The organism is Bacillus sp. PK3-037, assembly GCF_054161355.1.
Map to the genome: position 1 here is coordinate 1,557,129 of NZ_CP096408.1, position 57,671 is coordinate 1,614,799.

The window sequence follows — 57,671 nt, forward strand, 5'->3', positions numbered from 1 at the left end:
CTGTATTTTACCGGCTGCTATTATAGGAGTTATTCTATTATTTTTTTCAGCGTCCATCGGTCAATTTCTGTTCTATTGGTTTGATGTAATGATGACCTGGACCAACAGACTGATCACTAAGATCGCTGATATAGAAATATTCACTATCATCATCTCTCGCCCTGCACCTGCTCTTCTTCTCTTATTCACGCTCACTGTCGTCATATTGCTTATGAGTATTGAGAAATCCTCATTTCTTCGTCTGACAGTGTCCACAGGCCTTTTTTGTGCAACGCTTATCCTGCTCTTTGTTTTCCCTTATGTTAGTTCCGACGGAGAAGTAGATATGATTGATATAGGACAGGGTGACAGTATGTTTGTCAGTGCACCGTATCAGAAAGGTCGTGTTTTAATTGATACGGGAGGCACTTTGTCTTATTCGTCAGAGCCTTGGCGGGAAAAACAGCATCCTTTTTCACTGGGGGAAAAGGTGCTGATCCCTTTTTTAACGGCAAAGGGCATTAAGCAGCTTGATGCGCTGATACTGACGCACGCAGATCAAGATCATATCGGAGAGGCAGAGGTTTTGCTGAAGCATCATAAAGTGAAGCGTCTCATCATTCCGAAGGGGTTTGTTTCTGAATCTCATGATGAGAAAGTGCTGCGGATCGCCAGACAGGAGGGTGTGGCAATTGAAGAGGTGAAGCGGGGTGATGTATTGCAAATAAAGGACTTGCAGTTTCATGTGCTGTCACCGGAAACGCCTGATCCGGCAAGTAAAAATAATTCTTCTCTCGTTCTATGGATGAAAACAGGCAGGCTCAGCTGGCTCCTGACGGGTGATCTGGAAAAAGAGGGGGAACAGGAGGTTATCAATGTGTTCCCGAATATAAAAGCGGATGTGTTAAAGGTAGGGCATCATGGAAGCAAGGGCTCGACCGGTGAAGAATTCATCAAACAGCTTCAGCCAAAAACGGCGGTCATCTCAGCGGGTGAAAACAATAGGTACCATCATCCGCATCAAGAGGTTCTTCAATTGTTAAAGAGCCGATCCATCCGTGTGCTGCGCACGGATCAAAGCGGCACGATCCAATACACGTACAAAAGCGGATCTGGAACCTTTTCTGTTTATCCTCCATATGATACATCAGATATGACAGAGACGAATTAAAAAAGACTGCCGAGAAATCAGCAGCCCGGGCAGTCGTGTTATGAACCAACCAGGTGAATAACCGTTGCCATGACAAACAATAAGGCGAAAAATCCGAAGGACACAACAAAACCAACCGCTGAATCTACAGCATCATTTCGTTTGCTTTGAACGTTTTTTTCAAAATCATTCAATTTCATCCCCCCTGACTGACTTAAGTATAATGGAATCGTTTTGAAAAATCTAGAAGCTAAGGTAACGTTTTCTGTTCTGGTGATTATCGCCTTTTTACAAGCTGTCCCGGGGGCTTGCGAACAGGCGTTTAATATAAATGGGGAAGCAGCTGTCAGGCTTCCTCTTTACTATTTTGCAAACTCAATTTAGGATAGAAGGGGATGATGAAAGAGAGGAAGTCGTACAACAATGGTATTTGATGTGTGGAAAAGCCTGAAAAAAGGAGATGTCCATCCGGTTTATTGTTTATACGGAAAAGAGACGTATCTGCTCCAAGAAACCGTCAGCAGGATCAGACAGACGGTGATTGACCAAGAGACAAAAGATTTCAACCTGTCTGTTTTTGATTTGGAAGAAGACCCGCTGGATCAGGCGATTGCCGACGCTGAAACGTTCCCGTTTATGGGGGAGCGGCGCCTTGTCATTGTGAAAAATCCATATTTTTTAACGGGTGAGAAAAGAAAAGAAAAAGTTGAGCACAACATCAGCGCGCTTGAATCGTATATACAATCACCGGCACCATATACGGTCTTTGTTCTGCTTGCGCCTTATGAAAAACTGGATGAGCGGAAAAAACTGACCAAAGCGCTAAAAAAACAGGCGTTCATGATGGAGGCAAAGGAATTAAACGCGAAGGAAACGACAGACTTTACGATCAATCTGGCGAGAACCGAGCAGAAAACGATCGGCACCGAGGCGGCAGAGCATTTGGTTTTGCTTGTAAACGGGCATCTTTCATCTCTTTTTCAGGAGATTCAGAAACTCTGCACGTTTATTGGAGACCGTGAAGAAATTACGCTGGATGATGTGAAAATGCTTGTGGCGAGAAGCCTGGAACAAAATATCTTTGAACTGATTAATAAAATCGTCAATCGGAAACGAACTGAGAGTCTGCAAATTTTTTATGATTTGCTCAAACAAAATGAAGAACCGATCAAAATTATGGCTCTTATATCGAACCAGTTCCGGCTGATCCTGCAGACGAAATATTTTGCGGAACAAGGGTACGGCCAAAAACAGATTGCCTCTAATTTAAAGGTGCATCCATTCCGGGTAAAGCTGGCGATGGATCAAGCAAGGCTTTTTTCAGAAGCCGAGCTCCGGTCTATTATTGAACAGCTTGCCGTTATGGACTATGAGATGAAAACCGGAAAAAAGGACAAGCAGCTTTTACTAGAGCTTTTTCTCTTGCAGCTGTTAAAAAGAAATGAAAAAAACGATCCTCAATTATGAGGATCGTTTTTGTTTTATGCAGAAAGTCCGTTCACTTGTTTCGCAAGTCTAGATTTGTATCGAGCTGCGGTATTTTTGTGTACAAGACCTGTTTTCACTGCTTTATCAATACGTTTAGCTGCTTCAGTAAGAGCAGTTTTCGCTTTGTCAGCTTCGTTGTTTGCAACAGAAGCTTCAACTTGTTTGATTGCAGTACGCATAGCAGATTTGATTGTCGCGTTATGAGCGCGGCGTTCGTTATTAGTTTTTGTACGTTTAATCGCTGATTTAATGTTTGGCATGTGTTTCACCTCCTAAGATACAACCTGTAGCACAGTGTCTTAAGGTCAAATCTTCTTCACAATAGAACAAATTGTATTCTATCAAACACACCTTTAGATTGCAATATAAATGTAAAGTATTTTTCATTGAAGGAAGGCTTTTAAGCATGATTCATTTTATAAATGGAAACAATATGGATACTGAATATCGAAGGAGGCCCTGTATGAAAAAGAGTGAGCTGGATGTAAATCAGTATTTGGTACGTACGGATTTAGCGGTTGAAACGAAGGAAGCCATGGCTAATCAGCATGCTGTGCCTGCAAAAGAGATAAAAGGTTTTATCGAAAAAGAACGCGATCATGGCGGAATAAAAATCCGTACTGTTGATATCACGAAGGAAGGCGCTGAGCTTTCAGGAAAAAAAGAAGGACGTTATTTAACGATTGAGGCCCAAGGGATCAGAGAAAATGACTCGGAAATGCAAGAGAAAGTCTCTGCTGTATTTGCGGAAGAGTTCTCAGCCTTTCTGGAAAGCCTTAAGATCTCAAAGGATGCGAGCTGTTTAATTGTCGGCCTCGGCAACTGGAACGTGACACCTGATGCGCTCGGTCCGATGGCTGTAGAAAATCTATTGGTGACAAGACATTTATTTAAACTCCAGCCTGAAAATGTGCAGGAGGGCTACAGGCCAGTCAGCGCATTTGCTCCTGGTGTCATGGGAATTACAGGCATCGAAACAAGCGACATTATTAAAGGAGTAATCGAACAGTCAAAACCTGATTTTGTGATAGCCATAGATGCACTTGCGGCGCGTGCGGTAGAAAGGGTCAACACAACCATTCAAATATCAGATACAGGAATTCACCCGGGGTCAGGCGTCGGAAATAAACGTAAAGACTTGAGCAAGGACACCCTGGGCGTACCTGTCATTGCAATCGGTGTACCGACGGTCGTTGACGCGGTAACAATTGCCAGCGATACGGTTGACTACATATTAAAGCATTTTGGCAGAGAAATGAGAGATAACAGTCCGTCGAGATCGCTTGTTCCGGCGGGGATGACGTTTGGGAAAAAGAAAGTGCTTACTGAAGAGGATCTTCCCGACCCAAAACAGCGTCAATCGTTTCTCGGCATTGTCGGGACTCTTGAAGAAAACGAAAAGCGGCAGCTCATTCATGAGGTGCTGGCGCCTCTGGGCCATAATTTGATGGTCACGCCGAAGGAAGTCGATTCATTTATTGACGATATGGCAAATGTGCTGGCAAACGGATTAAATACAGCGCTTCATGAAAAGGTGTCTCAAGAAAACAAAGGCTCCTATAATCACTAAAAAGTTCTACTTCCTCTAGCTTGTTCATAGAGTAATTACTAGACAAGCGCTGGAGGGATTCAATGAGAAATAAACGCAGAAACAGACAAATTGTTGTTGCGGTGAATGGCGGGAAAGCGATAAAGGCGATCTTTCTATTTATCGCAAGCCTAGTAGTGATTTTTGTTTTATCTGGTGTGCTGACGTCTCTCCGGCCGGAACTCAGGCCTTCGTCTGACTCTTTTTACGGGATTGCCGACGAACTGCCGGGTGACGTATTTGCACACTTGCTGCGGATGGAAAACCATTATTTCGCTTCTGACCTTTCTCAAACCGACAGCTCATTTCATCTATCACGTCTTTCTTTAAAGCTGGCGACAAGTATTAATCTCGAAGATCCGCGAAGTTTTCTTGGACGCGAGCTGCCTGGGTTTGCACAATTTGACACAGAAATTCTTTTAGCGGGACAAGGCACCGATTATACAAACATGCCGTCGGAATCCCCGCCGCCTTCAAAGGTGATGCAGGAAGAAAGAGAAGCGAATTTGGCGGAGATTGAAAAACAGCAGACGCAAACAGACAATACGCAAAAAGACCCGCCAAAACAAACAACCGGCGATAAGAAGGTTGTCTTTATCTATCACACGCATAATACGGAATCTTATCTCCCGCTATTAAAAGGTGAAACCGACCCCGATATGGCGCGTCATTCTAAAGCAAACGTCACTCTCGTGGGGGATATGTTCGGAAAAGCGCTGCAATCTCAAGGTATCGGAGCCACAGTTAACAAAACGGATATACAGGCAAAACTGAGCAAAAAAGGTTTGAATTATGCCAGGTCCTACGATGAATCAAGGCCGGTCGTACAGGAAGCCCTTGCGTCAAACAAAAATCTGCAATATATCATTGACATCCATAGAGACTCCAGGCGCAAGAAAAATACGACGGCAACCATTAAAGGGAAAAGCTATGCCCGGGTGGCGTTTGTGGTCGGCAAAAAAAGCAAGAATTTCGAAGAAAACTACAAAATTGCAAGTGAGCTTCACAAGCTGATGGAGAAAAAATACCCGGGACTCAGCACAGGGGTCTTTTCTAAAGGCTCACCAGGCGATAACGGAGTTTACAACCAAGACTTAAACGACAGAGCGCTTTTGCTTGAATTCGGCGGAGTGGATAACAATCTCGAAGAGCTGCAGCGGGCGGCTGACGCAACCGCTGACGTATTCAGCGAAATGTACTGGGATGCTGAAAAGGTTAACGCTGAAAGCGGCGAGACGAAAAAACAATAAGAAATAGGTGATCGAGTTGATTGCATATCTTGGCAAATGCTTGCTTCTGGTGGCGATGATGTTTATAGGCGTCCTGTTCGGCATGCAGCAGGCGAATAACGGCATGCTGAGCATGAAAGGCTATCATGATCCTTCACTAAAAGGCGCGTTTACGCTCACAGACGGAGAAAATAATGAAAAAGAAGCGACTGTTTTAGGGGAAATAGTAACTTCGAAAGATTTAGAAGAGAAACAAAAAGAGCTGGAACAGGTGGAAACATTTAACATTTTCTCTAAAGCCGGAAAAACGCTTTCTGACACAGTGACCAACACAGCCCAATCGATGTATGAATGGGTACGGGATATGAGAAAATAAGTGCTTGAAAGAGAAAAGCAGCCCCAGTATGAGGGGGAACTTTTCTCTTTCTTGTTTTACATTGAATCTTTACAATCCTATTGATATAATCTAAGCTAGTGTATTTTGCGTTTAATAGTAGGAGTGATAGATTGTGACAGATAAAGAAAAGCGTTTAGAGAGGCAGTCGAGAATTCGGAATTTCTCCATCATCGCCCATATTGACCACGGAAAATCGACCTTAGCGGATCGTATTTTAGAAAAAACGTCGGCAATCACTCAACGAGAAATGAAAGAACAATTGCTTGATTCTATGGATCTTGAACGCGAACGGGGCATCACCATTAAATTAAACTCTGTTCAGCTTAAATACAAAGCGAAAGACGGAGAGGAATATATTTTCCACCTGATTGACACACCGGGACACGTCGATTTCACATATGAAGTATCCCGAAGCCTTGCTGCCTGCGAGGGAGCGATACTTGTCGTGGATGCGGCGCAAGGAATTGAAGCGCAGACGCTTGCGAACGTTTACTTGGCGCTTGATAATGACCTTGAAATTCTTCCGGTTATTAACAAAATCGATCTGCCGAGCGCAGAGCCGGAACGTGTTCGCCAAGAGGTGGAGGATGTCATCGGCCTTGACGCATCGGAAGCCGTGCTCGCTTCAGCAAAAGCCGGGATCGGGATTGAAGAGATTTTAGAGCAGATCGTGGAAAAGGTGCCTGCTCCGACCGGAGATCCAGAGGCGCCGCTTAAAGCGCTGATCTTTGACTCGCTTTATGACGCTTACCGCGGTGTCGTGGCTTATATCAGAGTCGTTGAAGGAACGGTAAAGCCGGGGCAAAAAATCAAAATGATGGCAACCGGCAAAGAGTTTGAAGTGACAGAAGTCGGTGTGTTCACGCCGAAAGCAACTCCGACAGATGAACTGACCGTCGGCGATGTCGGCTTTTTAACTGCTGCGATCAAAAATGTCGGTGACACACGCGTCGGTGACACGATAACAAGCGCGGCCAATCAGGCTGCCGAAGCATTGCCTGGATATCGCAAGCTGAACCCGATGGTGTATTGCGGTTTGTATCCGATCGATACGGCCAAATACAACGATTTAAGGGAAGCTCTTGAGAAGCTTGAACTGAATGACTCATCGCTTCAATATGAAGCAGAGACATCCCAAGCGCTCGGATTCGGTTTCCGCTGCGGATTTTTAGGTATGCTTCACATGGAAATCATTCAGGAGCGGATTGAGCGTGAGTTTAAAATCGACCTGATCACAACGGCACCGAGTGTTATCTATGATGTGTATATGACAGACGGCGAAAAGGTTGTTGTCGACAACCCGTCCAACATGCCTGACCCACAAAAGATCGAAAGAATCGAGGAGCCGTATGTAAAAGCGACAATGATGGTGCCGAACGATTATGTCGGTGCGGTGATGGAGCTTTGCCAAGGAAAACGCGGCAATTTTATCGACATGCAATATTTAGACGCAAATCGTGTCAGCATTGTCTATGACATGCCATTAGCGGAAATCGTCTATGAGTTTTTTGATCAGCTGAAATCAAGCACAAAAGGCTACGCGTCCTTTGATTACGAACTGATCGGCTACAAACCGTCTAAACTTGTCAAGATGGACATTATGCTGAACGGAGAAAAAATCGACGCCCTTTCATTTATCGTGCATCGCGATTACGCGTACGAACGCGGAAAAGTAATTGTGGAAAAACTGAAAGAGCTTATTCCGCGCCAGCACTTTGAAGTACCGATTCAAGCGGCGATCGGCCAGAAAATCGTGGCCCGCTCTACCATTAAAGCGATGCGTAAAAACGTATTGGCTAAATGTTACGGCGGAGACATCTCGCGGAAACGGAAGCTTCTTGAAAAACAAAAAGAAGGAAAACGCCGAATGAAGCAGGTCGGCTCAGTTGAAGTGCCGCAAGAAGCATTTATGGCGGTCCTGAAAATGGACGACAGTCCGAAAAAATAATAGAAGCTGCCGCAGTCCTGTACTGCGGCTTCTTTCTGTAAAGAAGGTGAATACATTGAAATCAGCTTATATCCATATTCCATTTTGTGAGCATATTTGCCACTACTGCGATTTCAATAAATATTTTATTCAAAGCCAGCCCGTCGGCGAGTATTTAAACGCACTCGAGAAGGAAATGATAAATACGATAGAAAAAACGGGGCAGCCTGATTTGGATACGATTTTTATCGGAGGAGGCACGCCGACATCCCTCTCAGAGGACCAGCTCAAAAAATTGATGGACATGGTCAGCCGTGTGCTGAAGCCTTCAGACACTTTAAAGGAATTCGCTGTTGAGGCGAACCCGGACGACCTATCGGCAGAAAAACTGAAAATACTCAAGGAAGCGGGCGTTAATCGTTTAAGCTTCGGTGTGCAAACATTCGAAGACGACCTTCTAGAAAAAATCGGACGGGTGCATAAACAAAAAGACGTATTTGCATCTTTTGAACGTGCAAGGGAAATTGGTTTTGAAAATATCAGTCTCGATTTGATGTTCGGTCTTCCCGGACAAACGCTTAAACATCTGGATCATTCTTTAAAAACTGCTTTATCCCTGAACGCAGAGCATTATTCCGTTTACTCTCTCATTGTAGAACCGAAAACGGTATTTTATAATTTGATGCAAAAAGGGCGGCTTCATCTGCCGGCGCAGGAACAGGAAGCCGAAATGTACGAAACGGTGATGAGCCGGATGGAGGCAGCCGGTATTCATCAATACGAAATCAGCAATTTTGCAAAACAAGGCATGGAATCTAAACACAATCTGACGTACTGGAGCAACGAGGAATATTTCGGTTTCGGAGCAGGAGCCCACGGGTATATCGGCGGAATTCGAACGGTAAACGTCGGACCTGTTAAACATTACATTGACCTGATAGCTGAAAAAGGTTTTCCTTACCGGGATACACATGAAGTGACGATGGAAGAACAAATTGAAGAAGAGATGTTTTTAGGATTAAGAAAAACATCCGGCGTCAGCAAAAAACGGTTTGAAGAGAAATACGGTCGTTCTCTTGATAAACTTTTTCACGGCGTTTTAAAAGAGCTTTCTGAAAAGGGACTGATTCTTAACACAGAATCTGCCGTTTGTTTGACTCATCAGGGAAAATTATTGGGTAATGAAGTTTTTGGCGCTTTTTTGGGTGAGTTATAATTGACATTTTTCTTGTGGTTTGATACTTTTGTTATAGATTTAGCACTCGCTTGTTGAGAGTGCTAACAGAGGTGATGATGATGTTAACAAATCGTCAGCTGCTGATCCTTCAGGTCATAATCAACGATTTTATTAAATCGGCGCAGCCGGTCGGATCTAGAACTCTTTCGAAAAAAGATGAAATCACATTTAGCTCTGCAACAATAAGAAACGAGATGGCTGACTTGGAGGAACTGGGCTTTATTGAGAAAACCCACTCTTCCTCAGGGCGTGTTCCGTCGGAAAAAGGGTACCGGTATTATGTTGATCATTTGCTGTCGCCCGTCAAACTGACAAAAACCGACCTAGACCAAATCCACTCGATCTTCAAAGAAAAAATATTCGAGCTGGAAAAGACAGTTCAAAAATCAGCAAAAATTTTGTCCGATCTTACGAATTATACGTCTATCGTACTCGGGCCGAAGTTGAGCGAGAATTATCTTAAACAGATTCAAATCATACCGATTCAGCCCGATAAAGCGGTAGCCATTCTCGTTACCAATACGGGGCATGTGGAAAACAAAACGATTAATTTTCCAACCAAAATGGATCTGTCTGATATTGAAAAGCTGGTAAATATACTGAACGACCGTTTAACCGGTGTTCCGATGGATGAATTGAATGAACGCATTTTTAAAGAAGTTGTCATGTACTTAAGGCAGCACATTAAGAACTACGACAACATACTTGAAGCGCTGCGGTCAACATTTCATTCGACAAGTCACGTTGAAAAATTGTTTTTCGGCGGGAAAATCAATATGCTGAACCAGCCCGAGTTCCATGATATCGGCAGAGTGCGGTCGCTGCTTTCTCTAATCGAAAAGGAGCAGGACGTCTTGAAGCTCGTCCAATCTTCAGATACAGGCATTTCGATTAAAATCGGAAAAGAAAACGACTATGAAGAAATGGAAAACTGCAGCCTGATTACAGCCTCTTATTCAGTAGATAAGAAGCAAATAGGCTCAATTGCGATCATCGGACCAACCCGTATGAATTATTCACGGGTCGTCAGTCTGCTTCAGCATGTGACTTCAGACTTGTCAAAAGCATTAACAAGTTTGTATGATGAGTAAGGGAAATTTGGCAAATTTTATCGAAGGGCATCACCGCCCTTCTCCTTACACTTTTGAGGGAGGTGAACACAATGTCAGAAGAAAAACAAACCGCGGAACAAAACGAAACAGAAGAGCAAGAAGTAATCGAAGAACAAGCTGCCGCTGAAGAACAGCAGGAAGAAACAAACGAAAGCGAACTTCTTCAAAATCAAATTAACGAATTGCAAGGTTTGCTTGAGGAAAAGGAAAACAAACTTTTGCGTGTTCAAGCAGACTTTGAAAACTATAAACGACGCAGCCGTTTAGAAATGGAAGCGTCCCAGAAATACCGTTCTCAAAACATCGTTACTGAATTGCTGCCGGCTCTTGACAGCTTTGAAAGAGCGCTTCAGGTTGAAGCCGACAATGAACAGACGAAAAGTTTGCTCCAAGGAATGGAAATGGTCCACCGCCAGCTCGTAGAAGCCTTGAATAAAGAAGGCGTAGAAGCAATCGAAGCTGTAGGACAGGAATTTGATCCGAACCTTCACCAAGCCGTTATGCAGGCTGAAGATGAAAACTACGGCTCCAACATTGTCGTTGAGGAAATGCAAAAAGGCTACAAGCTTAAGGATCGCGTCATTCGTCCTTCCATGGTAAAAGTGAATCAATAATTACATAGCAGGAGGTTATTCAAGTGAGTAAAGTTATCGGAATCGACTTAGGTACAACAAACTCATGTGTGGCAGTACTTGAAGGCGGCGAGCCTAAAGTTATTGCTAACGCTGAAGGAAACCGCACAACTCCATCAGTTGTCGCATTCAAAAACGGCGAACGCCAAGTAGGGGAAGTGGCTAAACGCCAATCTATCACAAACCCTAACACAATTATGTCTGTCAAACGCCATATGGGTACAGATTACAAAGTTGAAATTGAAGGAAAAGATTACACTCCTCAAGAAGTGTCTGCTATCATCCTTCAACACCTTAAATCATACGCTGAAAGCTATCTCGGCGAAACAGTATCAAAAGCAGTTATCACAGTTCCTGCATACTTTAACGATGCTGAGCGCCAAGCGACAAAAGACGCTGGTAAAATCGCAGGTCTTGAAGTAGAACGTATCATCAACGAGCCGACTGCAGCAGCGCTTGCATACGGACTTGATAAAACAGATGAAGATCAAACGATCCTGGTATACGACCTTGGCGGCGGTACGTTCGACGTTTCCATCCTTGAACTTGGCGACGGTGTATTCGAAGTTCGTTCAACTGCCGGTGACAACCGTCTGGGCGGAGACGATTTTGACCAAGTCATCATCGATCATCTTGTGTCTGAATTCAAAAAAGAAAACGGCATTGATCTGTCAAAAGACAAAATGGCGCTTCAGCGTTTGAAAGACGCAGCTGAGAAAGCGAAAAAAGATCTTTCCGGCGTATCTTCTACGCAAATTTCTTTACCGTTTATCACAGCTGGAGAAGCAGGACCGCTCCACCTTGAACTTACATTAACTCGCGCTAAATTCGAAGAGCTTTCTTCTCATTTAGTAGAGCGCACAATGGGCCCTGTCCGTCAAGCGCTTCAGGATGCAGGACTTTCTGCAAGCGAAATCGACAAAGTCATCCTTGTCGGCGGATCAACTCGTATTCCTGCCGTACAAGAAGCAATCAAAAAAGAAACTGGAAAAGAAGCACATAAAGGCGTAAACCCGGATGAAGTCGTAGCGCTTGGTGCTGCAATTCAGGGCGGCGTTATCACTGGTGACGTAAAAGACGTTGTTCTTCTTGACGTTACACCGCTTTCTCTCGGTATTGAAACAATGGGCGGCGTGTTCACAAAACTGATCGACCGCAACACAACAATTCCGACAAGCAAATCACAAGTGTTCTCAACTGCTGCTGATAACCAAACAGCTGTTGATATCCATGTTCTTCAAGGTGAGCGCCCAATGTCTGCCGACAACAAAACACTCGGCCGCTTCCAGCTTACTGATATCCCGCCAGCACCGCGCGGCGTGCCTCAAATCGAAGTTTCTTTCGATATTGACAAAAACGGTATCGTAAACGTAAGAGCAAAAGACTTAGGCACAGGAAAAGAACAAAACATCACAATCAAATCTTCTTCAGGTCTTTCTGATGATGAGATCGAACGCATGGTAAAAGAAGCGGAAGAAAATGCTGACGCTGACGCGAAGAAAAAAGAAGAAATCGAAGTCCGCAACGAAGCAGATCAGCTTGTTTTCCAAACTGAGAAAACATTAAAAGATCTTGAAGGCAAAGTGGACGAAGAACAAGTGAAAAAAGCCAACGATGCCAAAGACGCTTTAAAAGCAGCGATTGAGAAAAACGAATTTGAAGAGATCAAAGCGAAAAAAGATGAGCTTCAAGCAATCGTTCAAGAGCTTTCTATGAAGCTTTACGAAGAAGCTGCTAAAGCACAGCAAGCTCAAGACGGAGCAAACGCTGAAGGCAAAGCTGATGACAATGTTGTCGACGCTGAATACGAAGAAGTAAACGACGACCAAAACAAAAAATAAGTTTCTTTCTGAGTCAGCCCGCTTTTGGGCTGGCCGAAAAGAACATATTTCATAATCTGATTCAATGGTTAGAAAGTCAAAGTCAGGCATCTCTTGGCTTTGACTTTTTTTCTTGCCCGGGATAAAAGGAATTGAAAAATCATAATTCAAAATGATACAATCTAATTTATGTGAGAAATTCGGGAGAGTGAAGTAGATGAGTAAGCGTGATTACTATGAAGTGCTGGGTGTAAGTAAGAGCGCTTCAAAGGATGAAATAAAAAAGGCTTATCGAAAGCTGTCAAAAAAATATCATCCTGACATTAACAAAGAAGCCGGATCAGATGAAAAGTTTAAAGAAGTCAAAGAAGCGTACGAAGCGCTGTCTGATGACCAAAAACGGTCTCATTACGACCAATTTGGCCATACTGATCCTAACCAAGGCTTCGGTGGCGGCGGTTTTGGCGGCGGTGACTTCGGCGGTTTTGGTTTCGATGATATTTTCTCAAGTATTTTCGGCGGCGGCACTAGACGAAGAGATCCGAATGCACCGCGTCAAGGGGCGGATCTGCAATATACGATGACTTTGTCATTTGAGGATGCCGTTTTCGGAAAAGAAACGACCATCGAGATTCCGCGTGAGGAAACATGCGATACATGTAAAGGCTCAGGGGCGAAACCTGGTACAAATCCAGAAACGTGCTCACACTGCGGAGGCTCCGGTCAGCTAAATGTAGAGCAAAACACGCCGTTTGGTAAAGTTGTCAACAGACGAGTCTGCCACCACTGCGAAGGTACAGGTAAAATCATTAAAAACAAATGTGCGGATTGCGGCGGCAAAGGAAAAATCAAAAAACGCAAAAAAATCAACGTCACAATTCCTGCCGGTGTAGATGACGGGCAGCAGCTGCGTCTCTCAGGACAGGGTGAACCAGGTGTAAACGGCGGCCCTGCCGGGGATTTATTTGTCGTATTCCACGTGCGCGCCCACGAGTTCTTCGAGCGTGACGGCGATGATATTTACTGTGAAATGCCGTTAACGTTTGCTCAGGCTGCTCTCGGTGATGAAGTGGAAGTTCCGACGCTGCATGGAAAAGTGAAATTGAAAATCCCTGCCGGTACACAAACAGGAACAAAATTCAGATTAAGAGGCAAAGGCGTTCAAAATGTCAGAGGCTATGGACAGGGTGACCAGCATATCGTCGTCCGCGTTGTCACTCCGACAAACTTGACAGATAAACAAAAAGATATTATCCGCGAATTTGCCGAAGTCAGCGGAAACCTGCCTGACGAACAGGAAATGAGTTTCTTTGACAAGGTAAAACGCGCGTTTAAAGGCGATTAATTATTGGATGAGGAGTTGGTAGTTTTGAAATGGTCCGAATTAAGCATTCACACAACACATGAAGCGGTCGAACCTATCTCAAATATATTGCATGAAGCTGGTGCAAGTGGGGTTGTGATAGAGGACCCGCTTGATTTAATTAAAGAACGTGAGAATGTGTACGGGGAAATCTACCAGCTCGACCCCAATGATTATCCGAACGAGGGTGTCATTGTCAAAGCGTATCTGCCGGTCAACAGCTTTCTTGGAGAAACGGTAGAGGGCATAAAAGAAACAATTAATAATCTGCTTCTTTATGATATTGATTTGGGCAGAAACCACATCACTATTTCTGAAGTAAATGAAGAAGAGTGGGCGACTGCCTGGAAAAAGTATTATCATCCTGTGAAAATTTCTGAAAAGTTTACAATTGTGCCGACGTGGGAGGAATATACGCCGGTCCATACTGATGAACTGATTATTGAAATGGACCCGGGAATGGCTTTCGGCACAGGGACACATCCGACAACCGTACTCTGCATTCAGGCGCTTGAACGCTTTGTGCAAAAGGGTGATAAGGTGATTGATGTCGGCACTGGTTCGGGAATTTTAAGTATTGCGGCTGCAATGCTTGAGGCTGAATCGGTTCATGCCTACGATCTTGATCCCGTGGCTGTAGAAAGTGCACGCCTCAATCTCAAGCTGAACAAAGTCAGCGATATTGCTCAAGTGAAGCAAAACAATTTGTTAGACGGGATTGAAGGGGAACATGATGTGATTGTGGCCAACATTTTGGCTGAAGTCATTCTTCGCTTTACTTCACAAGCGTACAGCCTGTTAAAAGAAGGCGGCCACTTTATTACGTCAGGAATCATCGGTCATAAAAAACAAGAAGTAAAAGAAGCACTGGAACAAGCTGGCTTTACCATTGTAGAAATCCTTTCAATGGAAGATTGGGTCAGCATTATTGCGAAAAAATAACAGTTAGTAGGTGTCACAGCGTATGCAACGATATTTTATCGAGCTCACGAAGCAGCAAATAGAGGAAGCGCCGGCTTTTTCGATTACCGGCGAAGATGTTCATCATATTGTGAACGTGATGAGAATGAATGAGGGAGATCAGATTATCTGCTGCTCTCAAGACGGCTTCGAGGCAAAATGTGAACTTCAATCTGTTTCCAAAGATAAAGTGTCCTGCCTTGTGATAGAATGGACGAATGAAAACAGAGAGCTTCCGATAAAGGTCTATATTGCGAGCGGCCTTCCGAAAGGAGATAAGCTTGAATGGATTATCCAAAAGGGGACTGAGCTCGGAGCTCATGCCTTTATTCCTTTCCAAGCCGCGCGTTCTGTTGTCAAGCTGGATGACAAAAAGGCAAAGAAAAAGCGGGAAAGATGGACGAAAATTGCAAAGGAAGCGGCTGAGCAATCGTACCGTAACGAAGTGCCGCGAGTGATGGATGTCCATTCTTTTCAGCAGCTTCTTCAAAGGATGCAGGATTTCGATAAATGTGTCGTTGCATACGAGGAGTCATCGAAGCAAGGGGAAATAAGCGCATTGAGCGCGATTGTAAGCAGCCTTCCGAAAGGATCATCTCTATTGATCGTATTTGGTCCAGAAGGCGGTTTAACAGAAGCGGAGGTTGAACGGCTCACAGAGCAAGACGGTGTGACGAGCGGCCTTGGACCGAGAATTTTAAGGACAGAAACCGCTCCGCTATACGCATTGAGCGCGATTTCTTATCAAACAGAGTTATTAAGAGGTGATCAGTAATGGCAACTGTTGCTTTCCATACGCTTGGCTGTAAAGTCAACCATTATGAAACAGAAGCAATCTGGCAGCTTTTCAAAGAAGCGGGCTATGAAAGAAGAGACTTTGAACAAACAGCTGACGTATATGTCATTAATACATGTACGGTAACAAATACGGGAGATAAAAAAAGCCGCCAAGTGATCAGACGCGCCATTCGTCAAAATCCTGACGGCGTCATCTGCGTCACAGGCTGTTATGCGCAAACCTCGCCAGCTGAGATTATGGCAATCCCGGGTGTTGACATTGTAGTCGGAACTCAGGATCGTGAAAAAATGCTCGGCTACATCGATCAATATCGTGAAGAGCGTCAGCCGATCAATGGCGTCAGCAACATTATGAAAGCAAGAGTGTATGAAGAACTTGATGTACCTGCTTTCACGGACCGGACAAGAGCGTCATTGAAAATACAGGAAGGCTGCAATAATTTCTGCACATTCTGTATCATTCCGTGGGCGCGCGGACTTCTCCGTTCACGTGACCCGGAGGAAGTTATTAAACAAGCACAGCAGCTTGTTGATGCGGGTTATAAAGAAATCGTACTTACTGGTATTCATACAGGCGGCTACGGTGAAGATATGAAAGATTACAACTTTGCCAAGCTTTTGAGAGAACTTGACGCCCGTGTTCAAGGCGTGAAACGGATCAGAATTTCGTCCATCGAGGCAAGCCAGATCACAGACGAAGTGATTGAAGTTTTAGACCGTTCAGATAAGATTGTGCGCCATTTGCACATTCCGATTCAATCCGGATCAAACACAGTGCTTAAACGGATGAGACGCAAATACACTATGGAATTTTTCGCTGACCGTTTAAATAAGCTGAAAAAAGCACTTCCGGGCTTAGCCGTAACCTCCGATGTCATTGTAGGCTTCCCTGGCGAAACAGAAGAAGAATTTATGGAAACCTATAACTTTATTAAAGAAAACAGATTTTCTGAACTGCATGTTTTCCCTTACAGCAAACGTACGGGAACGCCAGCTGCGCGGATGGAAGACCAAGTGGATGAAAACGTCAAAAACGAACGTGTACACCGCCTGATTGCACTTTCTGACCAGCTTGCGAAGGAATATGCCTCTGATTATGAAAATGAAGTCCTTGAAATTATCCCTGAGGAAGCATTTAAAGAATCAGATGAAGAAAACATGTATGTCGGCTACACAGACAACTACATGAAAGTTGTTTTCAAAGGTACGGAGGACATGATCGGCAAAATCGTGAAAGTAAAAATACTAAAAGCAGGCTATCCATACAACGAAGGACAGTTTGTCCGTATTGTTGAGGATGACATAACAGAACAAATGCGTATGTCTTCTTAATCTAAAAAACCGGTGCATCTGAATGTGCCGGTTTTTTATGTTCAGTTTTTAGCTGGGATAAGCAGGTTAATAAAGCTGTAGAACAAGTTGGTAAGCGGTAAAAACAAAAGAGCTGATACGACATTAAATAGCAGGCTGAAATGGGCGATTCTTTGGGCAGGGTCCGCCGAGAGCTGTTCAACAAAGCCGGTCGCTGCCGCCAAAAACGGGAATACAATTGCTACGCCGATGATGTTAAACAAAACATGGGCGCACGCTGTCTGTTTTGCCGCATATCCGCCGGATACAGCAGCCATGACAGCTGTAATGCATGTCCCGATGTTTGACCCAAGCACAACGCTCATTGCCTGTGTCAGTCCAATAACGCCTTCATTCATAAAGCTCATTAAAATGCCGACGCAGACAGAACTTGAGTGAATGATTGCAGTTAACACCATGCCGATAAGCAAAGCAGACCAGTTTGAGTCGTTTACATGATGAAGAATCCCTGCACCTGTTTTCAGCTGAGTAAGCGGTTCTGCAAGCCGGCTGAAGCCGCTGATGCAAAAAAAGATAATTCCGAGTCCGAGGAAGCTTGTTCCCAGCTGTTTGAACGGATACCTGCCCGTCAGAAAAAACAGCAAACCGCCAATCAATAGAATCCAAATCAACACATCCATTTTGATTGCAAGAAATTCGGTTGTAAAGGTAGACCCGACATTTGTTCCAAGGATCATCGGTATTGTCCGTTTGAAAGAAAGGGCCCCCGCACTTACAAATCCGATGACAATTACCATAAAGGCGGAGCTGCTTTGGAGAAATCCTGTAAAAACAATACTGATGAGGAATGCTTTTAATGGATGATCCGTAAAAATCAGCAGCTGCTCTTCAATTTTTGAATACGTCAGCGAAATTAAACCTTTCCGAAGCATGTTCATTCCTGCGAGAAAGAATAATATAAGAGCAGTAAAACTAATCAGAAGCAACATTTTATTCACCAACCCCTTTCTATCATTATATAGACAGGCAGTCCCGCTCATGACGGAAAAGTGAACTCACTTAGTTGACCTGACTGAAGGCTTATATTATAATGTCAAAGTACATGTTTATATGTGTAACTTAAAGGTAGTCGATTGGTGTATTCGGAGGGAGGGAAAGAGAATGTCAAAAACGGTCGTTAGAAAAAACGAATCGCTTGAAGATGCTCTTCGTCGCTTCAAACGCAGTGTATCAAAGACAGGTACTTTGCAAGAAGCAAGAAAGCGCGAATTTTATGAAAAACCTAGCGTAAAGCGCAAGAAAAAGTCTGAAGCTGCTAGAAAACGCAAATTCTAAAAGAGGGTGGATTTATGAGTCTTCTTGAGCGACTTAACCAAGATATGAAGCTATATATGAAAAGCCGTGAGAAAGACAAACTGACTGTCGTTCGAATGGTTAAGGCTTCACTTCAAAACGAAGCAATTAAGCTTAAGAAAGACAGTTTGACCGAGGATGAGGAACTCACTGTCCTTTCTCGTGAACTTAAGCAACGTAAAGACTCCCTCCAGGAATTTTCAAACGCTAATCGTTTAGATTTAGTAGATAAAGTTCAAAAAGAGCTGGACATTTTAGAAGTTTATTTACCACAGCAGCTATCAGAAGAAGAGCTGCGTACAATCGTAAATGAAACCATCGCAGAGGTCGGTGCGAGCTCAAAAGCGGACATGGGCAAAGTGATGGGGGCAATTATGCCTAAAGTAAAAGGTAAAGCTGACGGAAGTTTAATTAATAAGCTTGTGAGCAGTCAACTGTCTTAAATGGCTAAGAAAAGGACATCTTTCTAAGAGAGATGTCTTTTTTTTATACATAAAAAAATGAAACCTTTGATACATTTGTTACGTATGAAGAGAAGGCACTTAATATACGAGGAAGGAGGGATACATCGCCCTTGCTTCAAACAAAAGGATTCCGAGCGGCTCTTTTGAGCATATTTCTACTATCATTATTAGGAGTTCAGCTGCACACAAAAGCAGAAAAACAAACCGTCTACGTCATTCCCGTTGAAAAAAATGTCGAAAAGGGTCTCGTCTCGTTTTTGTCGCGTTCGCTACAAGATGCAGAGGCTCAGCATGCAAACCATATTATTCTTGATATTAACACACCGGGAGGACTGGTGAAATCAGCTATTGATATAGCGGACACGATCAACGAAACAGATATCCCGATAACTGCTTATGTAAACAAACGGGCATTGTCTGCTGGTGCATATATCGCGTTACAGGCTGACGCCATTTATATGGCGCCCGGAGGGAAAATGGGAGCCGCGGCGATCATAGACGGTAAAGGCAATGCTGCTGACAAAAAAGCTGAATCATTCTGGCTTGCGGAGCTGGAAGATGCTGCAGCAAAAAACAACCGTGATCCAAAATACGCGCGTGCCATGGCAGACCCTGATGTAGATGCAAGAGAAGTGGGCGCACCGAAGGGAGATCTGCTTACACTGAATGCGGAAAAAGCTGTTGACGTAGGCTATTCAGAAGGAACTGTTAACAATCTTTCCGCGCTTGTGAAGAAGCTTGGATACGAAAATGCACATATCAGCTATGCTGAGGAAAGCTTTGCAGAAAAGGCAGCAAGGTGGCTGACCAGTCCGATTGTTGTTCCTATTTTATTGACAATTGCTTTTTTAGGCCTTACTGTTGAGCTTTTTTCTCCTGGTGTCGGTCTGCCAGGAACAGCAGGATTTATCGCTTTGATCCTGTTTTTTTACGGACATCTTGCAACGGGTCTAGCCGGATATGAAACGGTTCTTCTCTTTATAGCAGGGGTGATCCTGATCCTGATGGAGATATTCCTCCCCGGAGGAATTATTGGTTTACTTGGCTTGGGAGCAATTGTTGCGAGCTTATTTTTGGCCGCGGGAAGCTTCACAGTCATGGCGGTTTCTCTCTTGATCGCTTCAGCTGTTTCCATTACAGCTTTCATTTTACTGACAAGGGTGTTGGGAAAGCGTATGAAATTCTTTAAGAAATTTATATTAAATGATTCTACAAATACAGAGAGCGGTTATGTATCAAACCAAACGCGCACGGACTTAATCGGCAAGGAGGGCGTGACCTTTACGCCGCTGCGTCCCGCGGGAACCATCATTATTGATGACGAACGTCTTGATGTGGTATCTGAAGGATTATTTACAGAGAAAGATAAAAAAGTAAAAGTAATCAAAGTGGAAGGCTCGCGCATTGTCGTGAGAGAAATTTAAACAGAAACGAGGAGAAGTAGCATGGACCCATCAACATTAATGATACTGGCTATTGTCGTAGTAGGGATCATTGTCTTAGCTGTATTTTTTACATTTGTACCTGTTATGCTCTGGATTTCAGCTTTAGCAGCCGGAGTTAAAATCAGCATTTTCACTCTAATAGGGATGAGGCTTCGCCGCGTCATACCGAACCGGGTGGTTAATCCGCTGATTAAAGCGCATAAAGCGGGACTCAATGTTGGAACAAACCAGCTTGAAAGCCACTATCTTGCCGGAGGGAATGTAGATAGAGTCGTTAACGCACTTATCGCAGCTCAGCGTGCTAATATTGAACTTACATTTGAACGCTGCGCAGCCATCGACCTTGCCGGCCGTGATGTATTGGAAGCCGTGCAAATGAGCGTTAATCCGAAGGTCATTGAAACACCGTTTATTGCAGGTGTTGCCATGGACGGAATTGAAGTGAAGGCGAAAGCGAGAATTACAGTAAGAGCCAATATCGACCGCCTCGTCGGGGGTGCGGGTGAGGAAACGATTGTAGCCCGTGTAGGCGAAGGGATCGTCTCTACAATCGGTTCATCCGAAAATCACAAAAAAGTGCTGGAGAACCCCGATATGATTTCTCAAACGGTTCTCGGTAAAGGCCTGGATTCAGGAACCGCCTTTGAAATTCTTTCAATTGATATTGCTGATGTTGACATTGGTAAAAACATCGGGGCGATCTTGCAGACGGATCAGGCAGAGGCCGACAAAAATATTGCACAGGCCAAAGCCGAAGAACGCCGTGCAATGGCTGTTGCTCAAGAACAGGAAATGCGCGCGCGTGTAGAAGAAATGCGAGCTAAAGTGGTTGAAGCCGAAGCGGAAGTGCCGCTTGCGATGGCCGAAGCCCTGCGCGAAGGAAATATCGGCGTCATGGACTACATGAATATTAAAAACATTGATGCAGACACAGATATGCGTGATTCATTCGGTAAATTAACGAAAGACCAATCGGATGAAGACCGCAAATCATAATCTCTCTATGCAGAAGGGAGAATAGTGATGGAAGATATACTGACGAATCCGCTTGTTATTGCAGCGATTATCGGAATTATTTCCACGATTTTCGGCAAAGTGAAAAAAGAAGAAGAAAAAAACAATCAAAATCAAAAAAGAAAAAAGCCGCAGACAATGAAACCTGCTTCTGTTCAAAATAACCAATCAGCTGAAGAAACGCCAGCTCCTATTCCAAACCGCTTGGAACAGATGAGACAAGAAGCTGAAGACAGACGGAAGGAAACGGAAAGAAACCTGAAAGGGCTTGAGCGGGATCTTACTGCCGCCAAACATAAAGCTGTGTATACCAAGCAAAAACTGCTTCAGGTCAATAAAGACACTGTGGTGCAAGGCATTGTCTTAGGCGAGGTATTCGGTCCGCCAAGGGCAAAAAAACCTCATCATACAATGCGTACGGCCCGCAAAAATTAAGTGTTAGAACCCTCTTTCAAATCATACATATGAGATGAAAGGGGGTTCTTTTTGTATGGGGCAAAGAAAGAATCGTTTAAAAGCTTGGCTGACAAGAGCATTGGAAATTCCCCCGGACGTTATGATGGATCTGCCGCGGATCACAATGGTCGGCAGACTTCATATCTACATAGAAAACCACAGAGGTCTTCTGCTGTTCAGTGAGAATGAAGTGAGGCTGATGCTGAAGCAGGGCCAGTGCATCATATCAGGAAAAAACTTTGTGATCAAAGCGATTCTTCCGGAAGAAATACTTTTGGAGGGTACGATTGATGTCGTTCGATATGTTGAGTCATAAAGCCGAGGGGGAAATGTTGTGAAAAATAAATGGCTGTCTTTTTTTGGTGGTAAGGTCCAGCTTGAAGTGACGGGACGAGGCATTGAACGGCTCCTTAATGAATGCACAAGAAGAGGGATTCCGATCTTTCATCTGAGAAAAAAGAAAGAAGCCGTCTTGTTATATATACAGCTTCAGGATGTACATGCCTTTCGGCGTGTCAGAAGAGAATTTGACTGTAAAGCCCGTTTTATCAATCGAAAAGGGTTCCCGTTCTTATTGCTGAAATCCAAACTGAATTTAGGTTTTACCATTGGTTTTGCGCTTTTTTTTATCCTATTGTTTTTGCTCTCCAATATGGTGTGGAAAATTGAAGTGACTGGCGCAAAGCCTGAAACGGAGCACCAAATGATGCAGCATTTAAAGGAAATCGGCGTCAAAAAAGGGCGATTGCAATTTTTAATGCAGTCTCCCGAAAAAATACAAAAATCGTTAACCAACGGAATAGACAATATCACGTGGGTCGGAGTCGATTTGAAAGGCACGACCATCCACATGAAAGTTGTGGAGAAAAATGAGCCTGAAAAAGAAAAGTATGCCAGTCCGCGCCACATTGTCGCCAAAAAGAAAGCAACCATTACAAGAATGTTTGTCCAGAAAGGACAGCCTATGGCCGCAATCCATGATCATGTGGAAAAGGGGCAAATGCTTGTCTCCGGCTTAATCGGAAGCGAAGATGAGCAGCAGGAAGTCGCCTCTAAAGCTGAAATTTACGGCGAGACCTGGTACAGATCTGAAGTAACGGTGCCCCTTGAAACATTATTTAACGTCTATACGGGCAAAGTAAGGACAAAGCACAAGCTTTCTTTTGGCTCATGGGCTTTCCCAATCTGGGGGATAACGTTTAAAAAAGCAGAATTAAAACATCCAAAAACAGAACAAGAGAAGCATTCGCTTCATTTTCTCGGTTTGGAGCTCCCTGTTTCTTATATCAAAGAGCAAACGAGAGAAAGTGAAGAGGCTTTGCGAAAATATACGAAAGAAGAAGCAGTTCAAGAAGGAATCAAAATGGGTAAACGGGATGTAGAGAGTAAAATAGGCGAGGACGGCGAGGTGAAAAGTGAAAAAGTTTTGCACCAGACAGTCGAGAATGGTAAAGTAAAGTTGATTATTCTCTACCAAGTTATAGAAGATATCGTTCAAACCACACCTATTGTCAGGGAGACTGAAGAATGACAGAACATTTACTTGCGATGAATCAAAAACTGAAAAGCCCGGACGAAGCGCTTTCACTGTTCGGGAACCAAGATTCTTTTTTGACACTGATGGAGAAAGATCTGGATGTAAATATCATTACGCGAGGCGAAACGATTTATATTTCAGGCGATCAAGAATCGTTTCAGATTGCCGACAGGCTGCTGGGATCACTTCTCGCATTAATTCGCAAGGGGATAGAGATCTCTGAACGTGATGTGATTTCCGCCATCAAGATGGCAAAAAAGAATGAACTTGAATATTTTGAAAGCATGTACGAAGAAGAAATTACAAAAAACGCAAAAGGCAAACCGATCCGTGTGAAAACCATGGGACAGCGGGAATACGTGGCCGCCATGAAACGAGATGATCTTGTATTTGGCATCGGCCCGGCGGGAACCGGAAAAACGTACCTTGCTGTCGTAAAAGCAGTCCACGCATTGAAAAACGGACATATTAAAAAAATCATTTTAACAAGACCTGCGGTTGAAGCCGGTGAAAGCCTCGGTTTTTTACCAGGTGACCTCAAAGAGAAAGTAGATCCTTATTTGCGCCCGCTGTATGACGCTCTTCATGATGTGCTTGGAACAGATCATACAGAACGGCTGCTGGAAAGAGGAGTCATTGAAATCGCTCCGCTCGCTTATATGAGAGGCCGGACGCTTGATGATGCCTATGTTATACTTGATGAAGCACAGAACACTACGCCTGCCCAAATGAAAATGTTTTTGACGAGACTGGGTTTTGGCTCTAAAATGATCATTACAGGTGACGTTAGCCAAATTGATCTGCCGAAAGGCGTCAAATCGGGACTTGCAGTAGCGAGAGAGATGCTGAAAGAAATCGACGGCATTTCTGTGATTGAACTGGACCAGACAGACGTGGTCAGACATCCGCTTGTTGCGAAAATTATTGAAGCATACGATAAGCAAAATTAATCCTGAATGACCCGATCGCGCGTTATCGGGTCATTTTTGCTTATGAGCTTGATTTTCTAGAGGAGGTTCTTGTGTTGAAAAAGAAGGGGAAGACCAAAAGCGGCTCAAAAAAGTGGCGCGGCTTTAAAAATGCCCGTTCCATGCATGTACTGCTGTATCTTCTGCTGGCTGCGATTATGTTCGCATTGCTTTTTGTACATGTGAAGCCGGAAACGCTTGATTTAGACCTGTTTTCAGTCAGCGACAAGACCATTTATGCTCCGGCAACTGTGGAAGATCAAAAAGCGACAGAGGAAAAAAAGCAAGCTGCTGAAGATGCGGTCGAAGATCAATATACCTTAAAGAAAGATTATACAGACAATCGAATTGATCTTGTGTCATCGATATTCGACAGTATCAGTGAAGTGAAAAAATCAGCAGAAGAAGACAGCAGTTCACCATCAGAAAAAACAATGATTAAGTCGGTGAAAAATAAGCTGACGTCAGATGTGAATGATTCTATATCAGAGGATGCCATCAAGACTTTGCTGAAGGCGGACCATGAAGATTTTTCATTTGTCAGAGATACTGTCATAACAGCAGTAAACTCAGTGATGAGCAGTGAAATCCCATCGGATAAATTATCTGAAGCAAAAGATAAAGTGCAAAAAGAACTGAAGAGTAATTCTATCCCGTCTAAATATTTGGGCGCCGCCACGGAAATCGGGCGTTACGCCATTATTCCGAATTACGTCTTCGATCCAAAAGCAACAGAGGCAAAACGCCAGGAAGCGTCAGACAATGTTCAGCAGGTTCAGATCAAACAGGGGCAGGTGCTCGTGGAAGAAAATGACCTCATTGATCGGGAAGTGTACAGAAAACTTGAGCTGACCGGATTGCTAAATAACTCCAATTTGTTCAAGCCGATTAGCGGCCTATTGATTATGATCGGACTTTTCATTGCTACACTCGTTTACTATTTCGAAAAACAGAATCAAAATCTGAAATTCAAAAATAAGTCGATCCTATTATTCTCCATTATTACAACGCTTTTGCTTGTTATTATGGAGGTTGTCAGTTTATTTCAAAAGATGGAATATAACAATATTGGCTATCTTGTTCCCATTGCGGCCGGTGCAATCTTAATCAAGCTGCTGATGAATGAACGAATCGCTATTTTAGGAAGTATCATTCTTGCGATTTGCGGAAGTATGATGTTTAATCAAGGTGTAACAGGAACATTTAATTATGTCATTGGTATTTATTATTTGATCAGCGGTATTTCCGGTGTTTTGTTTTTAGGAAAACACAATGGCAGATCAAAAATTTTGCAGACCGGGCTTTTTGTGGCGTTTATCAATATGATTGTGGTTCTATCTCTATTATTGATTCAAAACACCGCGCTGTCAGGCTTGGAGATCGGGACGCTAATGCTGATGGGGGTTGTGTCGGGTTTTGCCTCCTCCGTATTAATTATCGGACTTATGCCGTTTTTTGAGACAGGTTTCGGCATTTTGTCCACAATGAGGCTGATCGAGCTGTCTAATCCTAACCATCCGCTGCTTCGAAAAATACTGACAGAAACACCAGGTACATATCACCACAGCGTCATGGTCGCCAATTTGTCAGAGGCCGCCTGCGAGGCGGTAGGGGCAAATGGTTTGCTTGCAAGAGTCGGAGCGTATTATCACGACCTCGGAAAAACAAAGCGGCCGCAGTATTTTATTGAAAACCAAATGAATATAGACAATCCGCATGATAAGCTTTCTCCGCAGCTCAGTAAAAATATCATTATTTCGCATACCACTGACGGGGCGAATATGCTGAGAAGCTATAAATTTCCAAAGGAGCTTGTGGATATTGCTGAGCAGCACCACGGGACCTCTCTTTTGAAATTCTTTTATTATAAAGCGAAGGAAAAAGGCGATCAGATTACAGAGGAAGAATTCCGTTACCCGGGACCGAAGCCTCAGTCAAAAGAAGCCGCGATTATATCAGTGGCAGATAGTGTCGAAGCGGCTGTCAGATCGATGCATAATCCAAATCCTGAACGAATTGAAAAGCTTGTCAGGGGCATTATATCCGATAAGCTTCAGGACGGACAGTTTAGTGAATGCGATTTGACATTTAAAGAGCTTGATACAATCGCAAAAACGCTTTGTGCAACATTAAAAGGAATTTTCCACTCCCGGATTGAATATCCGGAGGCTACTAAGAAGGTGAAATAGATGAGTTTATTGATTGATATCGTAGATGAAACCGGAAGTGTCTCTGAAGAGATGCTTAAAGAAGTAGAAAATCTGCTTCAATTTGCCGCTGAGCGCGAAGGAGTTCAGGACCAGGCTGAGGTTTCTGTCACGATCGTTACCAATGAAGATATTCAGCAGATCAATAAAGAGTATCGGGGAAAGGATACGCCGACAGACGTCATCTCTTTTGCTCTTGAAGAAGAGGGAGAAGACGAAGTTGAAATTGTCGGTGCTGAAATGCCGCCGGTTTTAGGTGACATTATCATCAGTGCAGATCGTACAAGAGAGCAGGCTGAAGAATATAACCATTCTTTCAAGAGAGAGCTTGGCTTTCTAGCGGTACATGGATTCCTGCATCTTTTAGGATATGACCATATGACGAAAGAGGAAGAAGAGGAGATGTTTACTAAGCAAAAGGATTTGCTGGACGCCTATGGACTCAAGAGATCATAGAAATGAGCTGAAGCGATTCCTAATGAGCTTCGTGCACGCGGGGCGGGGCATATGGAGAACGGCGCGGACGGAGCGGAATTTTCAATTTCATGCCGCGGCTGCCTGCGCCGTTATCATTTGCGGTTTTCTCGTTAATCTCAGCCTGACAGAGTGGGCTATTATTTTTCTTTTGATTGGCGGAATGCTTTCACTGGAGCTTTTAAATACAGCTATTGAACACACGGTTGATTTAGTAACAGATAAACATCACCCGCTTGCTAAGGCGGCTAAGGACGCTGCTGCCGGGGCTGTTTGCGTTTTTGCCGTGATTTCGTGTATTATTGGTTTACTTATTTTTTTGCCAAAGCTGTATGGCTGAAAATTCTTACATTTATTTTACATTTTTAGAAATGGGCGTGAAAAGTGGAGCGCCATTATGTAAAATATAAAGTGATAGCGGTACCATTATAGGTAAGAGAGGAACATGTACACATGAACAGACAGAAATTGATAACAGAAGCTTTAAAAGCGCGTGACATGGCATATGCACCGTATTCCAGGTTTAAAGTAGGAGCCGCTCTTCTTACCAAAGATGGAAAAGTGTACAGAGGCTGCAATATAGAGAATGCGGCATACAGCATGTGCAACTGCGCTGAGCGTACCGCTTTGTTTAAAGCTGTTTCTGAAGGCGATACTGAGTTTCAGATGCTGGCAGTAGCTGCTGACACCCCGGGACCAGTATCACCGTGCGGAGCCTGCCGGCAGGTGATTTCTGAGCTTTGCACAAAGGACGTTATTATCGTGCTGACCAATTTACAAGGACAAATACAAGAAATGACTGCAGAAGAATTATTGCCAGGCGCATTTTCATCGGAGGATTTACATGACGAACGAAAGCTTTAAATCAGGATTTGTATCCATTATCGGAAGACCAAACGTAGGAAAGTCTACTTTTTTGAACAGAGTGATCGGCCAAAAAATCGCGATCATGAGTGATAAACCCCAAACAACAAGAAATAAGGTGCAAGGGGTATTAACAACAGGCACATCACAAACGATTTTTATTGACACACCAGGAATTCATAAGCCTAAGCATAAGCTTGGGGACTTTATGATGAAAGTGGCGCAAAATACATTAAAAGAAGTCGATTTGATCTTATTTATGATCAACGCTGAGGAAGGCTATGGTAAGGGCGACGAGTTCATTATTGAGAAATTGCAGAATACCTCGACACCTGTTTTCTTAATCGTAAACAAAATTGACAAGATCCACCCTGATCAATTGCTTCTGCTAATTGACGATTACCGCGGGCGATATCCTTTTAAGGAAATTGTTCCGATCTCTGCATTAGAGGGAAATAACATTGAAACATTGCTGGCGCAGATTGAAGCATATTTGCCTGAAGGTCCGCAGTTTTATCCGAGTGATCAGGTGACCGATCATCCGGAGCGCTTTATCATTTCTGAGCTGATCAGGGAAAAGGTGCTGCATCTGACAAGGGAAGAGATCCCGCACAGCATTGCGGTAAGCATCGAATCGATTAAAGGGCAAGACAACGGATCCGTGCATGTGGCGGCAACAATTGTGGTCGAACGGGATTCTCAAAAAGGCATTGTCATCGGGAAAAAAGGCAGCCTGCTGAAAGAAGTCGGAAAAAGAGCGAGAGCGGATATCGAGGCCCTCTTAGGTTCCCGCGTCTATCTAGAATTGTGGGTAAAAGTGCAGAAAGACTGGCGTAACAAAATGTCCCAGCTTCGCGACTTCGGCTTTAAAGAGGATGAATATTAATCACTTGCTGTGTCATTATCTCACATGAACAGGGATACATTAGCAAATTTTGTTTAACATGAAATGGAGGACATCTGGTCAAGATAAAGGTAAGAATTTGGAGTTTAGGTAAGCTAGTTTAACTACAGAAAGGTGGGTTTCTTGTGTTGAATTTTACCTGGAACGTATTTTCTCAAACAGGAAATGTTGATACGTATCTTCTTTTTAAAGAACTGGAAAAAGAGAACATGGAAAGACCCGAAGAACTAGAAGATGAGCTAGCCCGATTTGATTTTCCAATTTTATAGACCTCTTGACCGCTCCTGTTTTAGGAAGGTGCGGAAATGCTGACAAAATGTGAAGGAATCGTTCTTCGTACCAATGATTACGGAGAGACGAATAAAATTGTTACTTTACTGACAAGAGAACACGGAAAAATAGGTGTGATGGCTAGAGGAGCCAAAAAACCGAACAGCCGTTTATCAGCAGTCAGCCAGCCCTTTTTGTATGGTTCATTCCTAATGCAGAAAACAACAGGCCTAGGAACCCTTCAGCAGGGTGAAATGATCCTCAGCATGAGAGGCATCAGAGAGGATTTGTTTTTAACTGCATATGCAGCTTTTATTGCTGAGCTCGTTGACAAAGGCACAGAAGAAAAAAAACCAAATCCCTATTTGTTTGAATTTATTTTAGAATCCTTTAAACAGCTTGACGAAGGAACAGACCCGGATGTTATTACCTTCATTGTTCAAATGAAGATGCTTGCTGTGATGGGACTGTATCCTGAGCTTAATCACTGTGTGCATTGTAAAAGCCAGGATGGGACATTTCATTTTTCTGTTCGCGATAACGGTTTTATTTGCCACCGCTGCTTTGACAAAGACCCTTACAAGGTGCCGATTAAACCGCAAACGGCAAGGCTTTTGAGACTGTTTTATTACTTCGACCTTTCAAGGATTGGCAATGTGTCTTTAAAGCAGGAAACGAAAAATGAATTAAAGCAAGTTATTGACTTGTACTACGAAGAATATTCAGGGGTTTATCTGAAATCGAAGCGTTTTTTAGATCAAATGGAGAGCATGAAACATCTTATGGGTGAAAACAAAAGTTGACATATGGCCCATCTTTTTATATGATCATTTATTATAAAATATGTTGCAGTGAGAGAAAGAAGTACTTGCGTTTACCTCATAAAAGCGACCTTAGGACGGTGTAAGCTAAGGATGAGCGCGCAACGAAAGGCATTCTTGAGCAATTTTAAAAAAGAGGCTGGGATTTTGTTCTCAGCAACTAGGGTGGAACCGCGGGAGAACTCTCGTCCCTATGTTTGCGGCTGGCAAGCATAGAGACGGGAGTTTTTTGGTTGCTGCCGCAGCAATTTTTATGAAAGAAAAGTGGAGGTGCTTGAAATGAATATTCAAGACATGATTCTAACCTTGCAGAAGCATTGGTCTAATGAAGGCTGTGTGCTCATGCAGGCATACGATGTAGAAAAAGGGGCCGGCACGATGAGCCCGTATACATTTTTGCGCAGTATCGGTCCTGAGCCGTGGAAAGTGGCTTACGTTGAGCCGTCAAGACGCCCAGCTGACGGCCGATACGGAGAAAACCCGAACAGACTCTATCAGCATCATCAATTTCAGGTCATCATTAAACCATCACCTGATAACATTCAAGAGTTGTATTTAGATTCTTTGCGCGCTCTCGGAATTGATCCGCTCGAGCATGACATCCGTTTTGTTGAGGACAACTGGGAGAATCCGTCTTTAGGCTGTGCGGGTCTTGGCTGGGAAGTATGGCTTGACGGAATGGAAATTACACAATTCACGTATTTCCAGCAGGTTGGAGGACTTGAGTGTAAACCTGTATCCGTGGAAATTACATACGGAATTGAGCGTCTGGCCTCTTATATTCAGGATAAAGAAAATGTATTTGATCTTGAGTGGACGTCAGGGTTTACTGTGAAAGATTTATTCATGATGGCTGAGTACGAGCATTCCGTTTATACATTTGAAACATCTGATGTTGATATGCTGTTCCAATTATTCAGCACGTATGAAAAAGAAGCGATCAAGCAAATGGATAACGGTCTTGTGCATCCCGCATATGACTACGTGCTTAAATGCTCGCACACATTCAATCTTCTTGACGCCAAAGGGGCAATCTCTGTTACAGAGCGGACAGGCTATATCGGAAGAGTGCGGAATTTAGCAAGAAAAGTCGCAAAAACCTATTATGAGGAACGAGAAAAACTAGGGTTCCCAATGCTTAAAGGGGAGGGTTCTTCTCATGAGTAAACAGGATTTACTTTTAGAGATCGGATTAGAGGAAATGCCGGCGCGCTTTTTGAATGAAAGCATGGTTCAGCTGGGCGAAAAGCTGACAGGCTGGCTTGCAGAAAAAAATATTGCACACGGTGAAGTGAAGCTTTTTAATACACCGAGACGCCTTGCTGTTTTCGTAAAGGGTGTAGCAGAAAAGCAGGATGATATAAAAGAAGAAGCAAAAGGGCCTGCAAAAAAAATCGCCCTTGATGCTGACGGCAACTGGACAAAAGCGGCGATTGGCTTTTCAAAAGGCCAAGGTGCCAGTGTGGAAGACTTGTACATGAAAGAAATAAAAGGCACGGAATATGTTTTTGTGCAAAAATTCCAAGCAGGACAAGAAACCAAAACGCTTCTGCCTGAACTGAACAGCTTAATCACAAGCCTCCATTTCCCGAAAAATATGAGATGGGGAAATGAAGATCTGCGTTATATCCGTCCGATTAAATGGATTGTCGCTTTATTTGGCCAGGATGTCATTCCGTTTGCGATTACAAATGTTGAGTCAGGCCGGACGACACAGGGGCACCGGTTCCTGGGGCATGAAGTGTCTATTGAATCACCTTCAAGTTATGAAGAACAGCTGAAAGAGCAGCATGTGATTGCTGATCCTAATGTCCGGAAACAAATGATTCAATCTCAGCTGGAAGCGATGGCTGCAAAAAACAGTTGGAGTATTCCGGTTGACGAGGACCTCCTTAATGAAGTCAATCATTTAGTAGAATATCCGACGGCTCTTTACGGCTCATTTGAATCTGAGTTTCTGTCCATCCCTGAGGAAGTTCTTGTCACGACAATGAAAGAGCATCAGCGCTATTTCCCTGTTAAAGACAAAAACGGAGATTTGCTGCCTTACTTTATTACAGTCCGTAACGGAAACAGCCACGCGATCGAAAATGTCGCGCGAGGCAATGAAAAAGTGCTGCGTGCTCGTTTGTCAGATGCTTCTTTCTTCTACAAGGAAGACCAGAAACTGAACATTGATGAAAATGTGAAGAAGCTTGAAAACATTGTGTTCCATGAAGAGCTTGGCTCTCTCGCTGATAAGGTAAGAAGAGTAACAGCGATCGCAGAGAAGCTTGCTGTCCGTCTTCAAGCTGATGAAGATACATTAAAACATGTGAAACGTGCTGCTGAAATTTCTAAATTTGACCTTGTGACACATATGATATATGAGTTCCCTGAGCTTCAAGGAATTATGGGTGAAAAGTATGCGAGAATGCTTGGCGAACATGATGCTGTAGCCGCGGCTGTCAACGAACACTATATGCCTAGATCTGCAGGCGGAGAAACGCCTTCCACTTTCACTGGGGCGGTAGTTGCCATGGCGGATAAGCTGGATACAATCGCATCCTTCTTCTCTATTGGCGTCATTCCGACTGGTTCACAGGATCCTTACGGCTTGCGCCGCCAAGCGAGCGGTATTGTCGCTATTCTGCTTGACCGGAACTGGGGCATTTCGTTTGAAGAGCTGCTGACTTTCGTACAAACCGAAAAAGAAACCGAACTGTTAGATTTCTTCACTCAGCGTCTAAAATACGTCTTAAATGCGGAGCAGATCAGACATGATGTAATTGATGCCGTGCTGGAAAGCTCTGAGCTTGAGCCGTATTCAGCGCTCCACAAAGCGCAAGTGCTGGAACAAAAATTGGGTGCGCCAGGCTTTAAGGAAACAGCAGAAGCTTTAGGCCGAGTGATCTCTATCAGCAAAAAAGGAGTTCGCGCGGAAATTCAGCCTGATTTGTTTGAAAATGAATACGAAGCGAAGCTATACGAAGCTTATCAAACTGCTAAACAAAATCTGCAGGAAAGCTTCAGCAAAAAGGATTATGAGGCGGCACTTTCTTCCCTTGCGGCCTTGAAGGAACCGATTGATGCTTATTTCGACCATACGATGGTTATTGCTGATAACGAGACATTAAAGGCAAACCGATTAGCGCAAATGGTAAGCTTGACGGATCAGATCAAGTCCTTTGCTAATATGAATGCCCTTATTGTAAAATAAAGAAAGAAAAGGCGGTTGCTGTGTGATCGGTAATCGTCTTTTCTCCATTTGAACGTTTTTTTGTTTGATTACAAAGCATTTACGTTATAATATGGTTTATTATTTCTTTACATAGATACGAAGTGAAAAGGCGGTGAGTACGATCGAACTAAATAAACGGCAAGAACATATTTTGCAGATTGTAAAAGAAAACGGACCGATTACAGGGGAGCATATTGCCGAACAGCTGAATTTAACGAGAGCAACGCTGCGTCCGGATTTAGCCATACTCACCATGTCAGGTTTCCTTGAGGCGCGCCCGAGAGTCGGTTATTTCTATACTGGAAAAACCGGCACGCAGCTTTTGGCAGATAAACTGAAAAAGCTTCAGGTGAAAGACTTTCAATCTATCCCCGTTGTGATTCACGAGAACGTTTCTGTATATGATGCGATTTGCACCATGTTTTTAGAAGATGTAGGTACTCTGTTTGTAGTGGACCGCGATGCTGTTTTAGTCGGAGTGCTTTCACGTAAGGATTTACTACGAGCCAGCATCGGCCAGCAGGAGCTTACTTCTGTCCCTGTGCACATTATTATGACTAGAATGCCGAATATTACAGTGTGCAGACGCGAGGATTATGTGATGGACATTGCAAAGCACTTAATTGAAAAACAAATCGATGCACTGCCTGTCATCAAAGATACCGATAAAGGATATGAAGTGATCGGCAGAGTGACGAAAACGAATATGACCAAAATACTTGTCAGTTTATCAGAAAATGAAATCCTATAAGAGCGCAGACTAACGGGGGGATAATATGAATAACCGCATCATCTATGTTGTATCGGATTCCGTCGGTGAAACGGCCGAATTGGTAGTTAAAGCTGCATTAAGCCAATTTAACGGATCAGCGGATGATACACATGTAAGAAGAATTCCTTATGTTGAAGACATTGGCACTATCAATGAAGTGATTACACTTGCAAAAGCAGATGGAGGCATTATCTGTTTTACACTTGTGGTGCCGGAAATAAGAGAATATTTGATTGCCGAAGCGGAAAAAGCAAATGTTTTATATTATGATATTATCGGCCCGTTAATTGATAAAATGGAAACAGCCTACGGTTTAACGGCGAAATATGAACCGGGACGGGTCCGCCAGCTTGATGAAGATTATTTCAAAAAGGTTGAAGCGATTGAATTTGCTGTTAAATACGATGATGGGCGTGACCCACGAGGCATTTTAAAAGCTGATATCGTTTTGATCGGTGTATCGAGAACCTCTAAAACACCGTTATCTCAATATCTTGCCCACAAGCGGCTGAAGGTTGCCAATGTTCCGATTGTTCCGGAGGTTGACCCGCCGGAAGAGCTCTTTCATGTTGACCCGAAAAAATGCATCGGCCTGAAGATCAGTCCGGATAAACTGAATCATATCAGAAAAGAACGGTTAAAATCGCTTGGCCTCAATGACAAGGCCATTTATGCAAATATCAACAGAATTAAAGAGGAACTGGACTATTTCGAAAAGATCGTGGATCGAATCGGCTGCCAGGTTGTAGATGTTTCAAATAAAGCAGTAGAAGAAACAGCAAATATTATCCATCATCTCAAAACGAAAAACATGTAACTCAGGACGCTCTATCCTGGGTTTTTGACTTTGCCAAAAGGGAATAATGAAAAACAATAGCATCTTTGTGAAGTTTGTATTATAATAAAAAATTGTGATAAAATGATTAATTTTAGGTTTAAGGTTAGTGTGATACGAATAAACTATTATGGGTAAGATGTCAAGAATTTCTCCCGGAAATTTTTCGACAAATTCATATACACCCGCATTTTTGCAGGGTGTGCGATTTTGCTTGCTTTTATGCAGGAGTTTAATGGAGGGATGGAGAATTACTCTTCTTAATGAAAAAGAAAAGACGATTTTTGTCGATGCTGATGCTTGTCCCGTAAAAGACGAAATTTTACAAACAGCATCCGATTATGAAGTTCAAGTTCTTTTTGTCGCTTCATTTGAACATTACCAGCTTTCCAGAAGTCAGGAAGAAAAATGGAAGTATGTTGATCCTCATAAAGAAGCTGCTGATTTATATATCGCAAATCATGTAAAACCGGGAGATGTCGTGGTGACGCAGGATATTGGTTTAGCATCCCTGCTTGTGAACAGGAATGTCACCGTCATGTCGGAGAGAGGGCGTCTTTACAAGGAAGATACGATTGATTTTGCCCTTGAAGGCCGTCATGTTTCCGGCAAACAAAGGAGAAAAGGCATATATGCCAAAGGGCCTAAAAAATTGAATCATGAAGATCGAGAACGATTTGTTACACTGCTGCAAAAAATCCTGTCGAACGATGAAGGGATTTTGCACTAAAACATCGAATAATGTACGACGGAGTGTTATAAGATGGGAAATCGGATACCAGATGAAATTGTAGACAAGGTGCAAAAGTCGGCAGATATCGTTGAAGTCATAGGTGATTATGTTCAATTAAAGAAGCAAGGCCGAAACTACTTTGGACTCTGTCCTTTTCATGGAGAAAGCACACCTTCGTTTTCCGTATCGCCAGACAAACAGATTTTTCATTGCTTCGGCTGCGGAGCGGGCGGCAATGTTTTCTCCTTTTTGAGGCAGATGGAGGGCTATTCGTTTGCTGAGTCGGTTTCCCACCTTGCGGACAAATACCACATTGATTTTCCAGATGATATAACGGTTCACACCGCAGTCCGGCCAGAATCCTCCGGAGAACAAAAAATGGCGGAGGCTCATGAGCTTCTGAAGAAATTTTACCATCATTTGTTAATAAATACAAAAGAAGGTCAAGAAGCGCTGGATTATTTGCTTGCAAGAGGGTTTACAAAAGAGCTGATTGATGAATTTCAGATCGGCTATGCTCTTGATTCTTGGGATTTCATAACAAAATTTCTCGTCAAGCGGGGCTTCAGTGAAACGCAAATGGAAAAAGCGGGTCTGCTAATCAGACGCGAAGACGGAAGCGGATATTTTGACCGGTTCAGAAACCGGATCATGTTTCCGATCCATGACCATCATGGAGCTGTTGTGGCTTTCTCAGGCCGAGCGCTTGGCAGCCAGCAGCCAAAATATATGAACAGTCCGGAAACGCCGCTTTTTCATAAAAGCAAGCTGCTTTATCATTTTCACAAGGCCCGGCTTCATATCAGAAAGCAGGAAAGAGCTGTCTTATTCGAGGGATTCGCTGATGTCATATCAGCGGTAAACTCAGGCGTAAAAGAGAGTATAGCGACGATGGGCACGTCTCTGACAGATGATCATGTAAAGATTCTGAGAAGAAACGTGGAGGAGATCATTCTTTGCTATGACTCTGATAAAGCCGGATATGAAGCCACCTTGAAAGCTGCAGAGCTTCTTCAGAAAAAAGATTGTAAAGTCAGAGTCGCAATGATCCCTGACGGATTGGATCCTGACGATTACATTAAACAGTACGGCGGAGAAAAATTCAAAAACGACATTGTCGATGCAAGCGTTACGGTAATGGCGTTTAAAATGCAATATTTCCGGAAAGGAAAGAACCTGGCCGATGAAGGCGATCGATTAGCTTACATTAAAGAAGTGCTTAAAGAAATCAGCGCGCTGTCAGGATCACTTGAACAGGAAGTCTATGTGAAACAGCTTGCTTCCGAATTTTCGATTTCCCAGGAGTCATTAACTGAGCAGCTGACTGTATTCGGCAGGCAAAACAAACCTGCTGACAGCAGCGGTGAAACGAAAACAAGAAGAGCGCATCTGACAACTAAGGCAAGGCAAAAACGGCTGCGCCCGGCGTATGAAAATGCAGAAAGGCTTTTACTGGCGCATATGCTTCGTGACAGGGGTGTCATAAAAAAAGTCATTGACCGGGTCGGGTTTGAATTTAATATTGATGAACACCGTGCTTTGGCCGCCTATCTGTACGCTTTTTATGAAGAGGGTGCCGAGCTGACGCCTCAGCATCTTATGGCCAGGGTGACGGATGATCATATAAGCCAGATACTGTCTGATATTTTAATGCTCCAGGTTAATCAAGAACTCAGCGAGGCCGAGTTATCAGATTATGTGAAAAAAGTGTTGAATCACAGAAAATGGTCAATGATAAAAGAAAAAGAGGCGGAAAGAGCCGAAGCCGAAAGGCAAAAAGATTTTTTGAGAGCGGCATCTCTGGCTCAAGAAATCGTTACTTTAAACCGATCTTTAAAATAACTAGGACAACTGATGAGGAGCTTTCATTGGCAATGATTCCTTGCGGAGGAGCAAATAGATCGCTTGACCTCATCATGAATTGTCATTTCATTATTCGCACATTGTTAAAGGCAGTTCACATAGAAAACGCCTGAATGGACCGAATAAGAATCATACCGCTTTTAGAATTCGTTGCAAGCTTTGGAAGGAGGGATCCATAATGGCTGATAAACAAACCCACGAAACTGAATTAACAATCGACCAAGTGAAAGAGCAATTAACCGAGTCTGGTAAAAAACGTGGCGTTTTGACATATGAAGAAATTGCTGAGCGTATGTCCAGCTTTGAGATTGAATCAGACCAAATGGATGAGTATTATGAATTTTTAGGTGAACAAGGTGTTGAATTAATTAGTGAGAATGAAGAAACGGAAGATCCTAATATTCAGCAGCTTGCCAAAGCCGAAGAAGAATTTGACCTTAATGACCTAAGTGTACCGCCTGGTGTCAAAATCAATGACCCAGTTCGTATGTATTTAAAGGAAATCGGCCGGGTTAACCTTCTTTCTGCAAAGGAAGAAATCGCCTATGCGCAAAAAATTGAAGAAGGTGATGAAGAATCCAAACGCAGATTGGCTGAAGCGAACCTGCGGCTTGTTGTCAGCATCGCCAAACGGTACGTCGGACGCGGAATGCTGTTCCTTGACCTGATCCAAGAAGGTAACATGGGTCTGATGAAAGCCGTTGAGAAATTTGATTATCGTAAGGGTTATAAATTCAGTACGTATGCTACGTGGTGGATCAGACAGGCGATTACACGCGCCATTGCCGATCAGGCGAGAACGATCAGGATCCCCGTTCATATGGTTGAAACCATTAATAAATTAATCCGCGTACAGCGTCAGCTATTGCAAGACTTAGGCAGAGAGCCAACACCTGAAGAAATTGCGGAAGACATGGATTTAACACCTGAAAAAGTACGTGAAATCTTAAAAATAGCACAAGAGCCAGTGTCTCTTGAAACACCGATCGGTGAAGAGGATGATTCCCATCTTGGTGATTTCATCGAAGATCAAGAGGCTACTTCACCTTCAGATCACGCGGCATACGAGCTATTGAAAGAGCAGCTTGAAGACGTGCTTGATACGTTAACAGATCGTGAAGAAAATGTATTGCGGCTTCGATTCGGTCTTGATGACGGACGTACAAGAACATTGGAAGAGGTCGGCAAGGTATTTGGAGTTACGAGAGAGCGTATTCGACAAATCGAAGCGAAAGCGCTGCGGAAACTAAGACATCCTAGCAGAAGTAAACGTTTGAAAGATTTTCTAGAATAAGATGGAACGGGTCTTGCAGATCCGTTCTTCTTTTTTTAAAAAGATATATGGATAATATGCCTTTATTTTACTGAAAAATGATGTCATTTGCAAATGAACATTGTGATGAAAAATTTCAATATACCAATCCATATTTTCTATTGTAAGCGTATTCAATACATTATACAATAGAATAAAAGGAATGTTAGAGAAATAGGCATGATTTGATTCAATTTTGTATAAAGTGTGAATAAAAAACTTTTGTATGCCAATCCATTTACTTTTTGTAAAAATAAGTTAGAATTAGAAGTGTTTACATAGGGGGAAGGATCATAAAGGGGGAAGGGAAATGAAATGGAATCCGCTTATTCCATTTTTACTGATCGCTGTTTTAGGAATTGGTCTGACTTTCTTTTTATCAGTAAAGGGGCTTGATGACTCTCGCGAGATTGCGAGCGGCGGAGAAAGCAAGTCTGCTGAAAAAGATGATGCAAACGCTTCACCTGAAGATATTTACAAGGCGAATTGTATCTCGTGTCACGGGGAAAATTATGAAGGAGTTTCGGGTCCGAGTTTAAAAGGTGTAGGGGATAAGAAGGATGTCGCTGAAATCAAAACAAAGATTGAAAAAGGCGGTAATGGAATGCCTTCCGGTCTTGTTCCGGCTGATAAGCTTGATGACATGGCAGAATGGGTGTCTAAAATTAAATAAAGGATGTATCTTTCTCCTTATACGTTCTCAGGCCGCCGAGATGTTCTCGACAGCCTTTTATTTTTGTCCGGTCATCCCATACTTGATGTTGTTCCTGCAAAGAAATAAACTGAAAGTCATTCGCTCAGCTTGGATTTCGGGCGGATTTTTTATATGATAGAAAAGGAAAAAATGATTGAGAAAAGTTGTGATGACTAGTGAACGAATTAAAATTATCAAAACGATTACAAACAGTAGCGGAGTACATACCGGATGGAGCAGTAGTAGCGGATATTGGTTCTGACCATGCCTACCTTCCCTGTTATGCGGTGCTGAATCGTAAAGCCAGCAAAGCTATTGCTGGAGAAATAACAGACGGTCCATTCTTATCTGCCAAACGGCAGGTCGAAAAATCTGGTTTAAGTGCACACATAACGGTAAGGCAAGGAGACGGCCTGGAAGTGCTTCAGAAAGGTGAGGCTGACGCCATAACAATTGCCGGAATGGGCGGGTCACTGATCGCTCATATTTTAGAAGCAGGCAAAGAAAAACTGACAGGTAAAGAACGGCTTATTTTACAGCCGAATATTCATGCCGTTCATATTAGAGAGTGGCTGTATAAAGAAGGATACGCACTTATTGATGAAGTGATTCTAGAGGAAGACGGAAAGTGCTATGAGGTGCTTGTCGCCGAATCCGGAGACAGAGATGCAGCTTATGCAAGAATTTCTTTGCCGGCCGGAATGCTCGTAGGCCCATTTTTGGCAAAAGAAAAGAATGCTGTATTTTTGAAAAAATGGACACAAGAACTTCACCATACTCAAAACATATATGAGCAGATCAGCCGTGCTGCAACATCTGAAGATAACAAACAGAAATTGAAGGAACTAACCGATCGAATGAAGCTATTAAAGGAGGTTATCGATCATGGCTAAAACGGTAAACGGACAGCAAGTCATCCAGCTGTTTGAACAATTTTCTCCGAAAGCCTATGCAGTTGAGGGCGATAAAATCGGTCTGCAAATCGGCAGTTTACATAAACCGGTTAAAAATGTGATGGTTACGCTGGATGTATTGGAAAGCGTTGTCGATGAAGCGATTGAAAAAGATGTTGATTTAATCATTGCGCACCATCCTCCTATTTTCCGGCCGCTAAAGCATATTTCAACTGATCAGCCCGGCGGAAGGCTGATTGAAAAGTGTTTGAAGCATGATATCGCTGTCTATGCGGCTCATACAAACTTAGATGTTGCTGACGGCGGCGTAAATGATCTGCTTGCTGAGGCCTTGGAGCTGAGTGAAACTGAAGTATTGGCCCCTACTTATACCGATCCTCTTAAAAAGCTGGTCGTATACGTGCCGAAAGAATATGAGGAGCAGGTCAGAGGAGCGCTGGGAAATGCGGGGGCAGGCCATATCGGTGAGTACAGCCATTGTGCGTTTTCATCAGAGGGCATTGGCAGCTTTAAGCCACTGGACGGCGCACAGCCTTTTATCGGAGAGGTAGGAGAGCTTGAGCTCGTTCATGAAGTCAGACTGGAGACTGTGTTTCCTAAAAGCATAGAAAAAGCCGTTATAAACGCAATGATAAAAAGCCATCCATATGAAGAAGTCGCTTATGATGTTTATCCTGTCGAACAGTCACCAGCTGAAAAAGGGCTAGGGCGTGTCGGAACACTTAAAAATGAAATGACGCTTCAGGAATTCGCTTTGTTTGTGAAAGACAAGCTTCAAGTGAACGGCGTCAGAATGGTGGGGCAGGCTGACAGTATGGTGAAGAAAGTAGCTGTTCTCGGAGGCGACGGGAACAAGTATATCCACCAGGCAAAACGAAAAGGCGCAGATGTTTACGTTACAGGTGATCTATATTTCCATGTTGCCCATGATGCGATGATGCTTGGTCTGAATGTCATTGATCCCGGCCATTACGCTGAAAAAATCATGAAAGAAGGCGTCACAAAAAAACTGACGTCAATGTGTAAGGATAAAAAAGTAGACGTCAATATCTTTATTTCTGAAACGGATACAAATCCATTTACTTTTCTATAAAAAAACTGAGGCTGTGAGGGCCTCAGTTTTTTGCTTTCACTTTCGGAAGGATTTTTTTGAGCGGGACATTGTGTTCGGTTGTCCAAGTTGATGGGTCTTCATGATCGAACTGTTCTAAAAAGCGAATCACTTCTTTGGTGATCGGTGTCGGTGTTGAAGCTCCGGCAGTAACGGCGACGGTATTTACGCCTTTAAGCCATTCCAATTTTAATTCGCTTAGATCGCCGATTCGGTACGCTTTTGTCCCGGCTATTTCCTCTGACACTTGCGCAAGCCGGTTTGAATTGTTGCTTTTCGGGTCGCCGACAACGATGGTTAAGTCCGCTTTTTTCGCCTGTTCCGATACAGCTTCCTGTCGTACCTGAGTAGCCAGGCAAATTTCTTGGTGATATTCAACGTGAGGATATTTTTCCTTCACAAGCTCCATAATATCGTGAACATCCCATTGAGACATTGTCGTTTGATTTGTTACGATCAATTTTTCAGCTTGGATATTGAGATTTTTGACATCTTCCGGCGTTTCAACCAAGTGAACGATATCAGGCGCAACGCCAACCGCTCCTTCCGGCTCCGGATGGCCTTTTTTGCCGATATAGATTACGTGGTATCCTTTTTCTTTCATGTCTAAGATTAAATTGTGTGTTTTCGTTACATCCGGACATGTAGCATCTATTGCGACTAATCCTTTTTCTTCGGCGATTCGTCTAACCTCGGGAGAAACGCCGTGCGCTGTGAAAATGACAGTTCCTTTGTCAACCTGCTTTAGGATGTCCAGTCGATTAGCGCCGTCCAAAGTATAAATGCCATCTTCCTCAAACGCATCAGTGACGTGTTTATTATGAACAATCATCCCGAGTATATAAATGGGTCTTGGCAAGCTTTTATCCAGTGCCGCGTTTTTAGCGATTACCATAGCGTCAACAACACCATAGCAATAGCCGCGCGGCGAAATTTTAATTACGTCCATTTTCGGTTGTCCTCCAATACAGAAGTGAGTAAAGGCAATATAAAAAGCCGTAATCAAACGGCTCTAATCTTGCATTCTTCTGATCTCCATTATAGCCAAACTCACTCCAGATATCAAAGAATGTTAAATATATAATCTCGGCTTTGAACTGCCTGATGTTTTTTTCGAGGAAGGGGAGGGCGTTTCATTTTTCTTTGAGACAGATGTTTTTGATTCTTGTTCCTTCAAGTCCGGTGCTTCTGTTTTTTTTGCAGGTGATGAACTGCTTGCTTTTGATTTTTTCTTTTCGGCAGAGTCGTTGGACGCAGTTTTCTTTTCTGTTTCTGCACTTTCTTCCGATTCTGTCTTCGTTTCTTCTTCAGTGCCCTCTGTATCATCGTTTTTGCTTAATTGACTGTAAAGCTTTATCATTGCCGGCAGATTGCGGACTAAGGGTCCGTACTGCTGGATCATAGGGGTGACTTGCTGCGCCATGCCGAGCACTTTTTGCACATTGTTGAGCATACTGGATAACGATGCCGGATTAGCGAGATTTTGAATGCCTTGCAGACCTGCTCCTCCGCCTGCGGCTGCTCCGGGGGCCCCTGTACCTCCTGCGCCGGGCAAAAATTTGGACAGCATCCCTTTTAAGCCTGTGCCCGCCCCATTTCTTGCTCCAGCGTTTGGCTGAGGAAGAAATTGCTGCCCTGATTGCTGGAAACCTTGCTGCGGCGGACCAAATGAAGGCCTTCGCATTGCAGGCGTTGCTCTTCCCATCATGCGCTGGTTTTGCATAGGGCGGGGCGGACCGGGCTGCGGATAGTTTCTCATTGGCTGCTGCTGTGAAAACATACTTGTACCTCCTTTCAGCTCTCTCTGCTATTACAATATGCATGGGTTTCGGTATTTGCTTTCCTTATCTGAATAAAACAAACGCCTTCCAAACGTGGTGTTTTTAAGGTAAATCGGGTATAATGTGATGATGGACACATAATGTGCCGCTTTAAGGAGCTGGGAAAAATGAAAGAAACTAAATTTGATGTGTATGAATTGAAACCGTTTATTATAGATGCAGTACATCGCCTTGGTTTTTATGAACCGACTGATATTCAAAAAAGGCTGATTCCTGCTGTATTAAAAAAAGAAAGCGTCATCGGACAGTCTCAGACGGGAACCGGAAAGACTCACGCTTACTTACTTCCTTTGTTAAATAAAATTGATCCCGCTAAGGATGTCGTTCAGGTGGTCATCACGGCTCCGACGCGCGAGCTTGCCAACCAGATTTATCAGGAAGCGCTGAAAATCACGCAGGGTGCAGAAGGCGATTCGATCCGTTCGAAATGTTTTATCGGAGGAACAGATAAGCAGAAAGCCATTGATAAACTGAAAACGCAGCCGCATCTAGTCGTCGGAACGCCGGGACGGATTGCGGATTTAATCAAAGAACAGGCACTAAGTGTTCATAAAGCTGAGTCTCTTGTTATTGATGAAGCTGATTTAATGCTGGATATGGGGTTCCTTGCAGATGTTGATTACATTGGCTCACGCATGCCAGAGAATCTGCAGATGCTTGTGTTCTCTGCAACGATCCCGGAAAAGCTGAAACCGTTTTTGAAAAAATACATGGAAAACCCGAAATATGCCCACGTGGAGCCGAAACAGGTCACTGCTGCAAAAATTGAGCATATTCTTATTCCTTCAAAGCACCGTGATAAGGACAAGCTCCTTTTCGATATCATGTCTAATCTGAACCCATACTTAGGCATTGTGTTTGCCAATACGAAAAACGCTGCCGACCATATTGCCAAATATTTGATGGGCAAAGGTATGAAAATCGGACTTCTGCACGGCGGCTTAACGCCTCGTGAGCGGAAAAAAGTCATGAAGCAGATTAATGATTTGGAATTCACTTATGTAATTGCAACTGACCTCGCCGCAAGAGGCATTGATATTAAAGGTGTCAGCCATGTCATCAACTATGAGCTGCCTGATGATCTTGATTTCTATGTTCACCGTGTGGGCAGAACAGCGCGCGCGGGTTCTTCAGGACAGGCCATGACAATTTATGAGCTTTCTGATGAGGATGCATTGGTGAAGCTTGAGAAAATGGGCATTGAGTTTGATTACCTGGAGATTGAAAAAGGCGAATGGAAAAAAGGCGATGACCGCCAGCGCCGCCAAAAGCGTAAAAAGACGCCTAACGAAGCAGATGAAATCGCCCATCGTCTCGTGAAAAAGCCGAAGAAGGTCAAGCCGGGATATAAAAAGAAAATGAGCTACGAGATGGAGAAAATTAAGAAAAAACAGCGAAGAAATCAATCTAAAAAAAGAAAGTAGGGGAACCGGTTGTTGAGAATAGGTTCACACGTCTCTATGAGCGGGAAACATATGCTTCTGGCTGCGAGTCAGGAAGCAGTCTCTTACGGGGCGAACACGTTTATGATTTATACAGGTGCGCCGCAAAATACGCGCCGAAAAAAAATTGAAGACTTAAATATAGAAGCCGGCCGCGCTCACATGCAGGAAAACGGGATCGACGAGATTATCGTACACGCGCCTTATATTATTAATATTGGCAATACGGTCAATCCGGCTACGTTTGAGCTTGGTGTTGATTTTCTCCGCTCTGAAATTGAGCGGACAGCTGCTATCGGCGCGAAGCAAATCGTCCTTCACCCGGGTGCTCATGTTGGCGCGGGAGCCGAAGAAGGCATTAAAAAAATTATTGAAGGCTTAAATGAAGTCATTGATCCGAATCAAAATGTGCAGATTGCATTAGAAACAATGGCAGGCAAAGGATCTGAATGCGGCAGAAACTTTGAAGAGCTTGCGCAAATTATTGATGGCGTGACACACAATGAGCATTTGTCTGTATGCTTTGACACATGCCACACACATGATGCCGGCTACAATATTGTCGAAGATTTTGACGGAGTGCTGAATGAGTTCGATAAAATTGTCGGTATTGACAGAATCAAAGTGCTCCATATCAATGACAGCAAAAATATCAAAGGCGCTAGAAAAGATCGTCATGAAAATATTGGCTTCGGGGAAATCGGGTTTGACGCATTGCAATATGTCGTTCATCATGAGCAATTAAAAGATATCCCGAAAATTCTTGAAACGCCGTATGTCGGTGAAGATAAAAAGAACAAAAAACCGCCGTACCGTTTTGAGATTCAAATGCTGACAGAAAAGCAATTTGACAACACATTACTCGAAAAGATTTTACAGCAATAAAAAAGGGGGGATTGGATCCCCCCTTTTTTAGTTTGTGAACTGTTTGAAAAGTTCATGAACAGTTTGGGCTGTTTCTTTTGAAGTAATGGATTCTACTTGTTTCAGCAGCCGCGTACGTTCCTGCTCATTAAAAATATTCACATTTTTCCCGTATAACAGGTTTGCTACTTCAACTGCCTGCGGTTTTGTCAGACTGATTCCGTATTGCTTAGAGTACTTCAATAAATCTTCAGCAGTGGCTTGATTGAGCCTCTGCAAAATAATTCTTTGAAATAATATCATCGAACATTCCACCTCTCAGACATAATGTATGGGCAAATCAGTAAAATGTGTCAGCATTTCATGGTAAAATAGAGTCATAGTCTATTTAAAATAGTTATTGCAGGAAAGGAGATTTTATGACCCCAACAAAACAACACAAAAGAGAATCATTTACCCACTTTATATTCAGGGTCATCATGATTCTGATTGGAGCTGCGTCTGCGGCGGTAAGTATTGAATTATTTTTAGTCCCCAATGATTTTATTGATGGAGGCATTATCGGTGTATCACTTATTTTAGACCACCTCTTTATGTCAAACCCCTTTCTGAATTTCGCTGTATTCGTTGTCATTTTAAACATTCCTTTTATGATCTTCGGGTATAAATATATCGGTAAGACCTTCCTCGTTTCTACTGTTATCGGGATTGTCGGCCTTGCCTTAATCGAATCCTCGCTTCACCACGTAGAAGCCATTACGACACAGCCTATTCTGGCTACAGTATTCGGAGGTCTTTTGCTCGGCTTTGGTGTCGGGCTGGTGATTCGAAACGGTGGTTCAATGGACGGCACAGAAATACTCGGTATCCTTCTAACGAAAAAACTGCCGTTTTCAGTTGGTGAGTTTGTGATGCTCATCAATGTATTTATCTTTATTTGGGCCGGTTTTGTGTTCGGTCCTGAGCAAGCTATGTATTCTTTCATGACTTACTACATTGCCATGAAAACCATTGACGCGGTCATCCAAGGACTTGATGAAACAAAAGCTGTGATTATTGTCTCGGATCAGTATGATGAAATTTCCGACGCTATATTACACCGTCTCGGACGCGGAACAACGAAGCTGAAGGGAAAAGGCGGCTACACAGACGAGGAAAAAGATGTGATTTATGCAGTTGTCACAAGGCTGGAAGTGACCAAGCTCAAATCCATTGTGTTTGAAGTCGACGATAATGCATTTATTACAATTATGAATACTCATGAAACAAGAGGCGGTAAATTCAAAACCGCAATCCACTAGGCTTTCATTTACTTTTATTCATTTTATGGGTATAATTTTATCAGTAGTAAAGAAAATGGCTTGCTGGTCAGACAGCTGCCATTTTCTTTTTGATATATAAGATACGTTCGTTCATAAGCAAAGCGAAAAGGGGGGCCCTTCATGAACGTACAAGAAGCGCTGAACTTACTGAAAGAAAACGGATATAAATATACAAGCAAACGGGAAGATATGCTTCAGCTTTTTGCTGATTCGGACAGGTATCTGACCGCTAAAAATGTACTGTCTGCACTAAATGATGATTATCCCGGTTTAAGCTTTGATACGATTTATAGAAACCTTTCTTTATATGAAGAGCTAGGTATTTTGGAAACGACTGAGCTCTCCGGTGAAAAGCTGTTCCGATTTAAATGCTCATTTACTCATCATCACCATCACTTTATTTGCCTGGCTTGCGGCAAAACAAAGGAAATTGAGTCTTGTCCGATGGATAAGCTCTATGATGACCTAGATGGCTATCAGATCAGCGGGCATAAATTTGAGATTTACGGCACATGTCCAAGCTGTGAACAGGAAAAACAAGATCAACCTTCTGCGTAAAAGTTAAGGATAGAGAAAAAGGAGCCTGATCAGGCTCCTCAGGCTGTCGAGAAAATCTCGACAGCCTTTATTTTTCCTTAAAATATCCATTCTCCTGTAATAAAATAAAAGAAAGACTAAAAAGGACGGTGTCTTTCCCATGTTCCACACAAGAAATTCTTCTCAAAATGCAGCCGAATTTGTTCTGCTTGACCAACTCGTCGAAGAGGATCATCTGCTTCGAAAAATTGATAAATACATAGACTTCTCTTTTATCATTGAAAAGGTTAAGCCGTACTACAGCGAAAACAAAGGCCGCCCCTCACTTGATCCGCTGATTTTATTCAAAATGATGTTTATCGGCTACCTCTACGGTATCCGTTCAGAAAGACAGCTCGAAAAAGAAATTTACTACAATATGGCATACAGATGGTTCCTCGGATTGAACATAAATGACCCAGTTCCGCACCACTCCACCATCAGCTGGAACAGACGCACACGCTTTAAAGATACAACCATCTTCCAAGACATTTTTGATGAAATCGTTCTCCAGGCCATCAATCATGATATGGTGGGCGGACGTGTCCTATTCACCGATTCAACTCATCTGAAAGCCAATGCCAATAAGCACAAATACACAAGAAAAACGATTGAACAGGATACTCAAAACTATATCAAGGATTTAAATGAAGCCATTCAAGAGGATCGGGAAGAACACGGAAAAAAGCCATTAACAATCAAAGAGGAGGTGAAAGCTGAAAAAGAGATCCGCCACAGTACAACCGATCCGGAAAGTGGATATCTATATCGTGAAAATAAACCGGAGGGTTTCTTTTATTTAGATCACCGCACAACGGATATGAAATACAACATTATCACAGATACCTATGTCACACCTGGAAATGTCCATGATTCTGTGCCTTATCTTGACCGATTAGACCACCAAATCGCACGATTTGGGTTTCAAGTAGAAGCCGTCGCCCTTGATTCCGGATATTTAACGACTCCGATCTGTAAAGGATTATCTGACCGCCAAATCTTTGGTGTCATCGCACATAGACGTTATCACCCTACGCGGGGCTTGTTTCCAAAATGGAAATTTCATTATGACAGTGAACAAGACAGATATATTTGCCCGAACCAGCAAACCCTTACGTACTCAACAACTGACCGAAAAGGCTACCGGTCATATAAATCAAATCCTGAAATATGTTCCGCATGCCCATTGCTTGAACAATGCACGAAGTCAAAGAACCGCCAAAAGGTCCTCACCCGGCATGTGTGGGAAGACCATAAAGAAAAGGTCAGACAAAATCGCTTGTCTGTTTCAGGAAAAAACCTCTACAAAAAAAGAAAAGAAAAAATAGAGCGAAGCTTTGCAGATTCAAAACAGCTGCATGGGCTTCGCTATTGCAGGTTGAGGGGAAAACGGAATGTGAGTGAACAAGTTCTCCTCACAGCCGCATGCCAGAACATGAAGAAGATTGCCACATACCTAGCCAAGCAGGGCTAGGCATGTGGGAGCGCTTTTTCTGCATCTGAAACCTGATGAATATCTAAAGAAACTGTATAAAACAAAAAAGCTTGTAGAAAAAACATCGTTTTCTCTACAAGCTGAGGAGCCTGATCAGGCTCCTTTTTTAATTTTTCACTCGTATGAAATAATGTTTATTTTCATTTATCCATTGAACCGCTTCGAGCCAGTTGTTAACTCTAATGATGTTTGAATCGATCGGAAGCTGGTTATAAGGCGAATTGAATAAAATCACCGGTATTCCGGCTTCTTTTGCAATCATCATTGCGTTTCCGTGATGATCCTCAAAAAACAAGTCGATGTCATGTTTTTTGACCGCTTCGACTTTATGATGCCCGCCCACGAGCTCTATGTGGTCATAATGGATGTTTTGTCTGTCAAACCATTCGAACGTAACATCGCTTAAATGAGTCCTTCTCGCCGTAATATAAATCAGCCGGTGCTCCTCTTTGAGGAGGTCAAGGGACTGTTTTGCATGCTGCGCAAGAAGTGCTTCTTTATATATGATTGCTTCATTTTGATTCATCCAATCCCAAAATTCTTCCTGTGTAATATGTAACAGTTTTGTTAAATCATAATCCGTCATATCGTTTAATGAAATGGAAAGATTAAACGAGCGGTTTAAATAAGGGACGAATGTATCCTGAGCCGTGATTGTGCCGTCAATATCTATTCCTAAGCGTAACATGCCCACACTCCTTCAGTTTCATCCTTTCAAGTGTAACATAAACAATTAACATTTCCAGAAAAGTTTAGCAAACATGAATCAGCAAAAATGGATCAAACTATAAAAGCTCCTTTATAAAACAGAAGGGGGAATTGAAGGTGGCAAACGATTACGAAAAACGTGATAACAACAGTTACTATGTAGATCATGGTTCTGAAGGAACAAATATTACCCGCGACAATGATGGTTTTTTTGAGGAAACGGCTGCTGAAATTGCAGAGCCTTTCCGTGCTTCTGACCGAAGCGGTGACCAAGAGAATGACCGCAGCGGCGGAAATGTCAATGAAGGACGGGGGATAGGGTATATCGCTTTAGCCTTGTCCATTATTTCATTGTTTGTTCTTCCTGTTTTGTTGGGAGCTGCCGGTATTATTGTCGGCTATATCGCAAGAAGAAGAGGAGCCCAAAGCCTGGGTGCATGGGCTATGGGGATTGGTGTTGTCTCATTAGTGCTTGGAATATTTATTATTCCATTTTTCTAAATTCAAAAAAGCTTGACGGGTTCCCGTCAAGCTTTTTGTGTTTCTTCAGCTAATTTCGCTTTTTCAGCCTCAAGCTTTGCGTAGTGCTCTTCAGCAAGTATGTCGATTTCTTTTTTCAGTTCTTCAACCATTGTTTCTTCTGGAACCTTACGGACAATTTTACCTTTTCGGAACAGAAGGCCTTCGCCGCGTGCTCCAGCGATGCCGATATCAGCTTCTCTCGCTTCACCCGGGCCGTTTACCGCACATCCGAGAACGGCAACTTTAATCGGCGCTTTCACTTTAGAAATGTATTCTTCCACTTCGTTGGCGATACTTATCAAATCAATCTCGATACGGCCGCAAGTCGGGCATGAGATGAGGGTTGCAGCGTTAGAGGCCAAACCAAAGGATTTCAATAGCTCTCTCGCTACTTTAACCTCTTCAACCGGGTCTGCGCTTAATGAGATACGCAGGGTGTTACCGATGCCCTTGCTTAAAATCGCGCCAAGTCCTGCTGCGCTTTTTACTGTACCGGCAAACAGCGTTCCTGACTCGGTGATTCCGAGGTGAAGCGGGTAATCAAATGCTTTTGACGCTTTTTCGTAAGCCTCGATGGCAAGGTTTACGTCAGAAGCCTTCATGCTGACGATAATATCGTGAAAATCTAGATCCTCAAGAATCTTAATGTGATGAAGAGCACTTTCTACCATGCCGTCTGCTGTCGGATATCCGTATTTTTCTAAAATCCGTTTTTCCAATGAACCTGCGTTTACACCAATTCGGATTGGAATCCCTTTTTCTTTCGCCGCTTTAACGACCGCTTCGACTTTTTCACGGCGGCCGATGTTGCCTGGGTTGATTCGTATTTTATCTGCGCCGCCTTCAATGGCTTTTAACGCAAGCTTATAATCAAAATGAATGTCAACAACGAGCGGAATGGAGATGCGTTTTTTAATATCCGCAATGGCGTTTGCCGCCCGTTCATCCGGACAAGCCACCCGCACGATTTGGCATCCGGCTTCAGCCAGCCGGTTAATTTCCGCAACCGTTGCTTCTACATCATGTGTTTTGGTTGTTGTCATGCTTTGGATAACGACTTCATTGTTACCGCCTATTGTTAAAGGTCCCACTTTAACGGGACGCGTTTTTGTACGATGGGTGATTTCACTCACTTGTCAATCGCTCCTTCATTGTAGTTGCCGCTTCTAGATAGAATAAACCTAGTATGGTGTATGTCAATGTATTTTACAAATTATATTGTAACAGTGTATTCGCCGAACTGACAAGAAATTAACGTTAATTATGGGTAGACCGGGAATTTGTATGCTGTTCCTGCTTGAATCGTATTGGCTTTTACATTTGGATTAAGCGTTTCAAAATCCTTTACAATATCGTCAGGGGAACTTGCAGACCCGACAATTGACATGACCGTGTCACCCGGTTTTACCGTCACCGTTTTATACGCTGTTTCCTGTACAGCTGTTTTTGCCGATGCTTTATAGACAGGGAGGTTCTGAATGGGGATCGTTCCAATTTTAAGGTCATAAAAAATAATAAATAGGATAAAGAGAATGCTGAATACAAAAGTGAGACGTTTCATTGATTTTGCCTCCCGCATACAAAATTTTTATAACATTGTATGCTTGTCCGTGTTGATTCATGACAAAAGAAAAGAGACTGCGAAGGCAGTCTCCGAATTAAGCCACAGCTTTTTTGGACGGAAGCTCTTTTAATACGAGAAACAGGATGACAAAGTTAACAAACCAGTTGACTAAAAATTCACTTGGCACCGTTGTTTCTAACGCACGCATAACCGTAAAAAATATTGTTGAAAGGGTAATGGAGTAAGCAGAAAGCTTCCATAGCTGCTGGTAGGACAGCTGCTTTTGCTGACCGTTCTTTATGATTAGCCCGATAAGCGCCAAGAATGATACCTCAATAAATTTTCCCGCCGCTGTCACGAGAAAAATGAGAACTGATAGAACAGTCACGATCATTGTTTTATTTTGGTTTAACCCTGCAGTGACATCTTTTTTGGTTAAATCTGACGGCATCATTGAGTAAGCCATCTCTTGGGCCTGTCCGTCAATGGCCAAAACAAACTTATCCTGAAGTATACCTATTGCGTTTTGCTTTGCTTCGATTTGTTCCGTGCCATATGCATCCGTCGGATCAAACACAATGACAAACCCGTTTGCCTTTGATTCTGTGGCTTTTTTTTCATCCGTCTGAAGTTTGCCGTTTGAAATTGTGAAATCAGGGAAATCTTTGTTTAAAACGGATTTAAAGCCGTTCATAGATTGGACGGTCCCTGAGCTTACATAATAAGCAGTGGGAATCGCAAAAAGGACAGAAAGCAAAAATACATAAAGAATCGCTTTTCCGATTCCTTGAAATCTTGTTTTTGCAATATCCCGTGGAGAGTATGTACTTTTGATGAAAAGCTGAAATACATTCACTATCTTCACTTCCTAGCTATACAATATATGTTGCTTATTGTATCGTTGCCTGCGTATGAATACAAGGAAGACCTGCATTGGCAGAAGTGTAAGATCAGAGATGTAAGCATAATGAGGAGGATGGATTCTATGGATATTTTGTATTGGCTGTTGATCGCGGCACTATTTATCATCGCTTTTATCGGGCTTGTGTATCCTGTTATTCCAAGTGTTGTATTTATCGTTGCCGGTTTTGTATTATATGGATTTTTGTTTTCTTTCAGTCCGTATTCCTATATGTTCTGGCTGGTTGAAGCTGTATTCGCCGCAGTATTATTCGCCGCAGATTATGTTTCCAATCTGCTTGGTGTAAAGAGGTTCGGCGGAAGCAAAGCTGCTATTTGGGGGAGTACGATCGGTTTGTTGATCGGTCCCTTTGTGATTCCGGTTGCGGGGATTATTTTAGGGCCGTTTATCGGAGCTGTTTGCGCAGAGCTTATCGTACATCAAAAAGATGTAAAATCAGCGTTTAAAATTGGGCTAGGCTCATTGATCGGCTTTTTAACGGGGGTCATTGCAAAGGGAATTATTCAGCTTTTAATGATCGGATATTTTTTATGGACTGTCCTGTAAGAATTGCTGTCAGGAGGTTTAAGGGGGCGAAGTAACGGTTAAAGTGAAATATGTCTGCTGAAATAGCCAAATTGTGAGCTTTTTCATTGATTACACGGCGTTCTTTTGTTACATTGAATGAAGAAAGGCTCGCTGTGAAGCGGCATTTCAGTACATATATATTAAGGAGGAATTATCATGGCTTACGAACTTCCAGAATTACCTTATGCGTACGATGCTTTAGAACCGCATATCGACAAGGAAACTATGAATATTCATCATACGAAGCACCATAACACATACGTTACAAATTTAAACAAAGCGGTTGAAGGAAACACTGCTCTTGCAAACAAATCAGTTGAAGAGCTTGTTGCAGATCTAGATTCTGTTCCTGAAAACATCCGCACAGCAGTCCGCAACAATGGCGGCGGACACGCGAACCACAAATTATTCTGGACACTTTTATCTCCAAACGGCGGTGGCGAGCCAACTGGCGAGCTTGCTGAAGAGATCAACAGTGTATTTGGAAGCTTTGACAAATTCAAAGAACAATTCGCTGCAGCAGCAGCTGGACGTTTCGGTTCAGGATGGGCATGGCTTGTTGTAAACAACGGCAAACTTGAAATCACAAGCACGCCAAACCAAGATTCTCCGCTTTCTGAAGGTAAAACGCCTATCCTAGGTCTTGATGTTTGGGAGCATGCTTACTACCTTAACTATCAAAACCGCCGTCCTGATTACATTTCAGCTTTCTGGAATGTGGTAAACTGGGACGAAGTTGCTCGTCTTTACAGCGCAGCAAAATAATAACGCAAACAAGGCCCTCATAAAAGGGCCTTGTTTTTTATGTCTTCTCTTTACATATCTTGGTTTCAGTGAGACAGACTAAGGGGTAGTAAAGGGGAGTCAGTAATGAGCAAACTAAAAAAGGTAATTGGAGATGTAAATGTAAATAAAGGATTACTTCTTCTGCTGACCGTTGGCGGTCTTTACTCGTTAGGAATTGCGCTTTCCAATACATTTGTGAACGTGTATCTCTGGAAGCAGTCAGGGAAATTTATTGATTTGGCGATATACAACTTATCAATTGTGACGATGCAGCCGATAACATTTTATTTAGCTGGCCGATTAGCCAAAAAAATAGACCGGGTTTTCATTCTTAGATTCGGAGTGATTTTTTTAGCAGCATTTTATTTAAGTGTGCTGCTGGCTGGAGAAACTGCTGCATCACGTCTTGTTCTCATCGGAGCGGTGCTCGGAGTAGGCTATGGATTTTATTGGCTCGCGTTTAATGTGCTCACCTTTGAAATAACAGAGCCTGATACGCGGGATTTTTTCAACGGCTTTATGGGCATCCTGTCCTCATCCGCAGGAATGATTGGTCCGATTGTTGCAGGATTTGTCATCTCAAGGCTTGAAAATAATACGGGTTACACTGTCATTTTCAGTCTCTCCCTCAGTTTATTTGCACTGGCTGTCGTGATGAGCTTCTTCCTAAAACGGAGAGAATCAAAGGGCCAATTTATGCTGAGTAAGGTATTTGGAGAACGCCACACTAATATGAACTGGCGGCGAATTACAAATGCGCATTTTTTTCAGGGCTTGAGAGAAGGGATTTTCGTCTTTTTAATCAGTGTTTTTGTGTTTATTGAAACAAACAGCGAACTGGCCCTCGGAACCTTTGGGCTCGTCAACTCTGCTGTTTCCTTTTTTGCCTATTATTTTGCATCAAGGCTGATTAAGAAAAAGGCCCGTAAAAAATCAATTTTGCTGGGCGGCCTTATTTTGTACGGTGCGCTGTTTTTGATACTCTTTCATATGAGCTTTACGACATTATTGACGTACGGCGTGTTTATTGCGATCGGCTATCCTCTTTTGCTCGTGCCTTATGTATCGCTTACATATGATGTCATAGGACGGGCCAGACATGCCAGAAAAGCGAGAATTGAATATATCGTGCTGAGAGAAATGTTTTTAAACGCAGGCAGAATTGTTTCGATTTTATGCTTTCTCCTTATCGTGGCCCTTTTTAAAGAAGATATGGGTATACCGTTGTCGCTTGCCATCTTGGGCATCGGACATCCGCTCATTTATTACTTTGTCAAGGATATTCGTTTTAAAGAGAAAGAAGAGGAAAATGAAACTATGGAAGAAGACGGCCACAAACGGGTGACTGAACCGAACCTTTTAAAAGGCGAAAGATAATTTTTTGGCAATAAGGGGTTATCTGTAGAAAAAAGTCGAAAAAACCTTTAAAATGAAAAATGGCACTCTTACTTGAGTGTCTTTTCTTTCTGTAAATAGAAAAAGGTGATGTTATGAGGAGAAATAAACAAAAAAAGCAAAATCATAAAGAGAAAAAGAAGTCGCTTCCGATCCGGCTGAATATTTTATTTTTGGCCGCTTTTGTCATATTCACCTGGATTATTGTGGAGCTTGGCATTAAGCAGATCGTTCAAGGTGATGATTACAAAAATCAAGCCAATCAGCAGGAACAAAGTGAAGTCAGCTCGGCGGTGCCGCGCGGGAAAATTTATGATCGGAATTTTAATGCCATTGTAACAAATAAGGCTTTAAATGCGATTACATACACCAGATCTAAATCTACAACGCAAGAACAGCGGTTGAAAATCGCAAAAAAGCTGGCAGATATGATTAAAGTCGAGACAAAAAAAGTAACAGAACGGGATAAAAAGGATTATTGGATTTTGACTAGGCCGAAAGAAGCGAAAAAGCTGATTACTTCTAAGGAAAGACAGCAGGTAGAAAATAAAAAATTATCAGATGATGATTTATACCAGCTCCAGCTAAAACGGATTACCGATAAGCAGCTGAATGAATTGACTGATAAAGACATGCAGATTCTCGCCATTAAAAGACAGATGGACTCCGGATATGCGTTAACACCGCAATACATCAAAAATGAAGATGTATCAGCGAAAGAAATGGCAGTTGTAAGTGAACATTTAGATGAACTGCCGGGTGTTGATGTCACGTCAGACTGGGAACGTGAATATCCGTATAAAAATCTTCTCCGCTCAGTGCTCGGAAGTGTTTCCAGCTCTGATGAAGGATTACCATCCAACTTGCTCGACCATTATCTGTCGCTTGGCTACAGCAGAAACGACAGGGTTGGTAAAAGTTATCTGGAATATCAATACGAAAGCCTTCTGCAGGGCCAAAAAGCTAAGGTGGAAAATATCACAGATTCAAACGGCAATGTAACAGGAACGAAGACCGTTTCTGAAGGGAAAGCCGGTAAAGACCTCGTGCTTACAATTGACATTGACTTGCAAAAATCAGTTGAAAAAATCATTGAGAAAAACCTCAAGTCTGCTAAAGCAAGACCAAGTACTGAATTGTTAGACCGGGCATTTGTCGTCATGATGGACCCGAGAAACGGTGAAGTGCTGACGATGGCGGGTAAGCAAATTAAAACAGAAAACGGGAAATATAAAATTGATGATTACGCACTAGGAAATATGACATCATCTTATGCTATGGGATCAGCTGTCAAAGGTGCAACTGTACTGACAGGTCTTCAAACCGGTGCCATCAATCTGAATACAGTTTTTCAAGATGAACCATTATATATTGGCCAGGATAAAAACGGCAAAAAATCGTGGACTACTTTGGGACCTGTTAATATTCAAAAAGCCTTAGAGCAGTCTTCAAACGTATTCATGTTTAAAACTGCAATCGCACTTGGAAAAGGTGAATATAAACCGCATCAAGCTTTACCGATTGATACTACGGCTTTTGATACATTCCGGAATTATTTCAGCCAATTTGGACTTGGTGTAAAAACTGGGATTGACCTTCCAAATGAAATGACAGGCTATAAAGGAACAAGCAGATTGACGGGATTCTTGCTAGACTATGCTATCGGCCAATATGATACGTATACACCGCTGGAACTAGCACAATATGTATCAACAATCGCAAATGGTGGCTACCGCTTGAAACCTCAGCTTGTAAAAGAAGTCAGACAGTCAGATGCGAAAAAAGGAATCGGGGCTGTCGTTGAATCTGTTCAGCCTGAAGTATTGAATAAAGTGGATATGAAGAGTAGCTATATTGAAGAGGTCCAAGCCGGATTTAGACGAGTCGCGACTAAAGGAACTGCGGCAAGTCAATTTGCTTCCGCATCTTATAAACCTGCTGCTAAAACAGGAACAGCACAATCGTTCTATGACGGACCAAATAAATCAAAAACAGGTGAAAGTACTTATAATACAACACTCGTTGCTTATGCGCCTGCTGATAACCCTGAGGTTGCCATCTCTGTTGTAGTTCCTTGGGCTTATGTAGATTACAGCGCTAAATATACCATTACGAATGAAATCGGCAGAGAAGTATTGGATAAATATTTTGAGCTGAAATCGAAGCAGGACAAAGAAGATACTCAGCAAAAAAATAAAGACAAAATTGAAGAAAAAGCAGAAAACACAACGTCTTCTGATAACTAAACAGAAACGCCCACATCATGTGGGCGTTTTTTTTATACAAAAAAATGCACGGATTTACAAAACCTTAACATTCGATTTAAACCTATTTTACATAGAACCTTTACTCTATACGTGTAGGACAAATTACACATTATACGCAGGGGGAATTCAGGAAATGAAAAAAAACAAATTGGTGCTAATGCTTCTGATGGCTGCTTTT

Annotated in this window: 61 protein-coding genes and 1 other annotated feature (2 of these 62 cut by a window edge); of the genes, 51 read left to right on the forward strand and 10 right to left on the reverse strand. The window is 42.9% G+C overall.

The window, feature by feature from the left end:
- Window positions 1–1,150 carry the final stretch of a DNA internalization-related competence protein ComEC/Rec2 gene (locus tag M1D69_RS08015; protein ID WP_458106181.1) on the forward strand. 1,181 nt of this gene lie to the left of the window's left edge, so the window shows 1,150 of its 2,331 coding nt (coding positions 1,182–2,331); the start codon falls outside the window, past its left edge; its stop codon occupies window positions 1,148–1,150.
- Window positions 1,151–1,188: 38 nt separating this feature from the next.
- On the opposite strand, the gene M1D69_RS08020 is transcribed toward M1D69_RS08015, so the two are convergent.
- Window positions 1,189–1,323, reverse strand: a complete 135-nt coding sequence (locus M1D69_RS08020; RefSeq protein WP_010335005.1) for a YqzM family protein — start codon at window positions 1,321–1,323, stop codon at window positions 1,189–1,191.
- Window positions 1,324–1,363: 40 nt separating this feature from the next.
- Between M1D69_RS08020 and M1D69_RS08025 the strand changes: the two genes are divergently transcribed.
- Both M1D69_RS08025 and holA read left to right on the forward strand, forming a co-directional pair.
- Entirely contained in the window at window positions 1,364–1,513 is a 150-nt protein-coding gene (locus tag M1D69_RS08025) for a hypothetical protein (protein ID WP_003229985.1), read from the forward strand.
- A 39-nt stretch (window positions 1,514–1,552) separates the two neighbouring features.
- Window positions 1,553–2,596: a DNA polymerase III subunit delta gene (holA, locus tag M1D69_RS08030; RefSeq protein WP_458104067.1), complete on the forward strand. Its 1,044-nt coding sequence runs from the start codon at window positions 1,553–1,555 to the stop codon at window positions 2,594–2,596.
- Window positions 2,597–2,610: 14 nt separating this feature from the next.
- Here the strand turns inward: holA and rpsT are convergent, their stop codons facing one another.
- Complete coding sequence (gene rpsT / locus M1D69_RS08035; RefSeq protein WP_458104066.1) at window positions 2,611–2,877, reverse strand: 30S ribosomal protein S20; 267 nt, start codon at window positions 2,875–2,877, stop codon at window positions 2,611–2,613.
- Between the two features lie 203 nt (window positions 2,878–3,080).
- Between rpsT and gpr the strand changes: the two genes are divergently transcribed.
- The 12 genes from gpr (at window position 3,081) to mtaB (ending at window position 17,012) form a co-directional block, all read left to right on the forward strand.
- Window positions 3,081–4,187, forward strand: a complete 1,107-nt coding sequence (gene gpr / locus M1D69_RS08040) for a GPR endopeptidase (protein WP_458104065.1) — start codon at window positions 3,081–3,083, stop codon at window positions 4,185–4,187.
- 62 nt (window positions 4,188–4,249) lie between these two features.
- A complete protein-coding gene (gene spoIIP, locus M1D69_RS08045; RefSeq protein WP_044154491.1) occupies window positions 4,250–5,455 on the forward strand; it encodes a spore autolysin SpoIIP in 1,206 nt (401 codons plus the stop codon).
- 16 nt (window positions 5,456–5,471) lie between these two features.
- Window positions 5,472–5,810, forward strand: a complete 339-nt coding sequence (locus M1D69_RS08050) for a YqxA family protein (protein WP_458104064.1) — start codon at window positions 5,472–5,474, stop codon at window positions 5,808–5,810.
- A 133-nt stretch (window positions 5,811–5,943) separates the two neighbouring features.
- Window positions 5,944–7,779 carry a translation elongation factor 4 gene (gene lepA / locus M1D69_RS08055; RefSeq protein ID WP_044154493.1) on the forward strand — a complete coding sequence of 612 codons (1,836 nt, stop codon included), beginning with the start codon at window positions 5,944–5,946 and terminating at the stop codon, window positions 7,777–7,779.
- 55 nt (window positions 7,780–7,834) lie between these two features.
- Window positions 7,835–8,974 (forward strand): radical SAM family heme chaperone HemW, encoded by a 1,140-nt coding sequence (hemW, locus tag M1D69_RS08060; protein WP_458104063.1) that lies wholly within the window; start codon window positions 7,835–7,837, stop codon window positions 8,972–8,974.
- An 80-nt stretch (window positions 8,975–9,054) separates the two neighbouring features.
- The gene (gene hrcA, locus M1D69_RS08065; protein WP_024122104.1) at window positions 9,055–10,086 is read left to right on the forward strand and encodes a heat-inducible transcriptional repressor HrcA; all 1,032 of its coding nucleotides are present in this window, start codon (window positions 9,055–9,057) and stop codon (window positions 10,084–10,086) included.
- A gap of 71 nt (window positions 10,087–10,157) precedes the next feature.
- A complete protein-coding gene (grpE, locus tag M1D69_RS08070; protein WP_024122103.1) occupies window positions 10,158–10,721 on the forward strand; it encodes a nucleotide exchange factor GrpE in 564 nt (187 codons plus the stop codon).
- 23 nt (window positions 10,722–10,744) lie between these two features.
- Entirely contained in the window at window positions 10,745–12,580 is a 1,836-nt protein-coding gene (dnaK, locus tag M1D69_RS08075) for a molecular chaperone DnaK (RefSeq protein ID WP_024122102.1), read from the forward strand.
- 196 nt (window positions 12,581–12,776) lie between these two features.
- Complete coding sequence (dnaJ, locus tag M1D69_RS08080) at window positions 12,777–13,904, forward strand: molecular chaperone DnaJ (protein WP_458104062.1); 1,128 nt, start codon at window positions 12,777–12,779, stop codon at window positions 13,902–13,904.
- 24 nt (window positions 13,905–13,928) lie between these two features.
- Window positions 13,929–14,864 carry a 50S ribosomal protein L11 methyltransferase gene (gene prmA, locus M1D69_RS08085; RefSeq protein WP_458104061.1) on the forward strand — a complete coding sequence of 312 codons (936 nt, stop codon included), beginning with the start codon at window positions 13,929–13,931 and terminating at the stop codon, window positions 14,862–14,864.
- Window positions 14,865–14,886: 22 nt separating this feature from the next.
- Complete coding sequence (locus M1D69_RS08090; RefSeq protein WP_458104060.1) at window positions 14,887–15,657, forward strand: 16S rRNA (uracil(1498)-N(3))-methyltransferase; 771 nt, start codon at window positions 14,887–14,889, stop codon at window positions 15,655–15,657.
- The gene (mtaB, locus tag M1D69_RS08095) at window positions 15,657–17,012 is read left to right on the forward strand and encodes a tRNA (N(6)-L-threonylcarbamoyladenosine(37)-C(2))-methylthiotransferase MtaB (RefSeq protein WP_458104059.1); all 1,356 of its coding nucleotides are present in this window, start codon (window positions 15,657–15,659) and stop codon (window positions 17,010–17,012) included. Before M1D69_RS08090 ends, mtaB begins: the two co-directional genes overlap by 1 nt.
- A gap of 41 nt (window positions 17,013–17,053) precedes the next feature.
- Here mtaB and M1D69_RS08100 read toward each other — a convergent pair whose 3' ends face one another.
- Window positions 17,054–17,980 carry a Na/Pi symporter gene (locus tag M1D69_RS08100; protein ID WP_439024948.1) on the reverse strand — a complete coding sequence of 309 codons (927 nt, stop codon included), beginning with the start codon at window positions 17,978–17,980 and terminating at the stop codon, window positions 17,054–17,056.
- Window positions 17,981–18,152: 172 nt separating this feature from the next.
- Here M1D69_RS08100 and rpsU point away from each other — a divergent pair, with 172 nt between their 5' ends.
- The 25 genes from rpsU to M1D69_RS08225 all read left to right on the forward strand — a co-directional run bounded on the left by rpsU (window position 18,153) and on the right by M1D69_RS08225 (window position 41,204).
- Entirely contained in the window at window positions 18,153–18,326 is a 174-nt protein-coding gene (rpsU, locus tag M1D69_RS08105) for a 30S ribosomal protein S21 (protein ID WP_003152957.1), read from the forward strand.
- Between the two features lie 14 nt (window positions 18,327–18,340).
- On the forward strand, window positions 18,341–18,787 hold the full coding sequence (locus tag M1D69_RS08110) for a GatB/YqeY domain-containing protein (RefSeq protein ID WP_010334989.1): 447 nt from the start codon (window positions 18,341–18,343) through the stop codon (window positions 18,785–18,787).
- A 131-nt stretch (window positions 18,788–18,918) separates the two neighbouring features.
- Window positions 18,919–20,232 carry an NfeD family protein gene (locus tag M1D69_RS08115; protein ID WP_458104058.1) on the forward strand — a complete coding sequence of 438 codons (1,314 nt, stop codon included), beginning with the start codon at window positions 18,919–18,921 and terminating at the stop codon, window positions 20,230–20,232.
- Between the two features lie 21 nt (window positions 20,233–20,253).
- A complete protein-coding gene (floA, locus tag M1D69_RS08120) occupies window positions 20,254–21,249 on the forward strand; it encodes a flotillin-like protein FloA (protein WP_458104057.1) in 996 nt (331 codons plus the stop codon).
- 27 nt (window positions 21,250–21,276) lie between these two features.
- A complete protein-coding gene (locus M1D69_RS08125) occupies window positions 21,277–21,702 on the forward strand; it encodes a hypothetical protein (protein ID WP_458104056.1) in 426 nt (141 codons plus the stop codon).
- Window positions 21,703–21,757: 55 nt separating this feature from the next.
- Complete coding sequence (gene yqfC, locus M1D69_RS08130) at window positions 21,758–22,039, forward strand: sporulation protein YqfC (protein ID WP_024122093.1); 282 nt, start codon at window positions 21,758–21,760, stop codon at window positions 22,037–22,039.
- 18 nt (window positions 22,040–22,057) lie between these two features.
- On the forward strand, window positions 22,058–23,254 hold the full coding sequence (gene yqfD, locus M1D69_RS08135; RefSeq protein WP_458104055.1) for a sporulation protein YqfD: 1,197 nt from the start codon (window positions 22,058–22,060) through the stop codon (window positions 23,252–23,254).
- Window positions 23,251–24,210 (forward strand): PhoH family protein, encoded by a 960-nt coding sequence (locus M1D69_RS08140; protein ID WP_458104054.1) that lies wholly within the window; start codon window positions 23,251–23,253, stop codon window positions 24,208–24,210. Before yqfD ends, M1D69_RS08140 begins: the two co-directional genes overlap by 4 nt.
- Window positions 24,211–24,281: 71 nt before the next feature.
- Entirely contained in the window at window positions 24,282–26,417 is a 2,136-nt protein-coding gene (pgpH, locus tag M1D69_RS08145; protein ID WP_081638339.1) for a cyclic-di-AMP phosphodiesterase PgpH, read from the forward strand.
- Entirely contained in the window at window positions 26,418–26,891 is a 474-nt protein-coding gene (gene ybeY, locus M1D69_RS08150; RefSeq protein ID WP_010334982.1) for an rRNA maturation RNase YbeY, read from the forward strand.
- Window positions 26,872–27,249: a diacylglycerol kinase family protein gene (locus tag M1D69_RS08155; protein WP_101864544.1), complete on the forward strand. Its 378-nt coding sequence runs from the start codon at window positions 26,872–26,874 to the stop codon at window positions 27,247–27,249. Before ybeY ends, M1D69_RS08155 begins: the two co-directional genes overlap by 20 nt.
- A gap of 113 nt (window positions 27,250–27,362) precedes the next feature.
- Window positions 27,363–27,773: a cytidine deaminase gene (locus M1D69_RS08160; protein ID WP_458104053.1), complete on the forward strand. Its 411-nt coding sequence runs from the start codon at window positions 27,363–27,365 to the stop codon at window positions 27,771–27,773.
- Window positions 27,754–28,659, forward strand: a complete 906-nt coding sequence (gene era / locus M1D69_RS08165) for a GTPase Era (RefSeq protein ID WP_458104052.1) — start codon at window positions 27,754–27,756, stop codon at window positions 28,657–28,659. Before M1D69_RS08160 ends, era begins: the two co-directional genes overlap by 20 nt.
- A gap of 143 nt (window positions 28,660–28,802) precedes the next feature.
- Window positions 28,803–28,946 carry a YqzL family protein gene (locus tag M1D69_RS08170; protein ID WP_024122087.1) on the forward strand — a complete coding sequence of 48 codons (144 nt, stop codon included), beginning with the start codon at window positions 28,803–28,805 and terminating at the stop codon, window positions 28,944–28,946.
- Between the two features lie 36 nt (window positions 28,947–28,982).
- Window positions 28,983–29,750 carry a DNA repair protein RecO gene (recO, locus tag M1D69_RS08175; protein ID WP_024122086.1) on the forward strand — a complete coding sequence of 256 codons (768 nt, stop codon included), beginning with the start codon at window positions 28,983–28,985 and terminating at the stop codon, window positions 29,748–29,750.
- A 39-nt stretch (window positions 29,751–29,789) separates the two neighbouring features.
- Window positions 29,790–29,964, forward strand: a binding site (T-box leader).
- Window positions 29,965–30,047: 83 nt separating this feature from the next.
- Window positions 30,048–30,935: a glycine--tRNA ligase subunit alpha gene (gene glyQ / locus M1D69_RS08180; protein WP_010334976.1), complete on the forward strand. Its 888-nt coding sequence runs from the start codon at window positions 30,048–30,050 to the stop codon at window positions 30,933–30,935.
- Window positions 30,928–32,967: a glycine--tRNA ligase subunit beta gene (glyS, locus tag M1D69_RS08185; protein ID WP_458104051.1), complete on the forward strand. Its 2,040-nt coding sequence runs from the start codon at window positions 30,928–30,930 to the stop codon at window positions 32,965–32,967. Before glyQ ends, glyS begins: the two co-directional genes overlap by 8 nt.
- Window positions 32,968–33,100: 133 nt before the next feature.
- Window positions 33,101–33,739, forward strand: a complete 639-nt coding sequence (ccpN, locus tag M1D69_RS08190; RefSeq protein ID WP_024122084.1) for a transcriptional regulator CcpN — start codon at window positions 33,101–33,103, stop codon at window positions 33,737–33,739.
- Between the two features lie 25 nt (window positions 33,740–33,764).
- Complete coding sequence (locus tag M1D69_RS08195; protein WP_458104050.1) at window positions 33,765–34,577, forward strand: pyruvate, water dikinase regulatory protein; 813 nt, start codon at window positions 33,765–33,767, stop codon at window positions 34,575–34,577.
- Window positions 34,578–34,830: 253 nt separating this feature from the next.
- Window positions 34,831–35,325 carry a YaiI/YqxD family protein gene (locus tag M1D69_RS08200; protein WP_024122083.1) on the forward strand — a complete coding sequence of 165 codons (495 nt, stop codon included), beginning with the start codon at window positions 34,831–34,833 and terminating at the stop codon, window positions 35,323–35,325.
- A 33-nt stretch (window positions 35,326–35,358) separates the two neighbouring features.
- Window positions 35,359–37,170 (forward strand): DNA primase, encoded by a 1,812-nt coding sequence (dnaG, locus tag M1D69_RS08205; protein WP_044154521.1) that lies wholly within the window; start codon window positions 35,359–35,361, stop codon window positions 37,168–37,170.
- 199 nt (window positions 37,171–37,369) lie between these two features.
- The gene (rpoD, locus tag M1D69_RS08210) at window positions 37,370–38,485 is read left to right on the forward strand and encodes an RNA polymerase sigma factor RpoD (protein WP_458104049.1); all 1,116 of its coding nucleotides are present in this window, start codon (window positions 37,370–37,372) and stop codon (window positions 38,483–38,485) included.
- A gap of 328 nt (window positions 38,486–38,813) precedes the next feature.
- The gene (cccA, locus tag M1D69_RS08215) at window positions 38,814–39,176 is read left to right on the forward strand and encodes a cytochrome c550 (RefSeq protein ID WP_044154523.1); all 363 of its coding nucleotides are present in this window, start codon (window positions 38,814–38,816) and stop codon (window positions 39,174–39,176) included.
- A 245-nt stretch (window positions 39,177–39,421) separates the two neighbouring features.
- Window positions 39,422–40,090 (forward strand): tRNA (adenine(22)-N(1))-methyltransferase TrmK, encoded by a 669-nt coding sequence (trmK, locus tag M1D69_RS08220; RefSeq protein ID WP_458106180.1) that lies wholly within the window; start codon window positions 39,422–39,424, stop codon window positions 40,088–40,090.
- The gene (locus M1D69_RS08225; RefSeq protein WP_458104048.1) at window positions 40,083–41,204 is read left to right on the forward strand and encodes a Nif3-like dinuclear metal center hexameric protein; all 1,122 of its coding nucleotides are present in this window, start codon (window positions 40,083–40,085) and stop codon (window positions 41,202–41,204) included. Before trmK ends, M1D69_RS08225 begins: the two co-directional genes overlap by 8 nt.
- Before the next feature lie 22 nt (window positions 41,205–41,226).
- On the opposite strand, the gene M1D69_RS08230 is transcribed toward M1D69_RS08225, so the two are convergent.
- Together M1D69_RS08230 and vrrA are read right to left on the reverse strand one after the other, a co-directional pair.
- Window positions 41,227–42,171 carry a 4-hydroxy-3-methylbut-2-enyl diphosphate reductase gene (locus M1D69_RS08230; protein ID WP_458104047.1) on the reverse strand — a complete coding sequence of 315 codons (945 nt, stop codon included), beginning with the start codon at window positions 42,169–42,171 and terminating at the stop codon, window positions 41,227–41,229.
- A 123-nt stretch (window positions 42,172–42,294) separates the two neighbouring features.
- The gene (gene vrrA, locus M1D69_RS08235; protein ID WP_458104046.1) at window positions 42,295–43,002 is read right to left on the reverse strand and encodes a VrrA/YqfQ family protein; all 708 of its coding nucleotides are present in this window, start codon (window positions 43,000–43,002) and stop codon (window positions 42,295–42,297) included.
- A gap of 168 nt (window positions 43,003–43,170) precedes the next feature.
- Between vrrA and cshB the strand changes: the two genes are divergently transcribed.
- Both cshB and M1D69_RS08245 read left to right on the forward strand, forming a co-directional pair.
- Window positions 43,171–44,487 (forward strand): DEAD-box ATP-dependent RNA helicase CshB, encoded by a 1,317-nt coding sequence (gene cshB, locus M1D69_RS08240; protein ID WP_458104045.1) that lies wholly within the window; start codon window positions 43,171–43,173, stop codon window positions 44,485–44,487.
- A 9-nt stretch (window positions 44,488–44,496) separates the two neighbouring features.
- The gene (locus M1D69_RS08245) at window positions 44,497–45,390 is read left to right on the forward strand and encodes a deoxyribonuclease IV (RefSeq protein WP_458104044.1); all 894 of its coding nucleotides are present in this window, start codon (window positions 44,497–44,499) and stop codon (window positions 45,388–45,390) included.
- 27 nt (window positions 45,391–45,417) lie between these two features.
- Here M1D69_RS08245 and M1D69_RS08250 read toward each other — a convergent pair whose 3' ends face one another.
- Window positions 45,418–45,672: a DUF2624 domain-containing protein gene (locus M1D69_RS08250; RefSeq protein ID WP_199397935.1), complete on the reverse strand. Its 255-nt coding sequence runs from the start codon at window positions 45,670–45,672 to the stop codon at window positions 45,418–45,420.
- Window positions 45,673–45,788: 116 nt separating this feature from the next.
- Here M1D69_RS08250 and M1D69_RS08255 point away from each other — a divergent pair, with 116 nt between their 5' ends.
- From M1D69_RS08255 to M1D69_RS08265, 3 genes are all read left to right on the forward strand, one after another.
- Window positions 45,789–46,670, forward strand: a complete 882-nt coding sequence (locus M1D69_RS08255; protein ID WP_010334965.1) for a YitT family protein — start codon at window positions 45,789–45,791, stop codon at window positions 46,668–46,670.
- 141 nt (window positions 46,671–46,811) lie between these two features.
- A complete protein-coding gene (locus tag M1D69_RS08260) occupies window positions 46,812–47,249 on the forward strand; it encodes a Fur family transcriptional regulator (protein ID WP_010334964.1) in 438 nt (145 codons plus the stop codon).
- 139 nt (window positions 47,250–47,388) lie between these two features.
- Window positions 47,389–48,741 carry an IS1182 family transposase gene (locus tag M1D69_RS08265; protein ID WP_458104043.1) on the forward strand — a complete coding sequence of 451 codons (1,353 nt, stop codon included), beginning with the start codon at window positions 47,389–47,391 and terminating at the stop codon, window positions 48,739–48,741.
- Window positions 48,742–48,868: 127 nt separating this feature from the next.
- Here the strand turns inward: M1D69_RS08265 and M1D69_RS08270 are convergent, their stop codons facing one another.
- Window positions 48,869–49,450, reverse strand: a complete 582-nt coding sequence (locus M1D69_RS08270) for a nucleotidase (RefSeq protein WP_024122075.1) — start codon at window positions 49,448–49,450, stop codon at window positions 48,869–48,871.
- Between the two features lie 131 nt (window positions 49,451–49,581).
- Here M1D69_RS08270 and M1D69_RS08275 point away from each other — a divergent pair, with 131 nt between their 5' ends.
- Window positions 49,582–49,971, forward strand: a complete 390-nt coding sequence (locus M1D69_RS08275; protein ID WP_082687864.1) for a DUF308 domain-containing protein — start codon at window positions 49,582–49,584, stop codon at window positions 49,969–49,971.
- Between the two features lie 26 nt (window positions 49,972–49,997).
- Here M1D69_RS08275 and ispG read toward each other — a convergent pair whose 3' ends face one another.
- The 3 genes from ispG to M1D69_RS08290 all read right to left on the reverse strand — a co-directional run bounded on the left by ispG (window position 49,998) and on the right by M1D69_RS08290 (window position 52,412).
- Window positions 49,998–51,116: a flavodoxin-dependent (E)-4-hydroxy-3-methylbut-2-enyl-diphosphate synthase gene (ispG, locus tag M1D69_RS08280; protein WP_174754447.1), complete on the reverse strand. Its 1,119-nt coding sequence runs from the start codon at window positions 51,114–51,116 to the stop codon at window positions 49,998–50,000.
- A 137-nt stretch (window positions 51,117–51,253) separates the two neighbouring features.
- Window positions 51,254–51,553 carry a LysM peptidoglycan-binding domain-containing protein gene (locus tag M1D69_RS08285; RefSeq protein ID WP_044154536.1) on the reverse strand — a complete coding sequence of 100 codons (300 nt, stop codon included), beginning with the start codon at window positions 51,551–51,553 and terminating at the stop codon, window positions 51,254–51,256.
- A gap of 97 nt (window positions 51,554–51,650) precedes the next feature.
- A complete protein-coding gene (locus tag M1D69_RS08290; protein ID WP_458104042.1) occupies window positions 51,651–52,412 on the reverse strand; it encodes a DUF1189 domain-containing protein in 762 nt (253 codons plus the stop codon).
- Between the two features lie 129 nt (window positions 52,413–52,541).
- Here M1D69_RS08290 and M1D69_RS08295 point away from each other — a divergent pair, with 129 nt between their 5' ends.
- The 5 genes from M1D69_RS08295 to M1D69_RS08315 form a co-directional block, all read left to right on the forward strand.
- Entirely contained in the window at window positions 52,542–53,024 is a 483-nt protein-coding gene (locus M1D69_RS08295) for a DUF456 domain-containing protein (RefSeq protein ID WP_010334953.1), read from the forward strand.
- A gap of 177 nt (window positions 53,025–53,201) precedes the next feature.
- Window positions 53,202–53,810, forward strand: a complete 609-nt coding sequence (sodA, locus tag M1D69_RS08300) for a superoxide dismutase SodA (RefSeq protein ID WP_044154540.1) — start codon at window positions 53,202–53,204, stop codon at window positions 53,808–53,810.
- A 105-nt stretch (window positions 53,811–53,915) separates the two neighbouring features.
- On the forward strand, window positions 53,916–55,208 hold the full coding sequence (locus M1D69_RS08305; protein ID WP_024122070.1) for an MFS transporter: 1,293 nt from the start codon (window positions 53,916–53,918) through the stop codon (window positions 55,206–55,208).
- A 113-nt stretch (window positions 55,209–55,321) separates the two neighbouring features.
- Window positions 55,322–57,472 (forward strand): penicillin-binding protein 2A, encoded by a 2,151-nt coding sequence (pbpA, locus tag M1D69_RS08310; RefSeq protein ID WP_458104041.1) that lies wholly within the window; start codon window positions 55,322–55,324, stop codon window positions 57,470–57,472.
- A 154-nt stretch (window positions 57,473–57,626) separates the two neighbouring features.
- Window positions 57,627–57,671: the beginning of a phosphate ABC transporter substrate-binding protein gene (locus M1D69_RS08315; protein ID WP_458104040.1), read on the forward strand. The gene runs 858 nt beyond the window's last position; the window shows 45 of its 903 coding nt (coding positions 1–45); the start codon lies at window positions 57,627–57,629; its stop codon lies beyond the right edge, outside the window.

Bases quoted from the DNA above. Each gene is read 5' to 3' on its own strand.
- M1D69_RS08200 (WP_024122083.1), top strand. From the start codon at position 34,831: ATGGAGGGATGGAGAATTACTCTTCTTAATGAAAAAGAAAAGACGATT.
- M1D69_RS08195 (WP_458104050.1), top strand. From the start codon at position 33,765: ATGAATAACCGCATCATCTATGTTGTATCGGATTCCGTCGGTGAAACG.
- grpE (WP_024122103.1), top strand. From the start codon at position 10,158: ATGTCAGAAGAAAAACAAACCGCGGAACAAAACGAAACAGAAGAGCAA.
- M1D69_RS08160 (WP_458104053.1), top strand. From the start codon at position 27,363: ATGAACAGACAGAAATTGATAACAGAAGCTTTAAAAGCGCGTGACATG.
- M1D69_RS08255 (WP_010334965.1), top strand. From the start codon at position 45,789: ATGACCCCAACAAAACAACACAAAAGAGAATCATTTACCCACTTTATA.
- vrrA (WP_458104046.1), bottom strand. From the start codon at position 43,002: ATGTTTTCACAGCAGCAGCCAATGAGAAACTATCCGCAGCCCGGTCCG.
- floA (WP_458104057.1), top strand. From the start codon at position 20,254: ATGGACCCATCAACATTAATGATACTGGCTATTGTCGTAGTAGGGATC.
- sodA (WP_044154540.1), top strand. From the start codon at position 53,202: ATGGCTTACGAACTTCCAGAATTACCTTATGCGTACGATGCTTTAGAA.
- ybeY (WP_010334982.1), top strand. From the start codon at position 26,418: ATGAGTTTATTGATTGATATCGTAGATGAAACCGGAAGTGTCTCTGAA.
- yqfC (WP_024122093.1), top strand. From the start codon at position 21,758: ATGGGGCAAAGAAAGAATCGTTTAAAAGCTTGGCTGACAAGAGCATTG.
- M1D69_RS08110 (WP_010334989.1), top strand. From the start codon at position 18,341: ATGAGTCTTCTTGAGCGACTTAACCAAGATATGAAGCTATATATGAAA.
- M1D69_RS08265 (WP_458104043.1), top strand. From the start codon at position 47,389: ATGTTCCACACAAGAAATTCTTCTCAAAATGCAGCCGAATTTGTTCTG.
- M1D69_RS08260 (WP_010334964.1), top strand. From the start codon at position 46,812: ATGAACGTACAAGAAGCGCTGAACTTACTGAAAGAAAACGGATATAAA.
- pbpA (WP_458104041.1), top strand. From the start codon at position 55,322: ATGAGGAGAAATAAACAAAAAAAGCAAAATCATAAAGAGAAAAAGAAG.
- rpsT (WP_458104066.1), bottom strand. From the start codon at position 2,877: ATGCCAAACATTAAATCAGCGATTAAACGTACAAAAACTAATAACGAA.
- gpr (WP_458104065.1), top strand. From the start codon at position 3,081: ATGAAAAAGAGTGAGCTGGATGTAAATCAGTATTTGGTACGTACGGAT.
- dnaJ (WP_458104062.1), top strand. From the start codon at position 12,777: ATGAGTAAGCGTGATTACTATGAAGTGCTGGGTGTAAGTAAGAGCGCT.
- M1D69_RS08125 (WP_458104056.1), top strand. From the start codon at position 21,277: ATGGAAGATATACTGACGAATCCGCTTGTTATTGCAGCGATTATCGGA.
- rpoD (WP_458104049.1), top strand. From the start codon at position 37,370: ATGGCTGATAAACAAACCCACGAAACTGAATTAACAATCGACCAAGTG.
- recO (WP_024122086.1), top strand. From the start codon at position 28,983: ATGCTGACAAAATGTGAAGGAATCGTTCTTCGTACCAATGATTACGGA.
- M1D69_RS08270 (WP_024122075.1), bottom strand. From the start codon at position 49,450: ATGTTACGCTTAGGAATAGATATTGACGGCACAATCACGGCTCAGGAT.
- glyQ (WP_010334976.1), top strand. From the start codon at position 30,048: ATGAATATTCAAGACATGATTCTAACCTTGCAGAAGCATTGGTCTAAT.
- cccA (WP_044154523.1), top strand. From the start codon at position 38,814: ATGAAATGGAATCCGCTTATTCCATTTTTACTGATCGCTGTTTTAGGA.
- M1D69_RS08100 (WP_439024948.1), bottom strand. From the start codon at position 17,980: ATGTTGCTTCTGATTAGTTTTACTGCTCTTATATTATTCTTTCTCGCA.
- holA (WP_458104067.1), top strand. From the start codon at position 1,553: ATGGTATTTGATGTGTGGAAAAGCCTGAAAAAAGGAGATGTCCATCCG.
- rpsU (WP_003152957.1), top strand. From the start codon at position 18,153: ATGTCAAAAACGGTCGTTAGAAAAAACGAATCGCTTGAAGATGCTCTT.
- M1D69_RS08225 (WP_458104048.1), top strand. From the start codon at position 40,083: ATGGCTAAAACGGTAAACGGACAGCAAGTCATCCAGCTGTTTGAACAA.
- M1D69_RS08250 (WP_199397935.1), bottom strand. From the start codon at position 45,672: ATGATATTATTTCAAAGAATTATTTTGCAGAGGCTCAATCAAGCCACT.
- era (WP_458104052.1), top strand. From the start codon at position 27,754: ATGACGAACGAAAGCTTTAAATCAGGATTTGTATCCATTATCGGAAGA.
- M1D69_RS08230 (WP_458104047.1), bottom strand. From the start codon at position 42,171: ATGGACGTAATTAAAATTTCGCCGCGCGGCTATTGCTATGGTGTTGTT.
- mtaB (WP_458104059.1), top strand. From the start codon at position 15,657: ATGGCAACTGTTGCTTTCCATACGCTTGGCTGTAAAGTCAACCATTAT.
- M1D69_RS08090 (WP_458104060.1), top strand. From the start codon at position 14,887: ATGCAACGATATTTTATCGAGCTCACGAAGCAGCAAATAGAGGAAGCG.
- glyS (WP_458104051.1), top strand. From the start codon at position 30,928: ATGAGTAAACAGGATTTACTTTTAGAGATCGGATTAGAGGAAATGCCG.
- M1D69_RS08305 (WP_024122070.1), top strand. From the start codon at position 53,916: ATGAGCAAACTAAAAAAGGTAATTGGAGATGTAAATGTAAATAAAGGA.
- M1D69_RS08155 (WP_101864544.1), top strand. From the start codon at position 26,872: ATGGACTCAAGAGATCATAGAAATGAGCTGAAGCGATTCCTAATGAGC.
- M1D69_RS08295 (WP_010334953.1), top strand. From the start codon at position 52,542: ATGGATATTTTGTATTGGCTGTTGATCGCGGCACTATTTATCATCGCT.
- cshB (WP_458104045.1), top strand. From the start codon at position 43,171: ATGAAAGAAACTAAATTTGATGTGTATGAATTGAAACCGTTTATTATA.
- hrcA (WP_024122104.1), top strand. From the start codon at position 9,055: ATGTTAACAAATCGTCAGCTGCTGATCCTTCAGGTCATAATCAACGAT.
- M1D69_RS08140 (WP_458104054.1), top strand. From the start codon at position 23,251: ATGACAGAACATTTACTTGCGATGAATCAAAAACTGAAAAGCCCGGAC.
- spoIIP (WP_044154491.1), top strand. From the start codon at position 4,250: ATGAGAAATAAACGCAGAAACAGACAAATTGTTGTTGCGGTGAATGGC.
- dnaG (WP_044154521.1), top strand. From the start codon at position 35,359: ATGGGAAATCGGATACCAGATGAAATTGTAGACAAGGTGCAAAAGTCG.
- M1D69_RS08285 (WP_044154536.1), bottom strand. From the start codon at position 51,553: ATGAAACGTCTCACTTTTGTATTCAGCATTCTCTTTATCCTATTTATT.